Genomic DNA, 57,671 nt, shown 5'->3' on the forward strand with positions numbered 1-57,671 from the left:
CACCTGGTCCGGTTCGACCTGGAGACGCTGGAGACCGCGAACCACGCCTTCGTGCCGCACCCGCTCGCGCTGCCCGCCGTCCCCGACGACCCGGCCCGGCTGTCCGCGCTGGCGGGCGCGGCACCCGTCGACGACGAGGAACTGGCCCGGCGCGCGGTGGACTGCGTCGACCCGCGGACCGGCCTGTTCGCCGAGATCACCGAGCGCGACTACGAGCAGCTGCCGCTGTTCGTCAGCGAGGTCGTGGTCTCCGACCCGGTCGGCCTGGCCGGCGGTCCGTTCCCGGTGCACGGCTACGGCGAGAGCGTGGTCGAGTCACGCCAGCGGGCGGTCCGGCGCGCCGTCGAGCGCTACGCGGCGGTCATGGCCGACCCCCGCCGGGGCGACCGGCTGCACGGCCTGGACGTGCTCACCGGGGAGCCGGTCGCGGTCGACGCCGCGGCGGTCCTCCCCGCGCCGACCGCCGCTTCCGGACGCGACTGGTCGCAGGCCGTGCGGGCCGCCGTGGTCGCGCTCGCCGACGACAGCGTCGTCGCGGCACTGCCGACCGCGACCGGACCGCTGCCCCGGCTGGACCTGGACGGCGCCGGACTGACCCCGCGCGGTGCGCGCTGCCTGAAGCTGCTGGAGATCGTCGGGCAGTCCGTCGAGGTCCACGATCTGTCCGGCCTGCTCGGGCTGCCCGCGTTCGCGTTCACCACCCCGCAGGGCACCGTCGCCTACGCGAGCGGTCTGGAGGCCGACGCCGCGCTGGAGCGGGGTCTCGAACAGACGCTGCTCGCCTACCAGTCCCGGACCGCCGACCAGCCCGGCTACGCGCCGGCGCCGGTACCCGAGCTGCCCGCCCACCTGCGGGGAGAGACGGGATCCCGGCCGGGCACGGGATCCCGGCCGGACTCCGTGACCCTGGAGGAGGCGGTGGCGGCGCTGACGCGGGAGGGCGGCCGCGTGGTCGCCGTACCGCTCGACCACGATCCCTTCCTCGCCCGTACCTGTCCTTTCGTGGTGCGAGCCGTGGTCGTCCATGGCTGATCGGCCACAGGTGCTCCGCGAACCGCGTCAGGTGGTCGTCGGGCCGTGGCCGCCGGGCTGCCCGGAGTGCCTGCGCACGCGGCGCGCCGCGGCGGCGTCCGCCGAACGCGCCGCCGAGATGGGCGTCGAGGTGCCGGACCGGGAGCTGCCGACCTTCCTCGCGGACACCGTCGCCGGGCTGGCCGCGGCCGGTCCCGAGGCCCAGCGGTTCTGGACCGTCGACACGGCCACGCTCGCGCTGTCCCGGCACGGCTTTCTCACCGATCCGCGCTGTCCGCGGTGTTCGGCCCCGCCCGCCGACACCGAACAGGGCGCGAAGCCCGTCCGGCGGGCGCGGGCCAAGCTCTCGCCCGGGTCGAGCCGGGTCCGCGAGCTGGACCGGAACGCGCTCGCCGCGGCCTACGTCGACGGACAGAGCGGCCTGATCCCGTCCGTCACCTCCTACACGCAGCACGCGTTCCCGTTCACCGAGGCCGTCCTGGCCGTGCCCGGGGTGTCCAGGGAGGCGGCCGGCTACGGCCGTACCCGGGACTTCGACTCCGCGTGGTCCATCGCGGTGGCGGAGTCGCTGGAACGGCTCGCCGCGTACGCGCCGGCCAAGCGGACCGGCGTGACGGCCGGCTACGCCGACGTGGCCGACGACGCGATCGACCCCCGCTCCCTCGGCCTGTATCCCCCCGACCGGTTCCTGGTCCCGGGCTTCCCGTACCGGGAGTTCACCGAGGACGCGGTCACCGACTGGGTGTGGGGCTACTCGTTCGGCCGCGGCCGGCCCGTGCTCGTACCGGAGAGCTTCGTCTACTACCGGCTGCCGAAGCCGCCGGGCGGCGGCCACGGCTTCGCCTGCGAGATCTCCAGCGGCTGCGCGCTCGGGGGGTGTTACGAGGAGGCGGTGCTGCACGGCATCCTCGAAGTCGCCGAGCGCGACGCGTTCCTGCTGGCCTGGTACGGGCGGACACCGCTGCCCGAGATCGACCTGGCCACGGTGCCCGACCGCCGGATCCCGCTGGTCGCCGAGCGCGTCGAACGGCAGGGCTACCGCGTGCACGTCTTCGACACCACGCGGGAGCACGGGATCCCGTCGTTCTGGACGCTCGCCGAGGACGTCACCGGAACCGGACGGCCCAGGGCCGTCTCGACCGGCGGCAGCGGACTGGACCCGGCCGCGGCGATCCTCGCCGCGCTGCACGAACTGAGCCAGACCGTCGAGTACGTCACCGTCCTCGCGTTCGACCCGGGCTGGCGCGACCGGGCCCGGCACCTGGCCGGCCATCCGGACGACGTGGTCTCGATGGCCGACCACCTGCTCTGCGCGGCCGACCCGGACAGCTTCGACCGGTACTCCTTCCTGCTCGACGCCCCGCAGCCGCTGGCCTGGGACCGGGGACTCGCCCGCTGGCACTGGCCGCGCCACCCCGACATCGGCGCGGATCTCGACGAGGCCGTACGGCGGTTCGCCGCGGCCGGCATGGACGTCGTCGCCGTCGACACCACCTCCACGGAACAGACATCGGGAGGCTTCAGATGCGTCAAGGTGATGGCACCGGGCTCGGTGCCGATGACCTTCGGACACGCGGCCCGGCGGGTGACCGGCCTGCCCCGGCTCCCCGAGGTGCGCAACCCGCACCCGCATCCGTTTCCGTGACCGCGCGCGAGGACGGCGCCGGCCGGGAGTTCTGGCGGGTCAGCCTGGAGGACCTCGCCGTCGCGATGGAGACCCGGCAGTCGGAGTACGGCAACCCGGACGAGCCGCTGAAGTTCAAGATCTACCGGGGCCGGCCCCGCCGCCCGCTGACCACCAGGGTCCCCAGGGAGCTGACGAGGGTCACGGCGCTGGACGAGCCCGCGCTGTCGACGCTGCTGCGCTACGGCTACGGCATCTCCCGGCAGGAGTTCGACACCGACGGGACCTGGCCCTACCACCGGATGGTCGCCTCCGCGCGCTGCCTGTTCGGCGTCCAGCTGTACGTGTGCCTGGCCGACGGCGTCCACCACTACGACGCCCCGCACCACGCGCTGGTGCGGCTGCGCGAGGGGGACCACCGGCGCCTGCTGGCCGACGCGGCCGGAGCGGCCGGCGACCTGCCGGAGGCCGTGTTCGTGCTCGCCGGGCTGTTCTCCAAGACCGCGTACATCTACCGCGACTACGCCTACCGGCTGTGCACGCAGGAGGCCGGTCTGCTCGCCGGGAACATCGACCTGGTGGCGCGGGCCATGGGGCTGCGCGCCCATGTGCACCACCAGTTCGTCGACGAGCCGGTCAACCGGCTGCTCGGACTCGACCAGGACGAGGAACCGGCCCTCGTGGTCCTGCCGCTGCACTTCTCCGCCGCCGGGATCCGGCGCGCCACGGCCGTCCGGACCGCCGAGGCGCTGGCCGCGGCCCTCGACCCGATCGAGCCCGCCGTCGTCCCCGGCGGGCTGAGGGTCGCGCAGGCCTGCCCGACCCTGACGAAGGTCAACCGCGCGTCCCTGCGCACGGACACCGCGGGCTTCGCGACGGCCGGACCGGACGCCCTGCCGGAGTCCGACGCGTCCGGTGGCGTACCGCTGCCCCTGCCCGCCGCCGACGTCCCGGAGGCCGGCCTCGCCGGCGTGCTGCGGGCGCGCGACTCCGGGCCCGGGGTCTTCCGGCCGGTCGCCTCGCGGGTCGACGGCGTCGAACTCTGGACACGGCTGGCCCGCGCCCGCACCGGGGTGACCAGCGACGCGGTTCCGGCCGGCGGACCCGCGCCGCTGGAGGTCTACCTGACCGTCGGCGACCTCACCGGGATACCGGCGGGCTGCTACCGGCTCGACCGGGACACCGGCGCACTGCATCCGGCCGGTCCGGCGGGCGGCGGCAGCGACGCCCTCACGGCGATCGAGCGCGTCACCATCCCGGGGCCGGTCTTCCGGCACATGAACGCCGTCGTGCATCTCGTCGGCGACCGCGACTGGGCCTTCGACACCTTCGGCGACCGCGGCTACCGCGTGCTCAGCCAGGAGGCCGGGTTGCTCGCGCACCGGGTGTGCGTCGCCGCCGCGGCCCAGGGCCTGTCCGGCCGGATCGTCAACGCCTACCACGCCGAGGGGGTGCGCGCGGCCCTCGGTCTGACCCAGCGGCGCCACACCCCGGTCTTCCAGATCCTGCTGGCCAGGACGGGGCCGGGCGGACGCGTGATCGTACCCGTCGAGCCCGAGGCGGTGGAGTGATGGACACGCTCAGGGAAGCCTCTGCCGACAGGGAAGCCCCTGCCGACGCGGCCCGCTATGTGCTCGGCCCGGCCGCCGTGGTCCGCCTCGCGGGCAGCCCGGTCGCCGCGCTGGACGGGCTGCGGTGCGCGCGGAGCTGGCGTACCGCCCAGGACCTGGTGCGGCTGCGCGCCGGGATCGCCGAGACGACCGGCGGCCTGTCCGACCTGCTGCACACGGCGATCGGCGCCGCGGGCGACGGGGAGCTCAAGGCCAGGCTCGTCGCGGTGCGCAGGGCCGTGCACCGCGGTCGCCGCGTCGATCCCGCCCGGCTGGCCGGCATACCCGCCGAACTGCTCGCCCCGGTGCGGGACTGGACGGCGCGGGTCGCCGAACGCGACCGCCTGCTGGCGCTGCTGCCGGTCCAGGTCGAGGAGGACCGGGCCGCGAGCTACGAGGCGCTGCGCGACGCGGCCCGGGTGCCGGCGTTCCAGCTGGGCCTCGTGCACGCCAACCCGGACCTGTTCCTGGCCCTGCACAAGTGGTTCGGCACCGGACGCGCACCGCAGCGCCAGACCGTGCTGCGCCTCGCGCAGTACCTCGCCCGGTCCGCCGCGAAGACCAGCCCGTACTCCACGTTCACCACCAGCGGCCTGGCCGCGTGGGGCGAGGCGGACGGGATCGTCGAACTGTCCGGCCCGCCCGCCCCGGGGCGGCTCGTCGCGACGACCGCGACCGAGATCAGCGTCGGGTCGCTGCACCGGATCGCGCGCGCCCTCTGCGAACGCCCCGAGTTCGTCGGCGGCTGCCGGGTCCGGATCAACCCCAGCGCCACGGACGTCGACGGCGCGCTGGTGTTCCTGGGGCGTCGCCCCGTCGAGTACGTGCACACCCTCGCCCTCACCCCGACCCTGCGCCGGGTGATGGAACTGACCACGCACGACAGCACGCTGGACGAGCTGCGGGGCAGGCTCCGGGCCCTGGCGGGCGACGGGCACCAGGTCGACGTGTTCCTGCGCCGGCTGGTGGCGCTGGGCCTGCTGGAGCTGGTCCCGCCGCTCGCCGACCAGACCCCGGACCCGGTCGCCGACCTGCGCGGCTGGCTGCACCGGCACCGGCAGCCCGGTCTGGAACGGCTGGACCGGACCCTGCACGGGGTGCAGGAGGCGCTGTCGACGTACCCGACGATCACCGCACCCGCCGACCGGGTCGCCGTCCGCGACGCCGTGATCCGCGGTCTGGACACGGCACTGCGCGAGGTGGGCGACCACGCCCACACGAACAGCCCGAAACTGGCCCAGGAGTTCGCCCGGTACAGCTTCTACGAGAACGCGGTGTACCCCGGTACGGCGGCCGTGCTGGACCGGCGCGCCTGGCGGCCGCTGCTGGACGACCTGGACGCGGTGCGCACGCTGCTCGGTCTGATCGGCCCCGATCTGCCGTTCAAGCTGACGCTCGGCTCGCTGTTCCAGAGCCGGTATCCGGCCGGTGCGGAGGTTCCGCTGCTGGTGTTCTACCGGGACGTGCTGGCCGAGCAGTCCGCCGGGGCCGGGCCGTCCGCGCTCGTGCACAGCCGGTTCGCCGGCCCGGACAGCCCGGTCGGGGCGGTGCGCGAGCTGTACCGGCTGCGCACCGCCGTCAAAGGGTTGCTGGGTGAGCGGACGCCCGACCCGGACGGGGTGGTCCGGGTGCGTCCCGAGGAGGTGCGCGCGTTGGCCGAGGACTGGCCGGACTGGGTGCGCACACCGACGTCCGTCGCGGTCTACTGCCAGCTGGCCGACGCCCCGCACGGCCCGGAACTGGTGGTCAACAACATCGGCTGCGGCTTCGGCCGGGGCCGCAACCGGGTACGGCAGATCCTGGACGTGCTCGACCTGCGGGCCGGCCTGCCGGCCGAACCGGGGCCGGCCGCCGGCCACGGCGACGTGCTCTTCGCCGAGTTCGAGGCCGTGGCCCGGTCCGCCGTCAACGTCAGGAAGCCGGGCGTCCGGCTGGTCGTCGACTATCCCGGGGTGCGCAGCGTGCGCGAGGCCGCCGACCTGCTGCCGGTCAACGACCTGTACGTGCGGCGCGGCGACGACGGTCTGCTCGCGCTGGAGTCGCGGCGGCTCGGCCGGCGGATCTGCCCGGTCCACCCGGGCCTGGGCGCCGACCGGCTGCTGCCGCCCGCCGCCCGCTTCATGCTGGAGGCGTTCGGCGAGGCCAACACCTGGTTCGGCGCGCACACCGAGTTGCGGATGACGTCGGACCCGCGGGCGGACGACGGCGTCCGCCACCTGCCCCGGCTGATGGTCGGCGACGTGGTGCTGCGCCGCGCCATGTGGATGACCCGCGCGGACCGGCTGCCCCGGCGGGCCGACGCGACGACCGACGCGGCCTGGATGCTGAGGACGGCCGACTGGCTGGCCGAACACGGCATCCCCGAGCGCTGCTTCGTCACCGTTCTCGACCCGGCCGTCCTGGCCCCGGGCGGGAGCGGCCAGGGGCCGAGCAACGACACCAAGCCGAACTACGTGGATTTCGCGAGCACGCTGCTGCTGCTCGGGTTGGAACGCAGGCTCGCCGAGCCGAACTCGATCGTGCAGATCAGCGAGATGGTGCCGGACCCCGGCCACGTCCGCGGCGAGCACGTCGCCGAGTACATCGTGGAACTGAACGAGCCCGGAGTGACCTATGTCTGAGCGCAGTTGGGTCAGCGCCCACCTCTTCTACCACGGCGATCAGGACGCCGCGATCGTCGGCGTCGTCAGGCCCGCGGCCGAGCGGCTGCGCCGGGCCGGACTCGCCGACGGCTTCTTCTTCCTCCGCTACTGGGAGGGCGGTCCGCATCTGCGGCTGCGGGTGCTCACCTCCCCGGAGCACGTCCAGGAGGTCCGTTCGGTCATCGAGGAGACGGCCGCGGAGTTCTACCGGACCTCGCCGTCGCACTCCTCGATGACCGCGCAGGAGTACGCCGAGTCCGCGCCCGGCCTCGCCGGGCTGGAGCGGATGACCGACTACGACACGGAGTTGCACCCCGACAACTCGGTGGCGTTCATCGACTACGTCCCGGAGACCGAGGTGTTCGGCACCGGCCGCTCGCTGGCGGCGGTCGAGAGGCAGCTCATGGCGGCCAGCGCGCTGGCGGTCGAACTGGTCGCGCGCGGGCGCACGCCGGGACAGCGGGCCATGGACGCCTTCGCCATGCTGGCCGCCAACCGCACCCTGTTCACCGGCATCCTGCCCGAACTCGCCTACCAGGCACGGTTCCTGGTGGAGAGCGGCGGCGGGGCGGCGCGGCTGCTGGAATCGGCGGAGTTCGAGAAGCACTTCGACGCGAACAAGGCCGCGCTGCGGGCCGGCCTGGAGGCGGTGTGGGCGTCGACGCGTGGTGTGGCGCTGCCGGACGCGTCCGTGGCGAACAGGTGGCTGACGACCATGCGGGACCTCAACGACACCCTGGTGGAACTGGAGTTGCTGGGCGAGCTGGACGCCTATCCCAGCTTCGAGGCCCCGGCCGACGTGCTGGAGCACATCAACCACCTGGTGCCCCAGCTGATCGTGGAACGCTGCGCGCATCTGATGTGCAACCGGCTGGGCATCAGTCTGGCCCAGGAGTCCCATCTGCGGCTGCTGCTGACCAGGACCGCGTTCGACCTGTGTGCGGTGTGACGCCATGACCAAGGGGACCACGCGCTATCACGAGGACGTCCACACCCCGACCGAGGTCGCGAACCCGGGGTCGTACCCGCCCCGGGTGGTCAAGACCTACCCGGGCGCGCCGCGGCACCCGCTGCCCTGGCCGCCGGAGCGGTCCGCGCACCGGCTGGGCAGGCTGCTCGCCGATCTCGGCGGCATCACCCGGTCGCAGTGGCTGACCCCGCTGGACATGCTGCCCTTCACCGACAGCTTCGAGGCCATCCCGGACGCCGATCCGCTGCAGTGGCTGGTGACCCGCCGCCCGACGCCGTCGGGCGGCGCCCGCTACAGCGCGGAGTGGTACGTGCTCGCCGGCCCCGACTCCGAGGTGCCCACCGGCGTCTACTACTACGACCCGGCCCGGCACGACCTGGTGCGGCTGCGCGCGGGCGACTACCGGAGCTGGGCGGCGTCCCGGCCGGCCGGGACGGTCCTCGTGCAGACCAACGTGTTCTGGCGGCTGGCCGCCAAGTACGGCGAGATGTACTACCGCCTCGCCTGCCTGGAGGCCGGCATCCAGGTGGCGCAGGCCCTCGTGGTCGCGGAGGGCCAGAACGCCACGGCCCGGCTGTGCTTTCCCGACGCCGATGTCGCCGAGGTGCTGGGGCTCGACCCCGGGGAGGAGGGGGCGCACGCGGTCGTCGAGCTGCTCCCGCCGGTGCCCGCCGGGTACGGCGGGCCCTCGCTGGCCGCGTTCCCGCGCGCCCACGGTGCCCACACGGCCGTGCTCGCGCAGAGCCGCCCCGGCCCGGAACCGCTGCCGGCCGCGCCTTCGGGAGAGGGCAAGCGGGTCGGCCTGCCGCACGCGGCACCGGATCTGGCGGCCGGCACCCGGACCCGGCACGCGGCCATGCGGGGCTTCAGCGGCGCGACCATGTCGGCCGGCGCGCTGGCCACGATTCTCACCGCCTACGCGCAGGACGCCCGCTGGGACCTGCCGGCCAACCTGGTCGAGTTCTACTGCGTCGTCGCCGACGTGACCGGCGTCCCGGCCGGTGCCTACCGCTACCACCCGGGCGAACACGAGCTGGAGCTGGTGGGCGAGGGCGACCCCCGGCAGCGGCTGCGCGAGGCGGCGCTGGCCGCGCTGACCCAGCAGGGCGCCCGCACGGCGAACGTGTGGCTGCTGCCGGTGGGAGACGCCGAAGCGGCCGAGGAGCGGTTCGGCGCCCGCTGGTACCGGGTGCAGCAGGCCGCCGCCGGTGCCGCGCTGCACCGGGCCTGCCTGGCCGCCGCGACCGTCGACGTGGCGAGCCGGATCCAGAACGACGTGCTCACCCACCTGCTGGACACCTGGTTCGGCCTGTCCGGGCGCCGCCGGAGCCTCCTGGTGGCCCAGTTCGGCACCGAACACCCCGGCGGACTACGCCCCGAGTTCCGGCTGACGTGGTGAGGGCGGGCGTGGTGCGGGCCGACGGGGTGCGGACCGGTGTGGTGCGGACCGATGTGGTGCCTGATGTGGCGCGGGCCGGTGTGGGGAGGGAGGGGCGAAGGTGAGTGAGACGGTGCTCGGTGGTGGTCGGCTGGCCGCTGCCATCGCGCGGCGGCCACCGTCGGTGCTGGTGGTGGCACGCGACGGCTGGGACGACGGCGACTGGGCCGCGGCGCACGACCGGGGCGAACCCTGGCTGCCGGTGTGGACCGAGCTCGACCGGGTCGTGATCGGTCCGCTGGTACGGCCCGGTGCGCGCGGCTGCGTCTGGTGCGTGCAGAAATGGCGGGCCGGCGCGCCCGAACGCGACCAGTGGACGGAGCAGTTGCGCACGGACGACCGGATCGCGGCGCGGCCGTCGGACTGGCTGTCCGACGTCGCCGCCGAGAGCGTGCGCGAGCTGCTGCACTCCGGCGTCGCCGAGAACCGCTGCTGGTACCTCGGCCTGCGCGATCTGTCCCTGACCCGGCACACCTTCCTCCCGGACCCGCTGTGCCCGGTCTGCGGGGCGCTGCCCGAGGACACGGCCGCCCGAGCGGAGATCGTCCCCCGGTCCCGGCCCAAGCCCTCGGTGCGCGCCGCCCGGATCGGCGAGCTCTCCGAACCCCGGCTGACCGAGCTGTACGTCGATGCCGAGACCGGTGTGGTCGCCCCGCCCCGCGGCCTGCGGGACTCGCTGTTCCCGCTGGCCGAGGCGGTCCTGACCGAGTACGGCTACCGCGGCGAGGCCGGCTTCGGACGCACCCGAGACTTCGCCTCCTGCCGGGCCACCGCGGTGGCCGAGGCCCTGGAGCGGCTCGGCGGCCAGTGGCCCTGGGGCAAGCGGACCACGGTGCGCGGCAGCTACGCCGAACTCGCCGCCGACGCCCTCGACCCCCGTTCGCTCGGCCTGTTCCCCGCGGCGCGCTACCTGGAGCCGGACTGCCCCTACCAGCCGTTCACCGAGGACGCCGTGGTGTCCTGGGTGTGGGCGTACTCGTTCCGCGAGGCCCGGCCGGTGCTCGTCCCGGAGACGTACGCGTACTACCGGACCACCTGGCAGCCGGGGGCAGCCGCACCGGACAAGCCCTTCACCTTCGAGATCTCCAACGGCTGCGCGCTCGGCGGCTGCGTGGAGGAGGCGATCCTGCACGGGATCCTGGAGGTCGTCGAGCGCGACGCGTTCCTGATGACCTGGTACGCCCGGATGCCCGTCCCGGAGGTGGACCTCGCGCGGGCGCCCGACCCGCGCATCGGGCTCGTCGTCGAACGCATCGAGCGCACCGGATACCGGCTCCGCGTCTTCGACATGACCCTGGCCGAGGCGATTCCCGCGTTCTGGGTGCTGGCGCAGGACACCACCGGCGCCGCCACCCGGCCCCGGGTCGTCTGCACCAGCGGATCGGCGCTGGACCCGGCCGCCGCCGTGCTCACCGCGCTCGGCGAGCTGGCGCCCATCATCGAACAGGAGGCACGCAGATACCCCGCCGAGGCCGAACGGGCCCGGCGGATGGCCGCCGATCCCGAGCTGGTGCGCGTCATGACCGACCACGCGCTGTGCAACGCGACCCCGGAGGCGTACGACCGCTTCGGCTTCCTGCTCTCCGGCGACCGCCGGACCGGCTGGGACCGGCTCGGCCGCACACCCTGGCCGGGCCATGCCGACCTGCGGGACGACCTGACCGAGGCCGTCGCCCGGATGCTGGCCGGCGGCATGGACGTGGTGGTCGTGGACCAGACCTCGCCGCTGCACGAGGCCGCCGGCCTGACTTGCGTGAAGGTGATCGCGCCCGGTGCCCTGTCCATGACCTTCGGCCACCGCAACCGGCGGACCACCGGGCTGCCCCGGCTGCACGAGGTCCCCTACCGGCTCGGCCACGCGCCCCGCCCCCTGACCGACGCCGACCTCAACCCGCACCCCCACCCGTTCCCATGAGCGGCCACGCCACCACCTTCGCGGTCCGCGTCGCGGCCCTCCCGGCGACCGTGCCCGGCCGGCTCGTCGACCACCGGCTGCGGCAGGCGCTGCTCACGACGTCCCGTACGGCGGCCGAGCTGACGGCCGAGGCCGCCGTACTGTCCGACCGCTGCCACGCCGTGATCGGAGCCCTGCGCGACCCCGCGGCGAAACCGAAGCTGGTCGCGCTGCGGCGTACCGTGCACCAGTTGCGCGACCCGGCGCGACTGCTCGCCGACCCCCTGGTCACCGCCGCCCTCGACGCCGCACCCGACACCGAACTCGCCGCGGACATAACCGAGTTCGGCCGCAAGCTGGGCGATCACCGCGCCGCGCGCGCGGAGTTGCCGGCCGTGCTGGCCGAAGCGGACCGGTCCGTGGACGCCAGGCTGCGCGCGATCGCCGCCGACCCCCGCTTCGACCAGGGCCTCGCGCACGCCAGCCCGACCCTGCGCGAGGTGCTGCGGCGCAAGCCCGGCAGACAGGAGCTGATCCGGCTGGCCGGCTACGTCGTCCGCGCCGCGGTCAAGACCAGCCCGTTCAGCACCTTCACCGCGAGCGGCCTGGGCCGGTTCGTCCCGGACGGGCCGGCCCTGCGCTGGACCGCGACCGAGCCGCCGCGCTCGGTCGTCGAACTCGACCTGTCGGTCCTCGCTCCGCTGACCGCCGGGCTGGCCGCCGGGCTGACCGGGCCGACGGTCCGGATCAACCCGAGCGCGCGCCTGGTTGCCGACAGCGTCCGGTTCCTCGGACCGGCACCGGCCGAGGAGCTCCTCACCCTGCCGCTGACCCCGCCGCTGCGGCACTGCCTGCGGGCCGCCGCCGCCCGGCCGACGCTCGCCGAGCTGACCGCCGGCTTTCCCGCGCCGCCGGAGCGGGCGGCCGGATACCTGAGCTCGCTGCTGGCGAGCGGCCTGCTGATGCTCCGGCCGGACCCGGACTTCGACGAGCACGGGGTCGATCCGCTGGGCCGGCTGGCGGACCGGGTGCCCGGACTGGACGAGGTCCGGGAGGCGCTGCGCGGCTACGCGGACGCGAACGGGACCGACCGGACCGCGCTCGGATCGGCGCTGGCCGAGCGGCTGCCGGCCCTCGGCATCACGGGCAGGCTGCGGGACGTCGTCACCGAACAGTCGGTCATCCCCGGAGTCGTGGTCGAGGCGGGCCTGCCCGCCTGGCGGGACATCCTCGGCGATCTCGCCGTCGCCGGCCGGCTGCTCGCGGTCTTCGACGGCGCGCTGCCGTTCAGGCTGGCCGTCGCCGCGTTCGTCCGGGAGCGCTTCGGCACCGGAGCACCGGTGCCGTTCGACCGGTTCTACGCCGAACTCGTGCGGGACGGCCACGAGGCCATGCGGCTGCACCCCGCCGCGGTCGCCTTCGACATGACCGGGTCCACCGGGACCCTGGCCGCGAGCCCGGTCGCGGAGGTACGCGAACTGGCAGGCCTGATCGCCGACGTCCGGCGCGCGCTGCCCGACCGGCGGCGGGTCGAGCGGGTGCTCGACGCGTCGCCCGCCTGGGTGCGTCCGCCCGGCTCGGTCGCCGTGTACGCCCAGTACGACGGCGCCCGGCTGATCGTGAACGCGGTGAACTCCGGATTCGGCCGGGGCCGGGCCCAGGTGCGCCGGCTCCTGCGCCATGTCGCGGACGATCCGCTCCCGGTCGACGCGGTGTACCCGGGCGCGCCGGTGTACGCGGAGTTCGCGCAGACCCTCGCCACCTCGCTCAACCAGCGCGAGCTGACCCTGCCGGACCGGCTCGACTACCCGCCGCCCGCCCGTCTGACGGTCGGCGTGGACGACGACGGGCTGCCGGCCCTCTTCGACGACGGGACGGTCGTCCGGCCCGTGCACGGCGGACTCTCCTACGAGCGGCAGCTCCCGCCCGTCATGGCGTTGCTGATCGAGGCCTTCGGCGAGACCCCCGTCCTGCTGCGGCCCGACCAGCCGCTGGAGCACGACGTGAGCGCCGGCGGCGGGGCGGGCCGGGTGCTGCACGCGCCCCGGCTGACCCTCGGGCGGGTGGTGCTCCGCCGGGCCGCCTGGGTGGCCCAGGCCGGAACCCTGCCGTGCCGCCCGCCCGGTCGGTCCGACGCGGACTTCCTGCTCACGATGGCGGCCTGGCTGGCCGAACACGGCATCCCGCCGCGGTTCTTCGTGTCCGTGCTGCGGCCGCCCGCCATCGCGGCCGGCGCGCTCGCGGGGGATCGCAGCCGCAAGCCGGTGTACGTCGACATCGGCTCGCCGCCTCTCGTACGGGCCTTCGAGCGAATGGCCGGGGACCCGGCCGGTGTGGCCGTGTTCCACGAGGTCGCTCCGGAGCCGGAGACGGCGGTCGTCGACCACCAGGGGGTACCGCGGGTGACCGAGTACGTGATCGAGCTCAACTGCCTTGAACACCGGCGGGATTACCGGCGGGAATGCCGGCAGGAATGCCAGGGAGAAGAGAGATGACCGAGTCCTCGTGGCGCAGCGTGAACGTCTTCCATCACGACGGCGACCGCACCGGTCTGCTGCTCGACGCCGTCCGCCCGTTCATCGCGAGGGTGGCCCCCGCGGTGTCCGGGGTGTACTTCCAGCCGCACTGGCGGCGCGGCCCGCACGTCCGCATCCCGGTCCGGGCGAGCGAGGAGGCCTTCGAGGACGCCGTCCGGCCGGCCGTCGCCGACGTGCTGGAGGAGTACCTGCGGGCGTGTCCGTCCACCGTCGTCCTGGACGAGCGGGAGGCATACGCGGAGCACCTCCGGCTCGCCGAGCAGGAACGCGAACGCGGACCGCTGACCCCCTGGGCGCCCGACAACACCGTCGAGATCGCGCCCCACGACCAGCGGCTGCACGTGCTCGGCGGGACGGCCGCGGCGGACCTGCTCGCCGGCTACTACGCCGACACCAACGACGTCGTGTTCGACATCCTCGACTGGGCCCGGGGCGGCGGCTCCAGGATGGCGCTCGCGGTCGACCTGTTCATCGCGGCGGCGAACCGGTTCCTGCCGCCGGTCACCTACGGCTACCTCTCCTTCCGCGGTCACGCCGACGCGTTCCTGGCGAAGTCGCCGGACGGCCTGCGCGCCCGGTTCGACCGGGTCTACGAGGCCAACGCCGAGCTCTTCCGGCGCCGGGTCGCCGAGATCACCGCGGCCGACGACCACCACGACGTGATCCGGTTCGGCGGCCTTCTGGACAGCCTGCTCCGTTACCGGAACCAGGCCAACGAGCTGATCGTCTCCGGTGAGCTGGTGCTCGACACCGACGAGAACGGCGGCCCGCAGGAGTGGGGGTCGACCTGGAGCGCCTGGTCGGACCGCAGCCCGTTCCACCGGGTGCTCGGCGGCCACCGGGCGGCGGCCGACCAACTCGGTGACTGGAACGCCTTCCAGCAGTACCGGATCGTCCTCAACTGGCTGTACCTCAACATGTACCGGCTCGGCATCGGCGAGCTGGAACGCAACCTCGTCTGCCATGTGGTCTCCCGCGCCGTCGAGGACGTGCACGGAGTGACCGCCATGGACCGCATCCAGGACCTGATCGGCTTCGTCGACAACGGCGGCCGCCTGGAGAGGGGAGAGCGCGCATGAGCCACGCCGTCACCGTCAGCGAACTCGTCAAGCGCTACCACCCGCACGCGCCGGCCGCCGTGGACGGTCTGAGCTTCACGGTCGAGCGGGGCGAGGTCTTCGGCCTGCTCGGCCCGAACGGGGCCGGCAAGTCCACCACCGTCGGTGTGCTGACCACCCGGATGCTGCCGACCTCGGGCCGCTGCCTCCTCTTCGGCACGGACGTGGTGGCCCGGCCCGCCAGGGCGAAGCGCCTGCTCGCGGTCGTGCCGCAACGCCAGAACCTGGACCGCTCCCTCGACGTACGGCAGAACCTGCTCTTCCACGCCCGCTACCACGGCGTCGGCCGCGACGAACGGGTGCGCCGGGCCGCCGAGTTGCTCGACCTGATGGGGCTCACCGACCAGGCCGGCCAACGGGTCGAACGGCTCTCCGGCGGCCAGGCGCAGCGGGTCGTCATCGCGCGGGCGCTGATGCACGCGCCCCGGGTGCTGTTCCTGGACGAGCCCTCGACCGGTCTGGATCCCCAGTCCCGCCTGTTCCTGCACCACCGCATCCGCGAACTGCGCGAGCGCGGTGTCACCGTGGTGCTCACCACGCACGACATGGAGGAGGCCGAGGACCTCTGCGACCGCGTCGGCATCGTGGACCACGGCAGGCTGCTCGCGCTGGACACACCGCGCGCCCTGACCGAGGCGCTGCCCGGCGGCACCACGATCACCGCGCAGGTCCGCGGCACGGACCCGCCGACCGAGAAGGCCGAGGAGGCCGCGGAGGCCGCGGAGATCGTCGCGGCGCTGGCGGAGCTGCCCGGCGCCGACTCCGCCGAGCAGGGTCCGCCGGCCCGCGGAACCGGCGCCGCGGCGGCCGCCGAACGGTGTTTCCGGCTACGCACCCACAAGGATCCGTCGGTCCTGCTGCCGGACGTACTGCGCGTCCTGGCGGACCACGGGGCCGAGCCGGTCGGGCTGTCGACGGCCCGGCCCAGCCTCCAGGACGTCTTCATCAGCCTGACCGGAAGGGAGCTGCGGTGACCACCCGCACCGAAACCGCCGACCTGGACGTGCCGGACCCGGACCCGGACACCGGAGACGCCGATCCGGGACCGTCGCGGCACGCGGGTCCCGTGACGCGGACCTTCCTCGCGGTCCTGTGGCGCGACCTGTTCACCACGGCCCGGCGGCCGGCCCCGTTCCTCGTACAGGTGATCGTCCAGCCGCTGCTGCTGTTCTTCGTCTTCGGCAAGGTGCTCGGGGTGGCCGGTTACACCCACGGTGACTTCGGCGAGGCACTGCTGCCCGGCGTCATGGCGCTCAACGCGTTCCTCGTCTCCCTGCAGAACACCGCGATGCCGCTGATCATGGACTTCTCGTGGTCCGGCGAGATCGAGGACCGGTTGCTCGCCCCTCTGCCGGGGTCCCTGGTCGCCGTGGCCAAGCTGGTGTTCGGCACGCTGTGCGGCCTGTTCGCCGGTCTCGTCATGGCACCGATCGGGTTCCTCGTGCTCGGCACCGCGGCCTGGCCGGCCACGGCCTGGCCGGGCGTGCTGCTCGTCCTCCTGCTCGGCTCGGCGACCGGCGCCGGTGTCGGACTGGCACTCGGCACGATCGTCTCGCCGGAACGCATCAGCGTCACCTTCTCCCTGGTCCTGGCCCCGCTGACGTTCACCGGATCCGTCCAGTACCCGTGGTCGTCCCTCGGCCACCTGAGGTGGTTCCAGGTGGTGTCCGCGGCCAACCCGCTGACCTACGTCAGCGAGGGCCTGCGCGCCGCGACCCTGCCCGGCCTGCGGGTGATCCCGCTGGGGACGGACATCCTGGTGCTGGTGTTCGCCCTGCTGGCCGCCGCGGCGATCGGCATCAGGGGATTCATGTCCCGCGCGCTCGGCTAGCGCCGGTCGCCGACAGCGGCAGCAGGTCAGGTGCGGGCCAGCATCCCCCGTTCGTACGCGGCGACGAGGTCCAGTCTGGAACGACAGCCCGTCTTCGCGAACAGCCTGGTGAGATGGCGCTCCACACTCTTCTCGCTGAACCGGATGGCGGCGGCGATCTGTCTGTTGGTCATGCCCTGGAGGATCAGCTCGATGATGCGCACCTCGACCTCCGTGCTGGAACGTGAGCTCGTCGTGCGCCGTGGCAGGGTCACGCCGCGCGTGCGGGCGAGCGACCTGACGTAGGTACGCAGCCCGGTGTCGCCCAGCTGCCCGGCGATCTCGTCGGCGGTGCCGAGCCACGGCCGGGTGTCGTCCGCGGTGCGCGCGGCGACCAGGCACGCGGTCGCGAGTTCGGTCAGGTGGCCCCGTGCCCGCAGCGCGGCGGCCGCCGCCTGGGCGGCGGGAAACGAGTTCTGCGCCATCGCGGTCACCAGGAGTTCGGTGACGCAGGGTTCGGGCCGGTCGGAGTGACCGCGCCAGGCCCTGGCCGCCCCCTGGATCTCCGCCAGGCCCGCGCGGTCGCCGAGGGTTGTGGCCAGGAACGCGTGCCGGATGATCAGCAGGTGCAGTCCCGTGGTGTCACCGGCCGCGGCGGCTCGTACGGCGGTCCGGCAGGCGCGTCGGCCGAACGCGAGCGCCGCGTCGGGCCGGCCCCGGCGTTGCAGCAGGCCCATCTCGACCCAGCCGCGGACGGCGGGAAACGCACCGCGCCGGTCCGGGTCGCCCAACCAGCTCTCGGCGAGGCCGGGATCGTCCCTGCGTTCGCACATCTCCGCGGCGAGCAGCCGCGCCAGCTCATGGACGGGTGTGGCCGCCGGGCAGGTCGCCACCAGCGTCCGCGCGGCGGACAGGGCGTCGTCCCACCGTCCGCGTCGGTAGCCGTCGACGATCCGCCGGTACAGCACGAGCGGACCGCGCTCGGGTGTGCCGTACGCCGGTCCGAGCACCGCCCTGAACACACCGATCGGGTCGAACCAGCCGTCCGGCTGCGGAGCCGCCAGCGGATGGTGCGTCCCGCCCAGGGGCGCCAGCGCGTACGCCAGCTCCGCGACCCCGAAGGGCTCGTTCGCCCCGAACCACCGACCGACGATTGACCCGGCCGACGTACGACCGAAGGCCGACACGACGGGCGTATCACCGGCGCCTGTGGGCGAGGCGGCGTCTGTGGGCGAGGCGGCGTCTGTGGGTAAGGCGGCGTCTGTGGGCGAGGCGGCGCCTGTGGGTAAGGCGGCGCCCGTGGGCAAGGCCGCACCCGCGGGCGACGTGGCGTCTGTGGGCGAGGCGGCGCCCGCGGGCGAGGTGGCGCCCGCGGGCGAGGTGGCGCCCGCGGGCGAGGTGGCGCCCGCGGGCAAGGTGGCACCTGTGGGTAAGGCGGCGCCTGCGGGTAAGGCGGCGCCTATGGGCGAGGCGGCGCCCGCGGGCGAGGCGGCGCCTGTGGGTAAGGCGGCGCCCGTGGGCGAGGCCGCGCCCGTGGGCGAGGTGGTGCCTGCGGCCAAGGCCGTCCCCCTCGGCAAGGGGGCGCCCGTGTGCAGCGCCGCCAGGCAGGTCGCGGCGCTCAGCACGCCGGGGGTGGCGGTGCTGGCCGGCTCGCCGCCGGTGCGCGCCGCCTCGGTGAGTACCTTGCCCAGCCAGTCGTACCGGCCGATCCGTACCAGCTCGCGCAGCAGGTCGTCGAGCAGGCGCGGGTGGTCGGCGGCCGCGCAGTGGGCGAGTGCCGCTCGGTGCCACCGCGCGGCCAGCGGCGGGTTCACCGGGCGTATCCGGTGGGCCGCGCGTTCCAGCAGCGCGGCCGCGTCGATGTCGCCGACGTCCACGGCGCCCGCCGCGGCCAGGTGGTCGGCGAGCGGGAGCAGGACGTGGCCGAGGCTCGGGCCACGGGCGGCGAGATGCCGTGCGAAGGCCAGGTGCAGCGCGCGCAGCCGGTCCCCGCCGACCGCGTCGATCGCGGCCGCGCCGAGTGCCGGACAGGCGAGGGTGAGGATCCCGTCCGGGGTGCACAGCAGGGCGCCGACGGCGGTGAACTCGTCGACCGCGCGGCCGCACGCGGCCAGCTCACCGTCGACGGCGGAGGCGAAGACGGCGAGGTCGTCCATGCCGAACCACTCCGAGTCCGCGATCAGCGCGAGCAGCCGTAGGCCGAAGGCGTGGGTCCGCTCGACGAGCCCGACGAGCCAGTGGCCGGCCGGGAGCGCGATCGGCGCGTCCGGATCGGCCAGACACAGGGCGCCGCCGACGTCGGTGAGCCGGCCCTGGCTCCTGAGCAGGTCGCACAGGGCCAGCACCGCGCCCGGGTTCCCGGCCAGTGAGCCGAGCGCCGCCTGGATCGCCGGCACCACCGCCGGGTCGGGCCGGTGCCGGGTCGCGGCGGCGACCAGTTCACCGATGTGCCGATCGCCCAGTGGCCCGAGTTCGACGATCTGACCGGCCGCTTCGCCGAAGGCGGTCAGTTCGAGCGCGACGCCCTCGTCGTCGCAGGCGACGACCACGGTGCACCCGGCCCGCAGCGCCGCGGACGCCGTGGCGACGACCGTGGCCGGAGCCGCGTCGACGTCGTCGAACAGCACGACCGCCGCGGCCCCGCCGCGGAAGCTCTCGAACAGCCGCTGGAGCTGGTGGAAAAGCCTGCCGCGCGCGGCGGGCGCATCGTAGTTCGCGGGTGTGCACAGCTGGTTGACGGTGGCCAGCGCGGTCGCCAGCCGGGACCCGCCGATGTCGGCGAACCGCACGCGGAGCGCTCTCAGCACGGCCTGCGCCCCGAACAGGTCCCAGCTCTCCCCCGCGGCCGAGGACAGTTCGACGGTGATGGTCCTGACGTCGCGGTCCCGGCACCCGGACGCCACCTCGTCGAGCAGCGCGGACTTGCCCGCCCCGCGTGGTCCGCGCACCACGATCGGTACCGGCCTGCCCACCTGGCCGCCGATCGCCTCCAGTTCCTTCTGTCTGCCGATCAACTCGTGTCGGCTGGTCAAGCCGCTCTCCCGAGCCAACGCTCCTCCTCGTCACGTGAACAATCCGGCGGAAACCCCGCGGTTTCCGCTCCCCCTTCACCTGAGCGCGCGACCGGTCGACCCGTTCGGTCGGACGTGTGGTCGCTCGGCAAAAATCTGTCAATGACCTGTGCGCATGCCTAGGGGGTGGCTGCGTGTCGGCGAAGGAGTTGACATTTGTCATCTCGGGTCGATGACGGCGCATCACTAACGTTCAACCGCCCCCGGACGGGAGTCTGGTGAGCATGGCAACGACACAGGCGGTGCTGGCGGCCGAAGGCCTGCGGTACCGGTACGGGGAGACGGTCGCACTGGACGGGGTGGACCTGCGGGTCGACCCGGGGGAGTGCGTCGCGCTGCTCGGGCCGAACGGGGCCGGGAAGTCGACGCTGGTGGCGATCGCGGTCGGGCTGCTCACGCCGCAGCACGGCACCGTGCGGATCCTCGGCGGCGATCCGCGCCGCGCCGCGACCCGCCGGCAACTCGGCGTGGCGCAGCAGACGCTCGGCTTCCCGAACACCCTGACCGTGCGGGAGCTGGTGACCGGGGCCGCGGTGCGGGGCGGACTGCGGGCGGCGGCGGCCGGTCCGATCCTGGCCGAGCTCGGGCTGACCGAGCTGGCGCCCCGGCGCGTGTCGAAGCTCTCCGGCGGCCAGAAGCAGCGTGTGCAGCTCGCGATGGCGCTGGTCACCGAGCCGACCCTGCTGGTGCTCGACGAGCCGACGGTCGGTCTCGACACGGCGGCCCGGCGGCACTTCTGGCAGATCCTGGCGCGCCGTCGCGCCCAGGGCGCCGCCGTGCTGGTGACCACGCACCTGATCGAGGAGTCGGCCGCCGTCGCCGACCGCGTGGTGGTGCTGGACCGCGGCCGGATCCTGGCGGACGCGCCGCCGCAGGAGCTGGTGGACCGGCTGCCGGACCGCACCGTGACCGCCAGGACCGGCATCGCGTCGGCCGAACTGGAGCGGCTGCCGGGCGTGTTGTCCGTCCGGCGGGAGCACGACCTGACGCGGATCCAGACGCGCTCGCCCGAGGACCTGCTGCGCGTGCTGCTCGCCCGGGATCCGGGACTGTCCGAGCTGCGGGTGCAGGACGCGGGACTGGAGGAAGCCGTGGTCGCGCTGACCGGCGACGAGGAGATGGTGGCGTGAACGGGTTGCTGGGACGCGTCTTCGGGGTCGAACTGCGCGACGAACTCAGGGCGATCGTGCGGGAGCCGACCTCGCTGTTCTTCGGCATCCTCATGCCGGTCGGCCTCTTCGTGCTGTTCAACCTGCTGTACGGGCACGACATCACCCAGGGCCTGTCGGCCGGCACGGCGATGGTGGCCACGTTCGGCACCTACGGGGTGATCACGGTGGCCGCCCTGCAGCCGGGCATCGGGGTGGCGCAGGACCGGGACCTGGGCTGGCTGCGCATGAAGCGGGTGTCCGCGGTGCCGATCGGTGTCAGCCTCGCCGCGAAGGCCACCGCCGCCCTTCTCTACGGGGTGGGCGTGCTGGTGCTCATGGGGGTGGCGGCCGCCGCGTTCGGCACCCTGCACGCCTCGCCCTGGGCGCTGCTGCGGGTGGCGCTGGTGCTGTTGCTGGGCAGCGTCCCGTTCACCCTGCTCAGTGTGGCGGTCGGGTTCCGGTTCCGCACGGGTGCGGCGACCGCGCTCCTGAACGCGGTGCTGTTCCCGCTGGCGATGCTGTCCGGGCTCTGGATCCCGATCCAGTTCCTGCCCTCGGTGGTACGGGAGATCGCGAAGTTCCTGCCCACCTACCACCTCGCCCAGCTCGGACTCGCCCAACTGGGCCACGGCACCAGCATGATCCATGTGCTCGCCCTGCTGGTCACCACGGTGGCGGCGAGCGGTGTCGCCGCGATGTCCTATCGTCATGCGCGGATATGAGTACCGTCGACGCTTCTGCTCCCGGGTCCGTGGCCGAGCGGCTGCGGACCTGGGAGTGGGTCTATCTCGGCTATCTGCTCTTCGTGCTGGCGCAGCCGTACTTCACCCCGGACCGGGCGTGGTGGGAGTGGCCGCTGGCGTTCTCGGTGTGCGCGATCACGGTCGTGCTGTACGCGCTGGCGCTGCTGCGGGGCCGGTCCTCGCGGCAGATCTGGATCTCGATCGTGCCGATGGCCGTGGTCGGCGCGCTGGCGACGCCGTTCAACACCAACGCGAGCGTGCTGTTCATCTACGCGGCCGCCGCCGCGGGCAACACCCTGACGCGGGATGCCGCGCGGCTGTGGTTCGTCGGCCTGACCGCGCTGGACGGCGTCACCGTCCTGGTGTCGCGGGTACCGATGCCCTACCGGCTGTGGGGATTCGTGCCGCCGCTCGTGCTGATCTGGGTGATCGGGCTGCTGGAGATCAGGCAGCGCGACCGGCGGCAGGAACAGGAGAACGAGCGGCTGCGCAGCTCGCAGGTCGAGCTGCTCGCGACCATCACGGAACGCGAACGGATCGCGCGTGACCTGCACGACCTGCTCGGGCATTCGCTGACCGCGGTCGTGATGCGCGCGCAGCTGACCAGGGAGCTGGTGCTGGCCGACCCGGAGCGGGCGCGCGCCGAGGCCGAGGAGATCGAACGCAACGCGCGGGAGGCGCTGTCCGCGGTGCGCAGCACGGTCACCGGCTGGCGGCGGACCAGCATCCGCGCCGAGCTGGAGGCGGCGCGGCGGGCGCTGGCCGGGGCCGGGGTGCGGTTGCGGGTGGACTACGACGACCATCTGATCCTGGTCGCGACGACGGAGCACGAACTGGGGCTGGCGTTGCGGGAGGCGGTGACGAACGTGGCCCGGCACGCACGGGCGTCGGCCTGTCACATCGGAGTGGACGCGGACGGTGAACGGGTGCGGTTGGTGATCGCGGACGACGGGATCGGCGGCGACGCCCCGGAGGGCACCGGGCTGACCGGGCTGCGCGAGCGGGTCGCGAAACTCGGCGGCGCGGTGCGGCGCACCGGGTCGGCCGGTACGACCCTGACCATCACGGTGCCGGTCGAGGTGGCCGGATGATCAGGGTGGTGCTGGCCGAGGACCAGGGCATGGTGCTGGGCGCGTTCGCGTCGCTGCTGGACCTGCAGCCGGACATCACGGTGGTGGCGACCGCGACCAACGGCGACGACGCGCTGGCCGCGGTCCGGGAGCACCGGCCGGACGTGCTGGTGACCGACATCGAGATGCCCGGCCGCACCGGCCTCGACCTGGCCGCGGAGCTGAACAGCCTGGGCGACCCCACGCGGGTGCTGATCGTGACCACGTTCGCGCGCGGCGGCTACCTGCGGCGCGCGGTCGACGCGGGGGTGGCCGGCTACGTCCTCAAGGACGCGCCGATCGGCGAACTGGCCGCGGCCCTGCGCCGGGTGTACGACGGTGAGCGGGTGGTCGCGCCGGAACTGGCGATGGCCGCGTGGGACGCCGCCGATCCGCTGACCGAACGGGAACGCGAACTGCTGCGCGCGGTCGTGGACGGGGCGAGCAACGCCGAGATCGCCCGCCGGCTCTTCCTGGCCGAGGGCACCGTACGCAACTACCTGTCCACCGCGATGGCCAAGCTCGGCGCCCGAAACCGCACCGAAGCGGCCAGAACCGCCCAGACCCGCGGCTGGCTCTAGGCGGCTTCGGGGCCGTGTCGCATATGCGGCTGCCGCCGCGCGGGCGTGACCAGGCACGACGGCGCCGCGCACGAGCGGACGGCGCGGCACGGCACATCCCGCGGAGCGCTTGGCGGGTGTCCCTCCTGGGTGCTGCCCGGTCGCCGGGCAGCACCCAGGTGCGGTGACGTCGTCAGCCGGTCAGGGCCGGGAGCCGGTCGGGCAGGGCGAACTCCAGGTCGTGCAGGGGGCGGCCGGTGCCGTGCCAGATCGACAGCGCGTACACGCTGATCGGGTAGTGCACCCAGCGCGGTGGCGCCCACACCGTGCCGCGCACGGTGTTCCCCTGGCCGCTCGCGTCGAGACTCGACGGTACGTCGCCGGATGCGACGAGCAGGTTCCAGCCCTGCTTCGGTACCGCGAACTCCGCTTCCACGAGTTCACCGCGCAGACTCGCCCGCAGGATGGTCGTCGCCGCGATGTCGAGCGACAGCGCACCGTCGACCAGTACCCGGTCGACCTCGAATCCGGCGTCGGCCAGCTCCGCGCACAGGTGGTCGACCGCGGCGGTGAGCAGGTCGGCCGTGCCGCGCTCGGTGGCGACGGCCCGGCACAGCAGTGCCTGGAAGTGCACTTCCTCGGGCACGATGATCTGGTCGCCGATCACCGTCTTCAGCAGCGCCATGTCCAGTTCGGCCGGTTCCTGGTAGGCGACGGCGACGTTGCGGGCGACGGCCCGCAGGAACGGGTCGGAGCAGTCGTCGAGCAGGAACCGCTGAAGGCGCGCGCACAGTTCGACCATCCGGACGCCCGTCGTGGCGTGGATGACGCGCAGTGCGCAGCGGAGCAGGATCTTCTGGAAGAGCGTCATGGCCACCCGGAACTCCATGCCGTTCACCCAGTCCTCGGGGGTCATGGCCTCGTGCGCGACGACGACGTCGGCGACGAGTTCGGGATTGGTGACGTCGCCGGGCATCCAGCGGGTCCTGAGCGCGTGCTCGTCCTTGAAGGACTCCCGGGAGTACTCGGTGTTGTTGAGCAGCAGCAACGGGTAGATCACCGGCGAACCGCCCGCGCTCAGCACCTCTTCGACACCGTTGAGGTACGAGTCGTACGTCTCGCCGGGCAGGCCCCAGATCAGGTCGGTGTAGGTGGGCACGTCGAGTTCGCGGAACCGGGTGAGCAGCCGGCGGTAGTGGTCGGTGCGGATGTTGGAGCGGTTGGCGATCTTCAGCACGTCCGCGTCGAAGGACTGCGCGGACAGCGTGATCGCGCCGGTCAGGTCGGCGGCGTGCAGCATGCTCGCGATTTCCACGATGCGTTCGTTGCTGTTCTTCGCCCAGTTGGTGCTGACGATCAGCCGCTTGTCGTGGCGCTTGCTGAGTTCCACGATGTGCTCGGCGATCTGGCGGTCACGCGCGAGGATGCCGAAATTGGCGTCCGCGATGAAAAGCGTGGCGTCCGTGGGCATCAGCCGGATCAGCCGGTCCAGCTCGGCGTGGATCCGGTCGAGCTCGAACTGGCGCACCTTCGAGTTGGTCGCGCCGCCCCAATAGCAGAACGCGCACCGGTACGGACAGCCCCGGTTGGTCTCGTAGACGATCATGGAGGATCCGGTGATTTCCTCGTCGGAATACACCGGGGTGAGGATCGGTGACGCGATCTGTTCGAGATCGGTAATGCGATCCGCGTCCGGATTGGTGACGACGGCGCCGTCGGACCAATAGCTGATTCCGGGAATTGTGGCAAGGTCCCCTTCGGACAGGAAACACTGCACCAGGTCGCGGAACCGCAGTTCGCCCTCCCCGTGCACCAGCACGTCCACCCAGGGGGCCTCGGCGAACAGCGGGTCCTGCTGATGGCTGACGTCGTTGCCGCCGACCACGACACGACAGGCCGGCCAGCGCTCCTTCACCTGGCGCGCCAGCTCCAGTGACTGGGCGCGGTTCCAGAAGAACACGGTCAGCGCGACGACGAAGGGCTCGTCCCAGGAGTCGAGTAATGCCGTCGTCGCCCGCTCGCCCCCGCTCTGTTCCCGCACACTGATCCGGAAATCACAGGCCGCGTCGAGGACGGGGTCGGCGACCGAGGTCGCCTTGAGGTATCCGAGGGTGACGCTGTACCGGACACCGTGCATCGCGGTGAACTCGACGAGCTGCACCGGTCTCTTATTGCTGGAGGTCATGGCTACACATCCGTACGAAGTCGGGTGCGGTCGATTTTCCGTACACGAAAATGACTCTTCCGGTAGGGCCTGGTGCCCACTCCGAGCGTAAGAATATCTTGCCCCTGATTGCATGCCCGGAGGAGTCCTGGAATGAAATTTGAGAAAAAGGAAAGACACGGTTCCGATTTGTTCGACTCGCCGGATCGGTACCGGCACAGAACGGTGCAATCAGCTCCCGGCCATGGCCAGGTGGTGCGCGGCATCGTCGACGCCGTCGCGGATCCCACCGGGCCACGGGCCGTACTGGTCCTCGGCACGGGCGGCTCCGGTCTGAGCACCGTGCTCAGACAGGTCTGCCACGAGTTCGACGACGATCGCACCTGGTTCACCGCCGCGCGCCCGAGGCACCCGCACTCCGCGCTCGGCAACATGCTCAACAACCTGCGCGCGCCGCGTCCGGGCGAACGGTCCGACCGCCCGAGCACGGTGCTCGCGATCGACGACGCGCAATGGCTCGACACCGGCACCATCGAGCGGCTGACCTCGCTGGTCCGCGCCTCGGCCGACACCGGTCTGCGGTGCGTGTGCACGGTACGGGTCGACGTCCCGGCCGCCGCCCAGCGCTGCCTGGTGTCCGAACTGGTCGACGAGCGGCTCGTCGACCTCGTCTGGTTACGACCGCTCGACGAAACCGGACTCGCCGCGCTGATCGGGGAACGTTCGGGCGCCGAACCCACCGCCGAACTCGTGCGCCACGTCGGCAGGCTCACCCGGAACAGACCGAAGGCGGTCGGCATAGCCATCGACGCGCTGGCCGCCGCCGACGGCATCCGCGTCGTCGACCTGCGCACCCATCTCGTACGCCCGGACGCGGTACTGACGCTGCGCCCCCAGCACCGGCTGCTTCAGGAACTGCGTGGCCTCGGCACGTCCGCGTGGTCGGTCGCAAAGGCCGCGGCGGTGCTCGGACCGCTCGGCGACGCCATGCCGGAACTGGTCGCGGAGGCAACGGGCCTGCCGGGCGCCGAGGTCGCGGAGGCCCTGCACGCACTGTCCGTGGGCGGCGTCGTGCGGCAGATGCGGAACGGAGGACGCTGGGTCTTCCGGCTCCCGCTGATGCAGCGCATCCTGATCGGCCAGACCGGCCCCTACGAACGCCGCCGCCTCGCCCAGGTCGCGGTCATGGCGGTCTGGGCGGGCCGGGCCCGATGTCCCGATCCCGACTACCTCGCCGATCAGCAGGCCTGCGCCGGCCGCATGCTCGACGAGCGCCGGGCCAAGGCGGAACTGCTCGCACACGCCCGCGCGTCGGCCCGGCCCGGCGGCAGCGCCAATGCCGGCGGCTGGTTGCGCAGCGCGGCCCAGCTCTCCTCGGACGAGACCGAACGCGTCCGCATCCTCTGGGAGTCCGCGCAGCTCGCCGCCGCCCGGGGCAGCACGGACGAGGGCCTGGCGACCGTCGAGTCGCTGCTCAACGACCTCTCCGCACAGCCCGGCTGCACCTCGCTCCTCATCGACATCCACCTGACGCACATCGCGATGCTGCGCGCCACCGGAAACCAGGCCGCGCTCGACTGGCTGGCGCGGGGCGAGCCGTGGCCGTGGGCGCCCGATCCGGTGGTGCAGGCCATGACCAGGGCGGGCGCGTCCTACGCACTGGGCGGCTGGCGGCAGGTCCGTGAACTGCTCGACGGCCTGCCGTGCCACGAGGACCCGGCCCACCGTGCCGAGGTCTTCGCCTCCCTCGCCGCGCTGTGGCAGGGCGAGCCCGGCCGCTTCACCGGGCACCTGTCCGACCGGGACCGGCAGGGCTTCCCGTACACCGGGGCCCTCCTCGTCCTCGGGGAGCTGACCGCGGCCGAACGGATGCTGGCCCGCGGCGGCCATCACCCCGAGCAGCTGGCACTCGCCGACCAGGCCGTACTGGCCGCGCGCCGCGGCGAGTCCACCCGCGCGCTGACGCTCACCCGGCGCGGCCTCGCACCCGGTGTGACGCCCGGTCCGGACCCGAGCCGGGTCGCCATGATCCAGACCGCGGCGCTCGTCCTGCTGGCCGGCGGCCAGCTGAGAAAGGCCGGCGAACTCGTCGACCGCGGTCATGCCGGCGGCCGCACCGCGCTGCTGCACCTGCTCGCCGTCCCGCAGGCACGGGCCGCGATGATGCTCGGCGAGTGGCAGCAAGCGGAATACATCCTGGACCAGGCCGTCGCGGACGCGTCGCGCGGTGAGACGGTGGCCGGCACCGACGAACTGTGGTTCGCGTCCGCACAGGTCGCTCTGGCCACCGGGAACCGGGACCGGCTCGGCGTGTGCCCTCGTGAAGCGGACAAGGTCGCCGGCGCACTGGGCACGGACCGCGCGATCGCGCACAGCCTGCTCGTCCGGGCCACCGTCGAACCGCGGTCCGCCGCGGCCGCCCTGCGCGCCGTCCGCGCACTGGGCCAGCCGTTCGAGCTGGCCATGGCCATCGGCCACCTGGTACGTGCCGGCGCGGCGGACCCGCGGCTGTTGCACGAGGCCTACGACTCGCTCGGCCGGGCCGGCGCGCTGCTCGTGCGCGCCCGGATGCGCACGCTCATGCGGGAGAACGATCTCGCCGTGCCCGACCGCCAGGCCGTCGTCGAGGAGAACGAGCGGCTGCTCGCCGTACTGGTCGCCCAGGGCTTCGGCAACCCGCAGATCTCGGCACTGCTCGGCGTCAGCAGAAGAAGCGTCGAATCCCGGCTGACCAGGCTGTTCTCCCGATCCGGGTACCGGTCACGACTCGAACTGGCCATGGCCATGCTCAGGGACCGGCCCGAGCCGTCCGTCGCGGTCAACGCGAGCTGAGGACCGTGCGGACGTCAGTGGCGCCCCGCCACCCGGTCCGCGACCCGGGCCAGCCGGGACGAGGCACTGCTCGGGTTGCGGCGCTCGCGCTGGTCGGCGGCGCGGTAGGTGGCGTACATGCCCTGGACGCCGAGCCAACGGAACGGCTCCGGCTCCCACTTGCGGACCTTGTGGTCCACCCACGGCAGCGCGGTCAGCTCGGTGCCGCCGGCCTCCCCGGAGTCGAGCCGCACGAGGTCCCGGAGCGTGCGGCCCGCGAGGTTGGTGGTGGCGACCCCGGAGCCGACGTAGCCGCCCGCCCAGCCGAGCCCCGTCGCCCGGTCCAGGGTGACGGTCGCGCACCAGTCCCGCGGCACCCCGAGCACCCCGGACCAGGCGTGCTCGACCGCGACACCGGCCAGCGACGGGAAGAACCGCACGAGGATCTCCCGCAGCGCCTCGACGGTCGCCTCCTGTGTGCGGCCGTCGTTGTCCGTCCGCGACCCGAACCGGTACGGCACCCCGCGCCCGCCGAGCGCGATCCGCCCGTCGGCCGTGCGCTGCGCGTACATGTACGCGTGCGCCATGTCCCCGAGGGTCTCCCGGCCCTCCCAGCCCACCGACGCCCACTGCTCCGCCGTCAGCGGCTCGGTGGCGATCATCGAGGAGTTCATCGGCAGCCAGGTGCGCCGCTGGCCCTTGAGGTTCGCGGTGAAGCCCTCGGTGCAGCGCAGGATGTAGGGGGCGCGGACCGTGCCGTAGGGCGTGACGGCGCACCGGGGCCGGATCTCGGTCACGGGCGTGGACTCGTGGATCTCCACCCCGAGCGACTCCACGGCCGCGACCAGGCCCTTCACCAGCTTCACCGGGTGCAGCCGGGCGCCGTGCGGGGTCCAGGTGGAGCCGACCGCGTCGGCGACCCGGATCCGCTCCCGGGTCTCCCCGGCGCCGTACAGCTCGCGGTCCTTCTCGCCGTACGACAGCTCGTGCTCGTGGAAGGACTTCAGACGGGCCAGCTGGGCCGGGGTGGTGGCGACCTCCAGCACCCCGCCCTTGTGCAGGTCGGCGTCGATCCCCTCGGCCGCGGCGACCGCCACGACCTCGTCGACGGTCTGGTTCATGGCCTTCTGCAGGCGTACGGCGGCCTCGTGGCCGTGCAGCGCGGCGTACCGGTCGCGGCCGGCGATGCCGTTGTAGAGCCAGCCGCCGTTGCGGCCGGAGGCGCCGTAGCCGCAGAACTTCTGCTCCAGGACGGTGACCCGGAGGGAGGGGGCGGCCTTCTTCAGGTAGTACGCGGTCCACAGGCCCGTGTAGCCGCCGCCGACGATCACCACGTCCGCCGACGCGTCACCGGCGAGCGGTTCCCGCACGGCCGGGAGGCCGTCGTCCGCGTACCAGAAGGAGACACCGCCGTTGACGACATTGCTTGCGGAGCTGCTCATGTCCGGACGTTAACCCTTGAGGGCGGCCAGTGTCTCCTTCGGATTCCATGCTTTTCCGCGCCCTCTGACCAGCGGATAGCAGCCGAGACCGATCAGCGCGGCGACGAAATGTCCCAGGTCGGTGAAGGTGGGCGACTCGGTCAGCGGCAGCCCGTAGACCAGCAGGACGGCCGCGAGGTACGGATACCGCCAGGGCGTCGCGATCCGGTACGAGAGCACCCCGATCACCCCGGCCAGCGCGTAACTCACCCCGATGTCCAGGGTGTTGACCGCGGAGTGCGGGGCGATGCCGTCATGGATCCCCTTCAGCAGCGCGCCCTCGCTGATCAGGGTGGCCAGCGCGTGCGCGACCACGCACACCGCGAGCCAGCGGACGGTGCCCAGCCAGCGCTCCGCCGGCGCGTGGAAGACGGTGTAGAGGAAGGCGTACGGCACCCAGTGCCCGCCGTCGATCCACATCGCGCTGGCGACCAGCACCCGCACCGGGTTGTCCGACAGCTCGCGGATGTTGGTGGACCGCTGCCGCAGGAACTGCTGCTCGAACTCGGGTGACATGTAGTGCAGCGCGACGGTGGTCATGAAGAGGATCGCCAGCCAGAGGTACGTACCGGGGGCACTGCGGACGTACGCCCACACCTTGCCGTCGAATCCCCGGAAAATTCGCATGAGGCGATTCACGCACGATCGTAGCGCCGTGCGGGTGATTGACATTCCGGATGAACCGATCCTCGCGGGCCGAGGAGCCCGAGGGGCCCGAGGGGATTGTCAGTGGCGGCCTGCACTATGGGGGCATGGCGAGGACAGCGGCCGGCGGGACCGGCGGAGGCAGGGTGAAGGGCGCGCGGCGGCCGGAGGTACGGCTGCCCGCGCTGGAGCCCTGGAGCGGCGGCGAGCTGGAGCCGGACGGGGACTACGACGGGCAGGAGTTCCGGGAGGCGGACTTCGTCGGCCAGGACGGAGCGGGCGCCCGCTTCATGGACTGCGCGCTGACGGACTGCGCCTTCGACGAGACCGGGCTTCGGCACGCGCGCCTGCTGGACTCGGTCCTCACCGGGGCCAGAGGCGTCGGCACCGACCTGGCCGACGCGACCCTGCGCGATGTCGAGCTGGTCGACGCCCGGCTGGGCGGCACCCAGCTGCACGGCGCCGTCCTGGAGCGCGTGGTGATCCGCGGCGGCAAGATCGACTATCTCAACCTGCGCACGGCGAAGCTCAGGGACGTGGTCTTCGAGAGCTGCGTCCTGGTCGAACCGGACTTCGGGAACGCCTCCCTGGAGCGCGTCGAGTTCACCGGCTGCACCCTGAAGGCGGCGGACTTCAGAGGGGTGACGATGAAGGACGTCGACCTGCGGGGCGCCGCGTCCCTGGAGATCGCGAGCGGCGTGGAGCGACTGGCGGGGGCGGTGATCAGCACCTCCCAGCTCCTGGACCTGGCCCCGGTACTGGCAGCACAGCTGGGCATCCGCGTGGAGGGCTGAGAGCGCCCCTTCAGGGGCGCGGGGAACTGCGCGACCAGCCCCCACCGACCGTCAGCCGAGCACCGGCCGAATCACTCAGGGCGTGGGCGCCGCCTTCTTCCGCAGGCCCAGATGGTCGTCCGGGTCCTGGAGCCGGTCCGGCTGCGCAGCAAGCGCGCGGCGGACCACCGGCTCCGGCATCCGGATCACCACCGGCCGGGGCAGGGTCAGCTCCCGTACGGCGGTGCCGGTACGGCCGGACCGCACGCGGTTGGTCACCCGCGCCACCACCCGTACGTCCAGCGTGAACTGCACCAGGACCGACGCGGACTTGGGCTTGTGCAGCGGCATCGACCCCGACGCGTTGACCGCCCCGTCGGCCGCGCCGCCCGCCCCGCCGGCGTTGCCCATCAGCTGGTTGAGGCGGAACTCGTCGGCGTTGAGCAGCCCGGCGCCCGCCAGGCCGCGGGCCGACCTGCCGTGGTCGGCGGAGCTCAGGCCGTCCGTCTGGGTGGGCCGGGGCGCGTCCAGGTGGCTCTGCCCGACCGTCTCGAAGGTCATCTTGTCGCCGACGCCCAGCACCCGCCCGTCCCGCAGCCGCGCGTGCATCGACGCCCGCAGGTCCTGGCCCTCCACCCCGGTGACGTGCACCGGGGGCAGCTCCGCCCCGGCGGAGGTCAGCAGCGGCAGCGCCGCGATCAGCCACTCGGTGGAGACGGCCTCGTTCAGGGTGTACGCGGCGGCCTGGCCCTTGTTCCGGAAGCGGTCGCCGCCGCCCGCCGCCCGGACCGCGGAGCTGACCAGTTCCCGTACCTGCGGGGCCCCTTGGAAGCCGTTCACCTGCGCCTCCATCGGCAGCCGCACACCCGCGGAGCGCCAGCCGCCGAGCGCCGCCGGCCGGTCGTCCCCCGGGCCCGGAGCCGGGGGGACCGGCTGGTGGCGGGGCGCGGTCAGCCGGGCGAGCGCGGCCAGGTCCTGGTCCAGGACGCGGTGGGTCAGCGCCTGGCGGCCCAGTGAGACCAGGGCGAGCCGGCGGTCGCCGCGGTGCAGTTCGAGGGTCGCCTCGATCGGCACCCGCATCTTCGACGACTTCGCGGTCTTCGCCTCCGCGACCGTCTTCATGCCGAGCTGGCCGCGGCCGGCCGTGCCGGAGCGCTGGGAGCCGCCCGAGCCGACGCCGAGGCCCGCCGCACCGCCGGTGCTCTTCAGCTGCCCGACCCCGCCCTCCGGTTTGCCGGAGCCGCCGAGGATCCCCTCCACGCCGGTCGTCACGGCCTGGTCGTGCGCGGCGGCCTGCTGGGTGACGGCCGCGGTGATGTACTCCATGTCCCGGCCGTCGTCCGCCGCGCCGTCGTGGGCGCCGTCGCCCAGGCGGCCGACCTTGAACACCGCCCAGTAGGGGGTCCTGCGGCCGTCGAACAGTTCGACGGTGACCCCGCCGTCCATCGCGCTCGACAGCAGTCCCGCGCTGCCGTCGCGGTCCAGGACGCGCAGCAGCCGCTGCACGTTGTCGTTGCGGTCCGCCAGCTGCTGCCGGGGCAGCAGGTCGTCGGCCAGGCTCTGCTGCCCGTTCTCCGCGAGGCGGGAGCGCAGCCGGGCCAGCAGCGGCACGAAGTTCGGCAGGTTCTCGACCATGCCGAAACCGAGCGGCAGGCCACGCGCGAAGGACGGGCCGGTGCGGGGAGGCGCGGTGCGCGGTGCCGCGGAGGACGAGGACCGGCCCGTGTCGGCGGTGCGCGTCCCTTCCCGCGCCTCGCGTTCGGCACCCGCCCGGGAGCTCTCCGCCGTCGTCTGTCGTGTCCCGGCCGGTGACATGAGGGTCGGTTCCGGGTCGAGTCTGAGTTGTCTGCGGATCTGTGCCGGGAGCTGGGCCTCCGTCAGCCACACCGCCGCCTCGGCCGGCAGGGTGCGGGCGCCCGTCGCCACGTAGGGGCCGCCGCCGGTGACCTTGACCTCGGCGACCATGGTGACCAGCAGGTCGCACTGGACCAGGTACAGGGGCGCCTTCTTCGGGGTGTGGGCGTTGCGCTCGACCGTGCCGGACAGGGCCGCGGACCGGGTGTCGCCCGTGCTGGTGGTGCGGTTCCCGGACAGGCCCTGGCCCAGGCGCCACTCGGCGCCGTTCTCCGAGCCGGTCGCGCCGAACTGCCAGGTGCTGGTGGTGCCCTGCCCCTCCTGACCGGCCGCCTGGTGGCCGCCGAGCACGAAGGTCTCCGTGCCGGGACCCGCGCCCCGGTGCAGGAACTTCGGGTTGCCGAGCGTGAGCCGGGTACCCACCGCCCCGTTCAGCGCGGCGAGCCGGCGCGGATGGCGCAGGTTCTTCACCACCCACCCGGAGGACGCGGCCTGCCGCAGCGAGGCCGTGATGGCCTGCGGCCCGAACCGTTCCTCGATGGCCAGCCGCGGCGCGAGCCCCTCCGTCGCCAGCGCCGGATCCTCGCGGGCGTCCTTGTTGCGGGCGGCGGCCCGGGACAGCAGCTGGAAGGCGAGGTCCCGGACGGCCTGTCCGTCGCCGACCGTCTCCACCAGCTGCCAGTCCCGCAGCGGCTGCCCGACCGACGGCCGGGGCACGAGCGTGGCCAGGTCGCCGATGCCCTCGGCGGTGACGGCGTGCTCGGGCCGTGCGGCCTGCGCCCGCCGCCGGTCGCGGACCGCGTCCTGGCGCTGTCTGCCCTCCTCGTCGAGGGTGAACTCGGTCGGCGTGACCAGACGTACGTCCTGCTCGTCCAGGTGCAGTCCGGCCATCGGGCGCGGCTCGGGCGCGTCCTGGCCGGGGGAGCCGGGGGTGAGGGCGCGGCCGAGCTTGCGCTGCCGGGAGGTCATGGTGACGTTGACGTCGAGGCGCAGGGCGGCCCCGAAGGTGGCGGCCTTCTCCGAGCCGTTGGTGAGGACGTCGGTGCGGGTGGTGGGGCCGGCCTGGTTGCGGCGGGTGCCGGAGCGGTGCCTCTCGTAGCGGGCCGAGCCGGTCAGGGCGCCGGGCACGAGGCGGGCCTGGCCGAGCACCAGTCCGCCGATCGAGCGCGAACTGCCCCGCCCGCTCTGCGCGTTGCCGGTGACACCGGAGTGGCTGCGGACCAGCCAGTCGTCGGTGTCGCCGAGGTAGCCGGTCTCGCGGAGCTGCCCTCGGACGCGGAGCTGTACGTCGTGGGAGTGCAGGGTGGTCTTGCGGCGCAGCCGCACCCGGATGCCGGTCGTGGTCAGCTGGTCCTTGTTGACCCGCAGGTTGGTCTCGGACAGGGCGGCCATCAGCTCACGGTGGTTGCGCCGCTGGAGAGCGGCCTCCTCCTTGCTCGGCGCGGAAGCCAGCCGGTCCGTACCGAAGGCGGGCAGATAGCCGGCCAGCCGGGGATCGGTCGCGAACAGCTCCTGTACGGCCTTGACCATGGGCCCGGTGTCCAGCTGGCTGAGGGTGACGCTGGAGCCCATGGCGCCGAAGGGGAGGTGCCGTTCGACGTCGACCTCGTTGCCGTCCTCGTCGGTGCGCTTCGGCTTCTCGATGAACTCCTTGGTCTTGGTGCCGGGCGGCAGCGGCAGCCCGAGCGCATGCGCCTCGTCGGTGCGCAGGCTCATCCACACCCGCATCGAGTGGTGGGCGACCCGGGTCCCGGGGCGCAGGATCATCTCGGCCGACCGCGGCCCGGTGCCCGCCGCGGTGAACCGCACGTCCGCGAGATAGAGCGTCTTGTCGCCGCGCACCTCCGCGCCCTGGCGGCTGGAGACGGTCTGCTCGGCCACCGTGAACCGCGCCTTGCGGGCCGCCGCGACCGGCATGGCCGTGCCCCGCACGATGGCTGCGTTGCCGACCGCGCCGACGCCGATGGCCGGCCCCAGGCCGCCCATGCCTGCGCGTCCCTTGCCCGCGCTCTCGGTGATGGTGTGCTGGGTCTGCTGGTGGGTGCGCAGCTGGGTCCCGCCGGTGCCCCAGGCGGGCGACATGCCGGTGATCTCGGCGTGCATGCGGTAGCTGCCGACGCTGCTGCCGTCCTTGGACGCCAGGTCCTCGCCGGTGACGCCGTCGCGCAGCAGCCGGGGCAGGTCCTCCAGGACGGTCGCCGTGGCGGTCGCCTCGTGGAGCCGGGCGCGGCCGGGCGCCCCGGCGGCGGTCAGCGAGGGGTGCAGGACGGAGGCGACCGCGTCGAAGAGCCCGCCGCCGCCCTGGTGCGGGGCCGCGGTGTCGGTGACGGCGACCGGGGCCATGGAGTCGGCGAGCGAGACCCGCCGGGCGGTGTCGGCCTGGACGGGCTGCGGGGCGGCGGGCGCCGCGGTCCCGGCCGGGACGAGGTGTTCGGTGGGCACGCGCTGGGTGAGGGTGCCCGAGCCGTGGAAGGTCTGCGCGGCCGCGGCGCCGTGCTTCTTGACCCGTACCCCGTACCGCACCTTGCGGGGCGCCTCGACCGAGCCCTTCTCGCTGCGCAGCACCCGCGGTTCGGCCACGTTGCGCTGGCTGCGGGACTCCCGCGAGGACTGCCAGGGCTGCGCGCTCGCCAGAGCGGCGCCGCCCAGCCACAGCCCCGGCACGACCGGCGCGAGCCCGAAGGCCATGCCGCCCACGCCGGTGCTCGAACCGCCGCTCGCGGTGGTCGCGACGGTGGTGGCGGTGTTGTGCTGGACGTCGACCTTGGTGTCCTTGCCCTCGGCCTCGTCCACCGGGGCGAGCGGCGCCCCGTCCGGGTCCGGCACGGTGTTGGCGAGCAGGTCCTTGGGATGGAAGACCGGCGGCCGGTCGTCGGGGGCGCGGGAGACGGTGACCGTGACGTCGTACGACTCCTTGCCGCTTCTGCCCTGGACCGTGAAGGCGCGGCCCTGCCCGTAGAACGACTCGGGGCGTCCGGCGAGTTCGGTGCCGATGTCGGCGACCGTGCCGTCGCCGTGTCCGACGACCGCGGCCACCGCGTTCCGGACGAACTCCTGCCCGGTCAGCCCGTACGCGGTGGAGAGCCCGGCGGCCTGGAGGTCCATGAGGTAGGGCGGCAGGACGAGGCCGGGGGCGGTGTGCTCCTCGGCGATGGGGGCCACGGGCGCCACGGGCCGGGAGACGGCCGTCCGCTTCCCCGCGCGACCCGTACGGTCCTCGCGCAGGGCACGCGTGGTGGCCGTGTTCCCCGCGGCCCGCTGGAGGGCGAGCAGCCCCCGCGCCGTGGTGCCGACGGGACCCACCGAACCGTCGGGCCGGGCGGGAGCCGTTCTCGGGGAGGCCTCCGGGGAAGCGTCCTTCGTGTTGTCGCCCGACTGTCGCTGCGTCCTCACGCAGCCAACGTACGGACGGCCGGGGCGCCCACGACGCCTGGCGCCGACTCCCGCCTCAATTGTCACTCGCGGCCCAACAAGAGGCCAACTCCCGTACACCCGAAGGTCGTTTAGCCCTCCGAAGAGGTCACGAAACCCTCGGGAAGCGGGCCTGGAGCGTCCAGATCGCCGGGTTGTCGGCCAGCTCCTCGTGCATGTCGGTGAGGTCGGCGATCAGGTCGTGCAGGAAGTCCCGGGCCTCCCGGCGCAGTTCGGTGTGGGAGAAGGTGAGGGGCGGCTCCTCGGCCGGCATCCAGTCCGCCTCGATGTCCACCCAGCCGAAGCGGCGCTCGAAGAGCATGCGGTCGGTGGACTCGGTGAAGTCGAGTTCCGCGCGCTGGGGCCGGGCGGCCCGGGACCCCGCCGGGTCGCGGTCGATCCGCTCCGCGATGTCGCACAGCGCCCACGCGAAGTCGAGCACCGGTACCCATCCCCAGGCTGTGGACAGTTCCCGGTCCGCCTTGGTGTCGGCGAGGTAGACGTCCCCGCAGAACAGGTCGTGACGCAGGGTGTGGACGTCCACCCGCCGGTAGTCCGTCTGGGGCGGGTCCGGGAAGCGGTTGGAGAGGGCGTAGCCGATGTCGAGCACGTGCCGATGGTGTCACGGCCCGGCCCTCCGGGGTTTCTGACGGGCACCGGCCTCGTGGTCGCCGCCTCCTGGAAGCCCCGGAAGGCCGAGGTGCGGCCGTCACGTCCCGGTGAAGCGGATCCGGCGGAGCCTGCGCCGGCCGTCCTTGTCGTGCTCGACGACGTGGGTGGCGTCGGGGGGTACCTCCTGTCCCTCCGGGACCGCCTGGCCGCGGGCGAGGAGGTCGTCGATGAACCGTTCCTCCGCCTGGCGCCGGGCTGCCTGCGCCGGGTCCTCCCCGCTCTCCCCGCTCTCCTCGCGCGGGGTGGTCACCGTGGTGGCGTTCCGTCGCAGGGCGCGGCGAACAGGACCCGGTCGAGTATGAGTCCACCCGATTCCGTACGGGTGACGGCGTGCGTATGGGTCCTGGTGCCGTCGGCGACGGGTGCCGCCGGGGTCAGGACCTCGTCGGGCACCTTGACCCGGCCTTGCCGGAAGAGGTCCTCGACGAAGGACAGGGCGGCCCGTTCCGGGGTCGCGACCTGTCGGAGTTCGCCGGCCTCGGGCGCCGCCCCCGCCACCCGGAATCGTGGCTCCTGCCCGGGAACGCGTACGGAGAACGCACCGGTCAGACCGAACCGTTCGCCCGGGACGGTGGTCTCGGCCAGCGACGGGAGGGGCCCTGGTTCCGGTTCGGTGACAGCCGCGAGGTGCTCGTCCGCGAGGGTGGCCAGCGAGATCGTCTCGCCCGGCGAGAGGATGCCGTGGCGGATGAACGCGGCGCTGAGGGCCGGTGCGTGCGCCCCGCCGTACAGCGCCTGGTCCGCGGCGAGCATGTGGGCGGCCGTCTGCGCGAAGAAGCCGGGCACCACCGGGGCGGTGCGCAGCGCGGTCACCAGCAGGCGGCCCATGATGTCGCCGGCCGCCACGAGTCCCGCGCCGTCGCGGTTCTGCTGCTGCCGGAAGATGCCGGCCAGACCCTCGAAGAACGCTCCGGTGAAGACCCTTGAGAAGTAGTGCGGTTCGCTGGAGAGCTGGCTGGCCGGGGCGAGCGGCGGGAGCGCGACCGGGTCCTGGTAGAACCAGCTGTTCGCCGCGTTGCGCAGACAGTCGGATTCGACCTTCGCCGGGTCGGTCTGACGGATGGCCCAGCCGAGCTGCTCCGCCAGCCGGGACAGCCGGGACGACTGTGCCGGGTTCCCGTGGGTCTCGGCGAGGACGTCGTCCGCCAGCGATCCGACGTCCAGGGACGACAGGATCGCGCTCATGTCCCCGAACGACTCGTGGAAGGCGGCGATCTCGGCGCTGAAAGCCCCCCAGAGCTCGGGGCGCAGGGCGTCCAGGACCGCGTGGCCGGTCTCGTGGCAGACGACGTCCGGGCTCTCCCCGGAGTGCACCGTCACGCCGGAGACGGAGTGCCGGAAGAACTTCAGTCCCTCCCGGTCGTAGAAGGCGTTGAGGAGGTCACCGGAGTCGAGGACGGCCTCCAGTACGGGACCGACATCCGGGTTCCACACGGTTCCCGTGGGGAGATGCTTGTCCCAGAACGTCGCGGCCCGGCTGAGGGCGTCGGCCGCGGCCCAGTACCGGAACTCCTCGCTGCCGGCGAAGTCGCCGCTCTGCGCGGGTCGCACCCCGGCGACTCCGACCGCCAGGGCTGCGCTGCTGCCGTCCGGCACCGGCCGCTGGATCGGCTGCCGCGTCGCCGGTGGCTGGCCGGGATCGTCCTCCCAGGCCCGGATGGTCTGCGTCTTGGTGTCAGGCTGTGTCATCGCCGCCTCCTTCGGCCGAGGCCGAGGCGCGCGAGCCGAATCGGCTGCGCCGCGCTGCCCTGCGGCAGGCGCCACACGAGAGGGGGGAAGCGGATACCGACCTGCCGGGTGAGAGGCACCGGCGGTCTCGGTAGGCACAACTGCCCAGCAGGGCTTGGCCGTTTTCTGCTTCCATCGTGCGCCTGAACCGGTTGGTCCGCATCCCGGTCAGGGGCCGCACCCGCTCAGTGCCGCGCGCCGTTCCCGTCGCCGTAGCGCGGCAGACCGTCGGTCGAGATGGTCCAGTCGCCGATGGTGACGTCCTCGCCGTAGACGAAGTCCTTGCGGGTCGCGTAGCGCGGGCCGTCGGGGGTGGGGTGGATGTCGGTGAGGACGGCGCCGGTGCCGGTGCGGGGGTCGAAGATCGCGTAGACGGGGATGCCCATCAGGGGGTAGTCGCGCACCTTGCTGACCCAGTCGTTGTCCGGGTTGGAACAGGAGACGATTTCGACAGCGGCGATCAGCGTACGCGGGTCGAAGGACCCGTCCCCCTCCATGTCGACCTCTGCGATCACCATGATGTCGGGGCGGCGCAGGATGCCCTGACCCACGTCCTCGACGTCCGGCCTGCCTGAGTGGGCCAGGACGTCCTGCGGCATGACCTTCTCCAGCCGTTTCCGGAGACGAGCCCTCGTCAGCTCGTGAGGGCCGTTGGGCGAGAGCAGGTCCTGAACGATCCCTTCCCAGGTGATCTCGAATTTGCCGGGGAGAGTGTCCTCTGAGGCTTCGACGACATCTCGCATGGCACGGTAGACGTGGATCGCGACGTTCATGGTCAGAAACCGAGACAGGTGATGTGCATCGGGCTTCAGGGGGAGGGCTCAAGCGGAAGCGGGGGTTGTTCCGCGGCTGGTCCCACATAGGTGTACTCGGTGGACCGCGCGATGCCCATGGAGTCCAGTTGCTGCCGGAACCGGACCCGGAAGTGGACGTTGTCACCGAGACCGGGGCGCATGCGCAGCAGTTCGTCAGGTTCCTCGAAGCGGACGTCGTATGCGGGTGCGTTCTTGGCGGTACCCGTCTTGACCTTCACCATGCCGCTTTCCCGTAGTTCGGTGATGCGACCGGAGATGGTGATCTCCTGGTCGCGATCCCTGGTCTCCCGCAACCGTTTCACGTAGCTCCTGCCCTGCTCGGTCAGGCGGGCACGGCGCAGGCTGCCGTCGGCCCCGTACCAGGTCACGCCCAGATCCAGCGCGTACCTGCTCAGAGCTCGGGATACCGTTTCGACCGCGTCGAAGAGCTTCGCCCACTCGCGGATATCGCGTTCCGACTCAAGAGCGTCGAGCAGCATGGTGAGGGTGCCGATACCGGTGGCGGCAGCGGACGTGGGGGGCGCGTCGAGGGCGTCGGTTCGGGCGGACTCGACGGGTGTGGTGACGGGCCGGGCGTGTACGACGGTGCTGCCTGCCGAGATGCCCGTGAGTTCCAGCTGTACCGGCGTACCTGCGGCAACGGAGACCAGGTGCTCCACGGGTTCGAGCAGTGCATCGCCCCACTGGAAGCGGAGAGCACCGCCGTCTGCGTCCGGCCCGGTCAGCCGCAGCTGGAGCTCCTCTTCGAGCAGAGCGTCCGGTGCGTACTCACGTGCTGCTGCCAGCCGGCTCGCCCGGTGTTCCGCCTCGATCTCCTCGTCGTGCCGCTCCTCGGTTCCCCATGCGTCCAGGAGGCGGGCAGCGCGTTGGGATTCGGCCTGGTCGCCTCCAAGGAGCGCGCGTCTGCGCTCGCGCCAGCTGTCGCCGGTCACAGTCGCACCTCCAGATAGCCGCGTGCCGGGGTGGCACTTTGCTCGGATGGCGAGCGGTCGTTCGTGCCCGGCAGCCTGCAGCGCTGCCACCAGTCGTCCCACACACCTCGCGAGACGCCGAACTTCTCCCGCATCCTGGTCCTGCTCTGGAAAGCCGTGGTCAGCCACTTGGAGCCCGGCTTCCCACGTACGGCGCGTTCAGCACGTGTGTCGACCAGGACGGTCACATCAACGTTCGCGGGATCGACTTTGGTACTGACGTAGCTGCCGCCCTACCACAGGCTGTGGATAAGAGTGGTGCCGCCGAGGACATCGGTGTAGGTGTCCTCCAGCGTGAGGAACACGTCGAGGTAGTCGTGTAGACCGTCCCACAGTTCTGCGCGTGTCGCGGAGCTGTCGAACTCGGCCGCGTTGACCAGCATGGACTCCGCCTCGGCGAAGGAGACGGAGTACCGGCCCAGAGGGAGAAAACCGTTCTCGGTGAATGAGGGGAGCACGAGAAGTCCTGTCTGCCGAAAGGGTGATTCATCCTGCTAGGCAGCCGCCGGGAGATCCGATCGGCAGTCGCGGCAGCGGCCGGGTGTGGCGGCCCGGAAGGGGCGGTCGCAGCCGTCGCAGTTCTGGAAGGGGTGTCTGGGCTGCGGGGCCGGTGCGGCCGGCGGCCGGAACGGGGGCGGCGGTGGAAGCTGTGCGGCCAGCCGGTGGGCCAGGAAGGCGGCCGGGCGGATCAGGGGTTCCGCCGGCAGGTTCGCGGCGAGGGCGTCGCGTACGACGGTGGGGGCGACGTCGCGCTCCAGCCAGGCGGCGACGCCCGGGGCGAGGTGCTCGGCGTCGGCGGCGGAGAGGAGGAGGCGGGGGTCGCGGCGGTGGAGGCCGGCGAGGATGTCGAGGGCTGTGCGGAGGAGAGCGGGGGAGGTGTTCGAGGGCCGCGGTACGGCCGGGAGGCGCTTGAGGCGAGGTGGCTTGTCCGTGGCGGCCGTGGCGGCCGTGGCGGCCGTGGTGCGTCGGCCGGGTCTGTCGGGGGTCTCGGTCGGGGCGGTCCGGTGGCCGGGCCGGTTGCAGGAGACCGTGCGGGTGATGATCCGGCCGTCGGACACACGCTCGCGTTCGCGGCGCAGGTAGCCGTGGGCCTCCAGCTCCCGCAGTGCGGCGCCGATACGGTCCCGGCCCTCCGGGAAGCGGGCCGTCAGGCTCTTGATGTCGACCTGGGCGCCCTTCGGCAGCGACTGGATGTGCACGCCGAGGCCGATCGCGAGCGCCGAGAGGGTGGGGTGCTGGGCGAGGTGGTTGCCGATCACCACGAAGTGCGAGGTGTGGCGGGCGTTGTCGTGCAGGAGACCGCCGGACCCCCGGTTCGGGTGCTTCCTGGCGGCAACAGGGGGCTTGGCGCACAAGGGCGCGCTAGGGTTTTCGGTATCCATCGGGAAGCTGTTCTCTTCCTGGGTGGTCAGGCCCTCGCACTGGGATTGCCGTCCCGGCGGGGGCCGAAGTTTTTCTGCGGTTGTCGCGCTGAGCGTAGGGCACGCAACCCACCTCAAATCCAGTCCAGTTGGGCATATTCACTCGCGGGAGTGACGCTGCGCGACGGGCGGGAGGGGTGGGGTTTGGTGTGGTTCTTTCTCCCCGCTTCATCCCTTGGGTTTTGACGTCCCTCGCGGCCGAAGCCCGGATTCCCGGTCTACGGTGACACCCCGATCTCGGCCCACACCGTCTTGCGCGGCGGGAGTCCCGGGGCCACGCCCCACTTGTCGGCGAGCGCCTCCACGAGGACCAGGCCCCGGCCCGCCCCGGCGTCCGGTGCGAGCGGCCGCGCGTGCGGCAGGCGGTCACCGCGGGTGTCCGTGACCTCGATCCGCAGCGTGTCCCCGACGACGTAGAGGAGCAGGCCGAAGTCGCGCCCCGACACCCGCCCGTGCGTCGCCGCGTTCGCCGCCAGCTCGGCCACGATCTGCCGCGCCGGGTCCAACGGCAGCCCCCAGGTGCGCAGTTGTTCGACAGCCAGCAGACGGGCCAGGCGGGCGCCACGCGGCGTGGGCGAGAACCGCAGGCTCATGTTGCGGACGGGGGTGGAGATTTCATCGTTCACGTCACTCAGCGTGGCCGGGCATGCATACCGTGCACAGTGACGAAGCCCTTGCGTACGGTGACTGTCCGGCGCTTGTCCGGTGCTGTCGTGGCTGTCGGGAGCGTTCGTACGGGTAGGGCGGTCGCGGGTACGGGCATACGGCACGAAGGGGCGTGGGATGAGCTTGACATCCTCCCCCTCTTAAATGAGGGGGATTCCAACCCTGGTGGGTTGAGGTTCACGGGCGCTCGAACGGCTGGTGGCCGCTGTCACCCCTCCGGCACCGGCGTCTTGCCGGGGGCGGGGGATCCCGCCCTGTCCTGCCGCGACGTTGATGCTCGCGTTCTCGTCCGCGTTGCAGGTGAACCCGCAGGACACGCAGACGAAGTCGGCTTGGCTCTTGCGCGACCTCTTCTCGATCCACCCACAGGCACTGCACCGCAGACTCGTGTAAGGCGCGGGAACATCCTCGACCCGGCCCGGGGCCTTGTGCCCGGTGCGCTGCCGCAGCAGGCCCCAGCCCTGGGCGAGGATGCCCCGGTTCAGCCCAGCCTTCTGCCGGACCTTCGTGCCGGGCCGCTCCGCGGTTCCCTTCGCGGAGCGGGTCATGTTCTTGATGTTCAGCTTCTCGAACCGGATCACGTCATAGCCGCGGGCGAGCATGGTGCTGGTCTTCTCACACCAGTCCTTACGCCGGTTCACCTCACGCGCCTTGAGCCCGGCGGCCCTCGCGTACGCGGCCGCCTTGCCGGCACTGCCCTTCGGGGCCCGAGCCGCGCGGCGCTCGTGCTTGCGGATCTGCGCGCGCTCCCTGACCGTGAGCTGCGGGCAGTTCAGCTTCCGGCCGTCCGACAGGGCCGCCGTGATCCTCACGCCCCGGTCGACACCGACGACCTCGCCCCTGCCGGGCGCGGGAACCGGCTCGGGGACGACAGCGAACGCGATGTGCCACTGACCGTTACGGCAGGTGACCCGGAACGTCTTCGCCACGGGAAGCCGGGCGCCCTCGCCCCGGGCGCTGAGGCGGAAACGGACCCAACCGCAGCCGGGCACCCTGACCTGCGCCCACCGCCGGTTCAGCCTCTGCACCACGACCGAGCGGCCCATCACCTGCTTCCCGGTCTTCCGGTTCAGCTTCGCGCTGCCGTCCGGCTCGAACTCCGGTACACGGTCCGTGCCGATGACACGGAAGCCCTCGTGCACATGCTTCCTGCGCCAGGTCGGCTCACCGAAGCCCGAGGTGAAACGTGCGCTCTTGGCCTGAGCGAAGTCCTTCAGGGCCTGCTGCTGCACGTCCGCGTTCCCGGCCGCCAGCCACTCACTCTCCCGCCGGGCCCCGGTGAGCTGACGGCACTGCTCCGCAAAACCGGGCGCGGACCTGCGGCCCGGCCTCCAGTGCCCGTGCTGCTCGACCGCCAGATTCCACACGTACCGGGCGTGCGCGCAGTGCAACAGCATCTGCTCCGCCTGCGCGGGCGTCGGGTACATCCGGAAACGTGACATGCCGCGAACTTAGCCACCGCGTTCCCCACCCGCGCACACCATCGACCGACATCACCCGAGGGAGTGAACACTCCCGCCTGCCGACCCGGCCCCCTATCGCCCTGACAGCGATTCGGCTTCCTCTGTCCCGCTCCGCGGGAGCGGGCATTCACCCCGCCCCGGCCCTGAAGGACCGGGCACCCTGCCCGAGAACAAGGTGGAGATCGGGGTGTACGAGTGCAACAGCGTCAACGGGCTGTTGCAGACGCCGGAGCACGCGCGAGCCGTCATCTCGGCGGCCCAGCCGCCCTACTCTCCGGACGACGTGGAGCGCATGGTGACGGCCCGTCTGGCCCGGCAGTCGGTCTTCGAACGCGACCCGGCTCCATCTATCCACTTCGTGCTGGAAGAGGCGCCGCTACGCCGCCCCATCGGAGGCACAATGGCTTGGCGGCGGCAGCTTGAACGTCTGCTGGAGGTGGGGCGGTTGCACAACGTCACGCTTCAGGTGATGCCGTTGAACTCCGAGGTCCACTCCGGTCTGGACGGACGGATCGAGGTGCTGAAGTTCCCGGACGGTACGGCGGTGGGGCGCTCCGACGGCGCGTTCAACGGCCGAGCGACATCCGATCCGAAACAGCTCCGCGTCCTTGAACTGCGGTATGGCACCATCCGGGCGCAGGCTCTCTCACCAGGGGAGTCGCTGGCCCTGATCAAGCAACTGCTGGGAGAAACATGACTCGCAAGGCCCCCTCCGGGGACGCCTCCGAACTGGCGTGGTTCAAGAGCAGCTACAGCGACGGCAATAACGGTGAGTCCTGCGTCGAAGTCGCCCTGGCCTGGTTCAAGAGCAGCTACAGCAGCGGCAACAACGGCGATAGTCGCCCTGGCCTGGTTCAAGAGCAGCTACAGCAGCGGCAACAACGGCGAATCCTGCCTGGAAATAGCCCCCACCCCCACCGCCATCCACATCCGCGACTCCAAGCACACGCACACCCCCGCCACCCCCGGCGGCCCTCAACTCGCCCTCACCCCCTCCGCCTGGGCGGCCTTCCTGCCCTACGCGTCGGCGGCGCACTGATCCCGCGCCGGACCCCCCGGCCGCATCCACGCGGCCGGGGGTCGACGTCCGTCCGTCAGACGTTGACGCCGAAGTCCTGGGCGATGCCGACCAGGCCCGAGGCGTAACCCTGGCCGACCGCGCGGAACTTCCACTCCGCGCCGTTGCGGTAGAGCTCGCCGAAGACCATCGCCGTCTCCGTCGCCGCGTCCTCGGAGAGGTCGTAGCGGGCGATCTCGGCGCCGCCGGCCTGGTTGACGATGCGGATGTAGGCGTTGCGGACCTGGCCGAAGTTCTGGTTCCGGTTCTCCGCGTCGTAGATCGAGACCGGGAAGACGATCTTGTCGATGTCGGCGGGCAGGCCGGCCAGGTTGACGTTGATCGCCTCGTCGTCGCCCTCGCCCTGGCCGGTGCGGTTGTCGCCGGTGTGGACGATCGTGTTGTCCGGGGTCTGCTTGTTGTTGAAGAAGACGAAGTGGGCGTCCGAGTAGACCTTGCCCTGCGTGTTGACCGCGATGGCCGAGGCGTCCAGGTCGAAGTCCGTGCCGGTGGTGGTGCGGACGTCCCAGCCGAGGCCCACGGTGACGGCGGTCAGGCCCGGAGCCTCCTTGGAGAGCGAGACGTTGCCACCCTTGGACAGGCTTACAGCCATGGTCGGGAGTCCTTTCCCTTGTCTGCGTACGGCCGTGCGGCGTACGGGGTTGAAGCTACAGCTACCCGTATGAACGCCACGAGGGGTACCGAAGGTTCCATCTCGCTTTACCTTCTTTGCCAAATTGTTGGTGAACATAATCGCGTGACGTGCGCCGGTCAGCCGCGCGACCATGGGGGGCATGTCCGGTCCTTACGTCATCCGCGGCTCCGTCTCGCTCCCCGAGGCCGAGCTCCTCTGGCGTTTCTCCCGCTCGTCCGGGCCCGGCGGCCAGCACGTCAACACCAGTGACTCGCAGGTGGAGCTCCGCTTCGACCTCGCCAACACCGGGGCGCTGCCGCCGGTCTGGAAGGAGCGCGCGCTGGAGCGGCTGGCGGGGCGGCTCGTCGACGGGGTCGTGGTCGTGCGTGCCTCCGAGCACCGGTCCCAGTGGCGCAACCGTGAGACCGCCGCCGTACGCCTCGCCGCCCTGCTCGCGGAGGCCACCGCACCCCCGCCCAAGCCGCGTCGGCCGACCCGCATCCCGCGCGGGATCAACGAGCGCCGACTGCGGGAGAAGAAGCAGCGGTCGGACACCAAGCGCGGGCGCACCGGCCGCGACTGGTCGTAACGCCGCCCCCTCCCGCGGCGGCGGTGCGGCGGCGGTCCGGCCGATCGATGAGGCGAAACGCTTACGCGCCGCGTTCGATGTGGCTACCATCTGCCACCAGTCGCCGGAATTTGGCGATTATTTCCTCATGGATGCGCCGAATGGTGGGGGGAGTGTCCCTAAGGTGACCGAATTTGGCAGGTTCGTGCGCAGACGAACCGGGAGTCCAGCCGTCGAGAACCAGCCATCGGATGGTGCGCCGACGTCAGCTGCCTCTCCCGGTCGACTGCCCCTGCGCACCGTTCTGATCATCCTCGTGGTCGTACCGAGCCTCGCGCTCGCGCCCCTGTGGGGCCTGAGCACGTACCAGCTGGCCACCCGCTGGCAGTCGGAGAAGGCCCAGAGCGACCTGGGCTCCTCGTTGGGCCTGCAGTCGTCCGCGCTCTTCCAGTCCCTCGACGAGGAGCGGCGGCTCACCGCGGAGGCGCAGGCCGACCCCGGTACCAGCACCCGCGGCAGGCTGGCCACCGCGCGCGCGGCGACCGACAAGGCGGTGGCCGGCTTCCTCCCGGTGGCGGACCGGAGCACCGCGCACGGGCAGCAGGGACTCGACACGGCGCTGTCCGGCACCGTGCGCGGCCTCGACCGGCTCGCCGCGCAGCGCAAGGCGGTGGACAGCGGGTCGGCCGGCCCGAAGGCGGCGTTCGACTACTACAGCGGCACCATCGACTCGCTGATGGACGTCTTCACCGCGCTCGGCCGCCGCAGCAACGCCGAAGCGGCCCTGCTGGCGAGCACCCTGGTCGACCTCTACGGCGCCATCGACAGGATCGGGCGCGAGGACGCCCTGCTCGGCCGTGACTGGCAGACCGGGCATCTGAAGGTCGACGAGTACGACGTGTTCGTCGATGCCGTCGGTGCTCAGGAGTACCTGCTCCAGCGGGTCGCCCTCGGCCTCACCGGTGCCGAACTCGACACCTACAGGAAGATGACGGCCGCCGCGTCGTGGAAGACCCAGCACGGCCTGGAGGAGCAGGTCATCGTCGCCGGCCCGCACCACTCGCCGGGCGAACTGGTGCTCGGCCAGATCCACACCCGGTGGCGCGCCTCGCTGGACGCCAACCGCCCCCTGCTGCTGAACCTGGTCCAGGTCCGGGCCGCGCACCTGGACAAGGTCTCCGCCGACAGCGTCAGCCGGCTCCGGTGGACCCTGATCACCGTCAGCGCCGTCGGCCTGCTCGCCGTGATCCTGGTCATCCTCACCAGCTGGCGTCTCACCGTCCTCCTGCGCCGGCGCATCCACGCCCTGCGCGACGAAGCCGTGGAACTCCAGCAGCGGCTGCCCGACGTGGTGTCCCGGCTGGAGCGCGGCGAGGACGTCGACGTGGACCGCGAGGTCCGGCTGGTCGAGCCCACCCCCGACGAGCTCGGCGAGCTCGGGCGCGCCCTGAACGCGGCCAGCCGCAGCGCCGTGGCCACCGCGGTGCGGCAGGCCGAACAGCACCGCGGCTTCGAGCGGCTGCTCCAGCGGATCGCCCGGCGCACCCAGATCCTCATCGGCCTCCAGCTGCGCAAACTGAACGAGCTGGAACGCAAGCACGAGGACCCCGAGGTGCTGGAGGGCCTGTTCGACCTGGACCACCTCACCGCCCGGCTGCGCCGCTACGAGGAGAACCTGGTCATCCTCGGCGGCGGCCAGCCGCAGCGCCGCTGGCGCAAGCCGGTCCGGCTGCTCGACGTGCTGCGCGCCGCGCAGAGCGAGGTGCAGGACTACCGCCGGATCTCGATCGACGTCGAGGACGAGCCCTGGGTGTCCGAGCGGGCGGTGGGAACGCTGGTGCACATCCTGGCGGAGCTGATGGAGAACGCCGCCGCCTTCTCCAAGCCGCCGACGCCGGTCGAGGTACGGGCCGCGCGGGTCGGCCGGGGCGTCGCGGTCGAGATCGAGGACCGCGGCCTGGGCATGGAGCCCGAGCACTACGCCGAGGCCAACGCCCTGATGGCGGCGCCGCCACAGCTCGACGTGATGACCCGGGCCGACGACGTACGGCTCGGCCTGTACGTGGTCGCCCGGCTGTCGGCGGGGCTGGGCCTGCGGGTGGAGCTGCGGCCGTCCGCCTTCGGCGGCACCCGGGTGGTGGTGCTGCTGCCGGAGCAGGTGGTGGTGGAGGCGCCCGCCGTGGCGCCCGAGCCGGTCGTGCTCCCTTCGGAGGTCCTGCCGCACCTGCCCGGTCCGCGGCGGCACCCGCACGACGCCGGTGCCGGGCCGCGGGCGCCGTACGAGGGCGGGCGGTTGCCCACCCGCGCCAAGGGACACGCGATGGCGAACGTCACCGCCTCTAGTCCCCGGCCGGCGGACGAGAACGCGGCGTCCCCGGCCGCGGCGCGGCCGCTGCCCCAGCGGGTCCGCCAGGCCAGCCTGGCGCCCGAACTCCAGAACGCGGAGGAACCGGTGGAGCCGGGTGAGCCGGATCTCTGGACGTTCCCGGACCGGCCCGGCCGGTCCGGGGCCACGATCGGCGCGTTCCAGCGGCAGTCCCGGCGGGCCCGCGGCGGGAACGACACGGACGACGACACCGCCGGCGGTGCCAACGGCACCGTCCTCAACGGCACCGGTGACAGGGGCGGCAGCGCCGACGGCGGCGGCAGCGGCCACGGCAGCGACGACAACGACGGCCGCCGTGACAACGACGGCAACGGTGACGGCACGGACGTCGGTGGCGGCACGGACTTCGGTGACGGCGACGGTGAAGGGCCCGCCTCGTCCGGCCGGCCCGGCTCTTCTAGGACGGATGATCGAGGATGACGCAGCGTACGACGGCCACCGACGTGGATCTGGACTGGCTTCTCGACGGCCTGGTCGACCAGGTCACGGGCACCCGGCACGCCATCGTGCTGTCGGACGACGGCCTGGTGATGAGCCGTTCGCGGACCATCGAGCGCTCGGACGCCGAACGGCTCGCCGCGATCGCCACCGGCCAGCAGAGCCTGGCCCGCGGCGCCGGGCAGCTCTTCGGCGGCGGCCCGGTGCACCAGGTCATCGTCGAGATGGCCGACCTGTGGCTGTTCGTGATCTCCGCCGGCCGCGGCACCCACCTGGCGGTGACCGCCTCCCAGGAGGTCGACGCCGAGCTGATGAGCGTCGCGATGCACACCCTGGTCCAGCAGGTGGGCCAGCGGCTGGGCACCGACGCCCGCGCGCCGCTGTCCGATGACGCGGGGAGAGCCGGATGAGGCACTGGACTGAGGGGTTCGACGACGGTGACGCCGACGAGCAACTGGTCCGTCCGTACACGATCACCAGCGGGCGCACCGCTCCTGAGCGGGCGGATCTGACGCTGATCACCCTGGTGACGACGCTGCCCGAGGTCAGCACGCAGGCGGCGCTCGCGGTGCGCAGGATGCAGCCGGAGCACCGGACGATCCTCGGGCTCTGCCGGGAGTCCAAGGCGGTGGTGGAGGTCGCCGCCAAGCTGGGCCTCCCGGTGTCGCTGACCAAGATCCTCATCGGCGATCTGGTCGACTCCGGTTACCTGTGGGCCCGTTCACCGCAGCCGCTCACCCGGGCCACCGGCCCTTCCGACATGACGATTCTCCAGGCGGTGAGAGATGGACTTCGCAAGCTCTGAGCACGCGGACCGGACGGCGGGCCTCGCGCACACCGCTCCCCTGGCGGTGAAGATCCTGATCGCCGGCGGGTTCGGTGTCGGGAAGACGACCCTGGTCGGCGCGGTGAGCGAGGTCGCCCCGCTGCACACCGAGGAGTACCTGACCCGGGCCAGCATCGGCGTGGACGACCTGGACGGGGTGAACGGCAAGTTCACCACCACCGTCGCGCTGGACTTCGGGCGGATCACCATCAGCGGCGACCTCGTGGTCTACCTGTTCGGCACCCCCGGCCAGGAGCGCTTCTGGTTCATGTGGAACGACCTGGTCAACGGGGCGATGGGCGCGGTGGTCCTGGTCGACACCCGGCGACTGGAGGTGAGCTTCGCCTCGATCGACTTCTTCGAGAGCCGCGGCATCCCCTTCGTGGTGGGCGTCAACTGCTTCCACGGGGTCCGTGACCGGACGGCGGAGGAGATCCGCGCGGCACTCGCCCTCGACCCCCAGGTGCCGCTGGTGCTCTGCGACGCCCGCGACCGGGGGGACGGCCGCGATGTGCTGCTGGCGCTCGTCGACCACTTGATGGCCGGTCGGTCCGCCACGTCCGTGTAGGCGCGTCCCGGGCCGGGGCGGGGGCCGAGCCCACCGCCCCGGCCGGACGTGAATGCGGAGTGCCGTTCTCGAATGTGCGGTGGTGACTTATTCAGGGCTGAGCGGAGAAGGTGTCCGCGTACTCCGGAAAGGCCGCTCGGCAACTGTTCACGGAATGACGAAACGGACCGCGCGGTTTCATCCCAGCTGCCGGTAACGGCCCCGGAAATACATCAGCGGGCCGCCTTCCGCGCTCGGCAGTTCGGCGGTCAGGACGCGGCCGATGACGAGGGTGTGGTCACCGGCCGCCACCCGCTGTTCGGTACGGCACTCCAGGGTCGCGAGGGCGCCGCCGACCAGCGGGGCGCCGCTGGCCTCGCCGCGGACGTACGGGATGTCCTCGAAGAGCAGGCGGTCGCTGATGCGGCCCTTCATCGCGAAGCGGCCGGCGATGTGCCGCTGGCTCTCGGTGAGCACGGAGACCGCCCACCGCGGCTGTTCGTCCAGCAGGTCGTCCATCCGGGAGCCCTCACGCAGGCTGACCAGCACCAACGGCGGGTCGAGGGAGACCGACAGGAATGCGGTGGCGGTCATGCCGACGTCCTCGCCGGCCGGTGCCAGCGGGTCGTCCGGGTCCAGCGGCGGCTCCTGCGCGGTCACCAGGACCACACCGGCGGCCAGCCGGGACATGGCGGCCTTGAACGCGTCGTTGCTCACCCCCACAGCATGCCCGGTGGCTTCTGCGGCGGAGGCGGAGGGAGTCTTCAGCACGCCGGAAACGCTAGTGTCGGACCCGGCGCGGCCACATCGGCCATCGGCCCGAGCCGGGTCCTAGGACCAAGGGCGGGCAAGTGCGGGACAAGGGCGCGTCGAAGGGCCGTAACGTGCATCATGTGCACACGCCCGCAAAGGCTGTGTTCAGTAAACACACAGGGAAAACGCAGAAACTCCACTCAATTGTTCACGTTCTCCTGTGACTTGAGTCACAAGAGGTGCGAATTGTTGACCCTGTGTACCGAGTGGGCAGCGCGCTGTGATTCAGTGGCTGGGAAAAGTAGCGCCGAAGCAGACCCTTGATTCGCTGCGAGGTCTCGGGGGGAGGGCGAGCATGGAGACCGAGTCGGAGCCCTACGTCCGTCTTGCGTCCCTGCGACAGCTGCACCAGGTCATGGCCGACATGAACACGGCCCGCAGCCTGGCGGACACATTGCAGACCGTCGCCGACGGCGTGATCACCGCTCTCGGTTACGAGATGGCGTGCGTCAACCTCGTACGCCCCTCCGAGGGCGACCTGGTCGTCGCCGCCTTCTCCGGCAACTCCGCCGCCGAGGCCCTGATCACCGGCCGCGTCGGCTCCCGGGAGTCCTGGGACCGGCGGCTGAACATGGGCGAGAAGTGGGGCGACCTCGTCTTCATACCGCACACCGAGGGCTGGGTCCTCGACGACGACGACGTCCCGCAGTGGTACACCGACGGCCCCGCGCCCCGCTTCGAGGACGAGTGGCACCCCTCCGACCGGCTCTTCGCCCCGATGTACACGCCCGGCATATCGGGCAGCTCCTGCGGCGAACTGCTCGGCGTGATCTCCGTCGACCGCCCGCGCAACGGCCGGCACCCCGGCGCCTGGGGCCGTGAGGCCCTCCAGATGTACGCCTTCCAGGCCGCGATCGCGATCAGCAACGCCCGGCTGCGCGCCAACATGCAGCGCGCCCTGGTCCGCCTGGAGCGCGAGCAGCAGGCCCTGCGCGCCAGCGAGGAGAGCTTCCGGCAGGCCTTCGAGTACGCCCCGTCCGGCATGGCGATAGCCGAGATGGGCGGCGACCAGCACGGCCGAATACTGCGCAGCAACGACGCGCTCTGCCGGCTCCTGGGCCGCCCCGCCTCCGCGATGCGCCGCTACGCCTTCTCCGACCTGGTCCACCCCGAGGACATCGGCACCCTGCTCCGCACCTCCGCGGAGGGCGGCCGCGCCGAGCTCCGCCTGGGCCGCCGCGACGGCACCTACGTCTGGGTCTCCCTGCGCAACTCCGTCGTCGCCGACGCGGCCGACGGCCCCCGCTTCCTCCTCACCCACGTCGAGGACATAGAGGAACGCAAGCGCCGCGAGCTCCAGCTCGCCCACCGCGCCTCCCACGACTCCCTCACCGGCCTTCCGAACTCCGCCGAGCTGCGCTCCCGGCTCTCCTCCCGGCTCTGCCGGCGCGCCGAGGCCGACGGCGCCCTGGAGTCCCTGGACGCGGCCTACGGCCACCCCGCCTACGACGCCAACGGCCACGGCTTCGACTTCGCGGGCGTCACGCCGTCCTACGAGGGCTACGACCACCACGTGCACACCATCGCCCCCGAGCACGGCCGTGACGACGGCGCCAAGGGGCTCGCGGTGCTCTTCTGCGACCTCGACGGCTTCAAGTCCATCAACGACCGGTTCGGGCACAACGCGGGCGACGCGGTCCTCATCGAGGTCGCCCGGCGGCTGACCCGGGGTGTCCGGGACGGCGACACGGTGGCCCGGCTCGGCGGCGACGAGTTCGTGATCCTCGCCGACGGCCTCGGCAACGCCGACGCCCAGGACCTCGCGGTACGCCTGCGCAACGAGATCATCCAGCCGATCCGCGCCGAGGGCCGGGCCGTCCGGGTGGGCGCCAGCTTCGGCATCGGCTGGGCGCACTGCGGCATGACGGCGGACGAAGTCCTGAAATCCGCCGACGAGCGGATGTACGTAGAGAAACGATCTCGTCCCAAAGCACATCGACGTGCCGGATGATGCGCAGGTCAGTGTGCTGATGCGGTCTGAGTCACCTGTTTGGCTCAGCCAGACCGGGTAGGCTCGACCTTCACTACCTGTACCGCATCCGCCCGCACCTGTTGAGGAGTACCAAGGGATGACGCCCGGCGACAACGGCGCGAGCACGCCCGAGGACGACGACCCGTTCGGCTACCTGTACGCCGATGGTCAGGCCAGAGGCGCCCAGCCGCCGTCCGGCTCCGGTGGTTACGGCTACCCGAACGCCGTCAGCAGAGTGCGCCCGGTCGGCGAGCGTACGTACGGCGGCCCCCAGCAGGCACCGCAGGCGCAGCAGTACGGCGGCCAGACCATTCCGCAGCAGCAGCCGAACGCGGCCTACCAGGCCCCGGAGACCTTCCCGGGCGGCGCCCCGACCGGCCACCAGGCCCCGCAGAACCCCGGCCGCGGCCGGGGCCCGAACACCAAGGGCCTCCTCATCGGCGCCGTCGCGGTCGTCGCCGCCGTCGTCATCGGCATCAGCGTCGCGATGCTGAACGGCAACGGCGACGACAACAAGGCCAGCGGCGGCTCCTCCCCGTCCACGTCCGCGTCCCAGAGCGCCTCTCCGTCCCCGTCGAGCACCAGCTCGGTGTCGGCGTCCGGCGATATCGCGCCGGTCGACGCGAAGACCTTCCGTCTGGACGGCGGCGCGAGCACGGCCTCGGACGTCAAGGGCGCGAAGGCCGAGGGCGGCATCTACGTCACCAACTTCAGCCAGACCGGCGCCGGCGTCACCTGGACGGTCAACGGCATCCCGGCGGACGGTCTCTACACCGTCTTCGCGCACTACAGCGCCGTGCAGGACCAGGCCATGACGCTGTCCATCAACGGCAAGACGTTCGGCAGCAAGTTCCCCCTGAAGAACTACACGGGCCAGAGCGACCCGACCAAGGCCTGGACGACGAGCTACACGTACCCCACCCTCACCAAGGGCACCAACGTCATCTCCCTGTCCTGCCAGAGCGGCGACAGCTGCGACGTCCTGCTGGACCAGATGTGGCTGAGGCAGGGCAAGCACACCAACAAGGACTAGGCGGGTCCGGCAGCGCCCCCGAGGACCGCTCGACCAGCCACGACGGTGCCGCAGCCGCCGGACGGCACAGCGCGGCACGTCCGGCGCAGCGCTCAGGCGGCCGTCGTCCCGCCGGTCACCGTGACCTGGCCGAGCAGCTTCTCGTAGGCCGCCCGGTCGAACTCGCCCGCCGCCGGGGCCCGTACCGTCGCCGCGGACAGGGCCACCGCGCGGGTCAGGCGGTCCGGCCACGGGAGTTGTTCGACCAGGCCGGAGAGCAGGCCGGCCACCGCCGAGTCGCCCGCGCCGGTCGGGTTGCCGTGTTCCCGGGCGGGCGGGGTGGCCCGCCAGCGGCCCTCCGGGGTGAGCGCCAGCAGGCCCTGCGGGCCCAGCGAGGCGATGACCGTGCGGGCGCCGCGTCCGCGGGCGTCCTGGGTGGCGCGTATCGGGTCGTGGGAGCCGGTCAGTTCGGCCAGTTCGGCGGCGTTCGGCTTGACCAGGTCCGGGCGGGCCGCCACCCCGCGGCGCAGCGGCTCCCCGCCGGTGTCGAGGAGGACGGGCACGGCGGCGGCCCGCGCGGTCTTCACCAGCCCCGCGTACGCCCCCACCGGCACCCCCGGCGGCAGGCTGCCGCACAGTGCCACCGCCGAGGCTCCGGCGAGCAGTTCCTCGTAGTGGTCCAGGAAGGCGCCCCACTCGGCGGGCGCTATCTGCGGGCCAGGCTCGTTCAACTGGGTGGTGTCACCCGTCAGTTCGTCCACGACGGCGATGGTGCGCCGGGTCGCCCCGGCGACCGGCAGCAGCGCGTCCACCACCCCTGACGTCTCCGCCAGCCGCTCCCGTACCGCCCGCCCGGTGGCCCCGCCCGCGAAGCCGGTCACCGTCGCCCCGTGCCCCAGCGCGGCCAGCACCCGGGCCACGTTCACCCCTTTGCCGCCCGGCCGTTCGGCCACGGCCGAGACCCGGTGCGAGGCGTGCGGACGCAGTGCGCCGACCCGGTACGTGATGTCCAGGGCGGTGTTGAGCGTGACGGTGAGGATCACCGGGCGACCTCCCTCGCATGTGCCCGTGCCGTCCGATGGGGGACCACGATCATGCCAAAGAGACGGCGACCGGCCTAGGTCGCCGTCTCCCAAGAGGTGGCTTTCGTCAGGACAGTTCGGGTGCGACCACCCAAGTGCCCTTCCGCATCACGCCCTTCAGCGTGAAGTCCGCGTCCAGGACGAGCAGGTCCGCGTCCTTGCCGGGTTCCAGGGAGCCGACCCGGTCGTAGAGGCCCAGCAGGCGGGCCGGGTTGGCGGACAGTGCGGCGACGGCGTGCTCGACGGGGAGCCGGTCCACCGTCACCGCCCGCCGCAGCGCGCGGTCCAGCGTCAGCGTGGACCCGGCGATGGCACCGCTGTCCGCGAGCCGGGCCACCCCGTCGGAGACCTCCACCTCCAGCGGGCCCAGCAGATAGCGGCCGTCGCCGAAGCCGGCCGCGTCCATCGCGTCCGTGATGAACGCGACCCGGTCCGGGCCCGCGTGGCGGAAGGCCAACTGGAGCGCGGCGGGGTGCAGATGGGTGCCGTCGTTGATGAGCTCGACCGTGACCCGCTCGTCCTCCAGGAGGGCGGTGATCGGGCCGGGCGCGCGGTGGCCGATCTGCGGCATCGCGTTGAAGAGGTGGGTGGCGACCGTGGCGCCCGCGTCGATCGCCTCGACCGTCTGCTCGTAGGTCGCGTCCGTGTGGCCGACGGCGGCGATCACGCCGTGCTCCGCGAGGAGCCGTACCGAGTCGATGCCGCCGGGGAGTTCGGTGGCGAGGGTGACCATCTTGGCGTGCCCGCGCGCCGCGTCGACCAGCTTGCGGACCTCCGCCGGGTCCGGGTCCCGCAGCAGCGCCTCGGAGTGGGCGCCCTTGCGGCACGGGGAGATGAAGGGGCCCTCGAAGTGGATGCCGGCGATCTCGCCCTGCTCGGCGAGTTCGGAGAGCAGGCCGGCCTGGCGGGCCAGGGTGTCCATCTCGTCGGTGACGGTGGAGACGACGAGCGTGGTGGTGCCGTGCAGGCGGTGCGTGTGGACGCCGGTGAGGACCTGGTCCGCGGTGCCGGAGCTGAAGGAGGCTCCGCCGCCGCCGTGGTTGTGCAGGTCGACGAAGCCGGGCAGGAGCCAGTGGCCGGTGAGGTCGATGAGCTGCGCGTTCTCGGGGGCGTCGGCGGTGATTTTCGTGCCGTCGACGACCATGCGTCCCCTGTCGACCACTCCGGTCGGGAGGACTGTTCGGGCACCGTCGAGGATCAGACCGTTCGACCCCGGCTGCGAGTGCGTGGTGGCTGGTCGCGCAGTTCCCCGCGCCCCTGAGGGGGCGCTGTAGTCACGCTCGTTTGCAGCCATCAGGGGGTTACCTCCGGTGTGGTCGTCGTCGTCTTCAACAGGTCCTGGGCGAGCAGGCCCGCCCCCAGGCAGCCGGCCGTGTCTCCCAGCGCGGCCGGGACGATGGCCGGCAGCTTCTGGAACGTCACCCGGTCCTCCACCGCCTCCCGCAGCGGCTCGAACAGCACGCTCCCCGCCTCCGCCAGGCCGCCGCCGACGATGAGGACCCGCGGGTCCAGCAGGGTGAGGGCCGTCACCAGGCCGTCGGCGAGCGCGGCCAGCGCCTCCTCCCACACCCGGACGGCGTTCGGGTCGCCGGACGTGACCGCCTTGGCGCAGTCCGCCGCGTCCGCGTCCGGGCCGCCGCCGGCCCTCGCCCAGGCCTCGCTCACCGCGGCCGCCGACGCGTACCGCTCCAGACAGCCGCGCTGCCCGCACGGACAGGGGGCGCCCTGCGGTCGTACGACGACATGGCCGATCTCGCCCGCGAAGCCGTGCGCACCCGGCTCCACCCGGCCGTCCAGGCCGAAGCCGCCCGCGATGCCGGTGCCGAGGGCCACGAAGAAGAAGCGGTCCGCGCCCCGGCCCGCACCCAGCCGGCCCTCCGCCAGGGCGCCGGTGCGCACGTCGTGGCCGAGGGCGACCGGGATGCCCAGGCGGTCGGCGAGCAGGGCGCGCAGCGGGACGTCGCGCCAGCCGAGGTTGGCCGCGTAGACCGCGACGCCGGCGTCCTCGTCCACGATTCCCGGGACGGCGAGACCGGCCGCCGACGCCGGCTCGCCGAGCTGCTGCTCGCCGTACGCCCGCAGTTCGGCGGCGAAGTCGAGGATGGCGGCGACGACGGCGTCGGGTCCGCGGTCCCGGCCGGTCGCGCGGCGG

The 57,671-nt window shown here is 72.6% G+C and carries 44 protein-coding genes and 2 pseudogenes (2 of these 46 cut by a window edge); 27 read left to right on the top strand and 19 right to left on the bottom strand.

Going from position 1 to position 57,671, the window contains the following annotated elements; genetic code table 11:
• The 11 genes from IEZ11_RS30000 to IEZ11_RS30050 form a co-directional block, all read left to right on the top strand.
• Positions 1–1,032, top strand: the 3' portion of a protein-coding gene (locus tag IEZ11_RS30000; protein WP_189266043.1) for a hypothetical protein. It extends 954 nt beyond the left edge of the window; 1,032 of the gene's 1,986 nt are visible here — the last part of the coding sequence; its start codon lies off the left edge, out of view; it ends in the stop codon at positions 1,030–1,032.
• Positions 1,025–2,677: a TOMM precursor leader peptide-binding protein gene (locus tag IEZ11_RS30005; RefSeq protein WP_189266044.1), complete on the top strand. Its 1,653-nt coding sequence runs from the start codon at positions 1,025–1,027 to the stop codon at positions 2,675–2,677. Before IEZ11_RS30000 ends, IEZ11_RS30005 begins: the two co-directional genes overlap by 8 nt.
• Positions 2,674–4,227: a SagB family peptide dehydrogenase gene (locus IEZ11_RS30010; RefSeq protein WP_189266045.1), complete on the top strand. Its 1,554-nt coding sequence runs from the start codon at positions 2,674–2,676 to the stop codon at positions 4,225–4,227. Before IEZ11_RS30005 ends, IEZ11_RS30010 begins: the two co-directional genes overlap by 4 nt.
• Positions 4,227–6,887 carry a lantibiotic dehydratase gene (locus tag IEZ11_RS30015; RefSeq protein WP_189266046.1) on the top strand — a complete coding sequence of 887 codons (2,661 nt, stop codon included), beginning with the start codon at positions 4,227–4,229 and terminating at the stop codon, positions 6,885–6,887. The genes IEZ11_RS30010 and IEZ11_RS30015 overlap by 1 nt, the downstream gene beginning before the upstream one ends.
• On the top strand, positions 6,880–7,857 hold the full coding sequence (locus IEZ11_RS30020) for a lantibiotic dehydratase C-terminal domain-containing protein (protein ID WP_189266047.1): 978 nt from the start codon (positions 6,880–6,882) through the stop codon (positions 7,855–7,857). Before IEZ11_RS30015 ends, IEZ11_RS30020 begins: the two co-directional genes overlap by 8 nt.
• 4 nt (positions 7,858–7,861) lie before the next feature.
• On the top strand, positions 7,862–9,277 hold the full coding sequence (locus tag IEZ11_RS30025) for a nitroreductase family protein (protein WP_189266048.1): 1,416 nt from the start codon (positions 7,862–7,864) through the stop codon (positions 9,275–9,277).
• 100 nt (positions 9,278–9,377) lie between these two features.
• Positions 9,378–11,231 carry a TOMM precursor leader peptide-binding protein gene (locus IEZ11_RS30030; RefSeq protein ID WP_189266049.1) on the top strand — a complete coding sequence of 618 codons (1,854 nt, stop codon included), beginning with the start codon at positions 9,378–9,380 and terminating at the stop codon, positions 11,229–11,231.
• Positions 11,228–13,705, top strand: a complete 2,478-nt coding sequence (locus tag IEZ11_RS30035) for a lantibiotic dehydratase (protein ID WP_189266050.1) — start codon at positions 11,228–11,230, stop codon at positions 13,703–13,705. Before IEZ11_RS30030 ends, IEZ11_RS30035 begins: the two co-directional genes overlap by 4 nt.
• Entirely contained in the window at positions 13,702–14,826 is a 1,125-nt protein-coding gene (locus tag IEZ11_RS30040; RefSeq protein ID WP_189266051.1) for a thiopeptide maturation pyridine synthase, read from the top strand. The genes IEZ11_RS30035 and IEZ11_RS30040 overlap by 4 nt, the downstream gene beginning before the upstream one ends.
• Positions 14,823–15,839 (top strand): ABC transporter ATP-binding protein, encoded by a 1,017-nt coding sequence (locus tag IEZ11_RS30045; RefSeq protein ID WP_189266052.1) that lies wholly within the window; start codon positions 14,823–14,825, stop codon positions 15,837–15,839. The genes IEZ11_RS30040 and IEZ11_RS30045 overlap by 4 nt, the downstream gene beginning before the upstream one ends.
• Positions 15,836–16,696 carry an ABC transporter permease gene (locus tag IEZ11_RS30050; protein WP_229713435.1) on the top strand — a complete coding sequence of 287 codons (861 nt, stop codon included), beginning with the start codon at positions 15,836–15,838 and terminating at the stop codon, positions 16,694–16,696. Before IEZ11_RS30045 ends, IEZ11_RS30050 begins: the two co-directional genes overlap by 4 nt.
• A 26-nt stretch (positions 16,697–16,722) precedes the next feature.
• Here IEZ11_RS30050 and IEZ11_RS30055 read toward each other — a convergent pair whose 3' ends face one another.
• Entirely contained in the window at positions 16,723–19,707 is a 2,985-nt protein-coding gene (locus IEZ11_RS30055; protein WP_189266053.1) for a helix-turn-helix transcriptional regulator, read from the bottom strand.
• Positions 19,708–19,970: 263 nt separating this feature from the next.
• On the opposite strand from IEZ11_RS30055, the gene IEZ11_RS30060 reads away from it, so the two are divergent.
• From IEZ11_RS30060 to IEZ11_RS30075, 4 genes are read left to right on the top strand one after another with little or no spacing between them, the layout of a single operon-like run.
• Positions 19,971–20,876 (top strand): ABC transporter ATP-binding protein, encoded by a 906-nt coding sequence (locus IEZ11_RS30060; RefSeq protein ID WP_189266054.1) that lies wholly within the window; start codon positions 19,971–19,973, stop codon positions 20,874–20,876.
• Complete coding sequence (locus tag IEZ11_RS30065) at positions 20,873–21,619, top strand: ABC transporter permease (protein ID WP_229713436.1); 747 nt, start codon at positions 20,873–20,875, stop codon at positions 21,617–21,619. Before IEZ11_RS30060 ends, IEZ11_RS30065 begins: the two co-directional genes overlap by 4 nt.
• Entirely contained in the window at positions 21,616–22,731 is a 1,116-nt protein-coding gene (locus IEZ11_RS30070; RefSeq protein WP_189266055.1) for a sensor histidine kinase, read from the top strand. The genes IEZ11_RS30065 and IEZ11_RS30070 overlap by 4 nt, the downstream gene beginning before the upstream one ends.
• The gene (locus IEZ11_RS30075; protein ID WP_189266056.1) at positions 22,728–23,330 is read left to right on the top strand and encodes a response regulator transcription factor; all 603 of its coding nucleotides are present in this window, start codon (positions 22,728–22,730) and stop codon (positions 23,328–23,330) included. Before IEZ11_RS30070 ends, IEZ11_RS30075 begins: the two co-directional genes overlap by 4 nt.
• A gap of 172 nt (positions 23,331–23,502) precedes the next feature.
• Here IEZ11_RS30075 and IEZ11_RS30080 read toward each other — a convergent pair whose 3' ends face one another.
• Positions 23,503–25,494 carry a radical SAM protein gene (locus IEZ11_RS30080; RefSeq protein WP_189266057.1) on the bottom strand — a complete coding sequence of 664 codons (1,992 nt, stop codon included), beginning with the start codon at positions 25,492–25,494 and terminating at the stop codon, positions 23,503–23,505.
• 204 nt (positions 25,495–25,698) lie between these two features.
• Here IEZ11_RS30080 and IEZ11_RS30085 point away from each other — a divergent pair, with 204 nt between their 5' ends.
• Positions 25,699–28,305, top strand: a complete 2,607-nt coding sequence (locus IEZ11_RS30085; protein WP_189266058.1) for an ATP-binding protein — start codon at positions 25,699–25,701, stop codon at positions 28,303–28,305.
• A gap of 14 nt (positions 28,306–28,319) precedes the next feature.
• Here the strand turns inward: IEZ11_RS30085 and IEZ11_RS30090 are convergent, their stop codons facing one another.
• Positions 28,320–29,726 (bottom strand): NAD(P)/FAD-dependent oxidoreductase, encoded by a 1,407-nt coding sequence (locus IEZ11_RS30090; protein ID WP_189266059.1) that lies wholly within the window; start codon positions 29,724–29,726, stop codon positions 28,320–28,322.
• A gap of 9 nt (positions 29,727–29,735) precedes the next feature.
• Positions 29,736–30,392 carry a rhomboid-like protein gene (locus tag IEZ11_RS30095; protein ID WP_189266060.1) on the bottom strand — a complete coding sequence of 219 codons (657 nt, stop codon included), beginning with the start codon at positions 30,390–30,392 and terminating at the stop codon, positions 29,736–29,738.
• 125 nt (positions 30,393–30,517) lie between these two features.
• Between IEZ11_RS30095 and IEZ11_RS30100 the strand changes: the two genes are divergently transcribed.
• Positions 30,518–31,204, top strand: a complete 687-nt coding sequence (locus tag IEZ11_RS30100) for a pentapeptide repeat-containing protein (RefSeq protein WP_189266061.1) — start codon at positions 30,518–30,520, stop codon at positions 31,202–31,204.
• 75 nt (positions 31,205–31,279) lie between these two features.
• Here IEZ11_RS30100 and IEZ11_RS30105 read toward each other — a convergent pair whose 3' ends face one another.
• The 10 genes from IEZ11_RS30105 to IEZ11_RS30150 form a co-directional block, all read right to left on the bottom strand.
• The gene (locus tag IEZ11_RS30105) at positions 31,280–36,430 is read right to left on the bottom strand and encodes a hypothetical protein (protein WP_229713437.1); all 5,151 of its coding nucleotides are present in this window, start codon (positions 36,428–36,430) and stop codon (positions 31,280–31,282) included.
• A gap of 127 nt (positions 36,431–36,557) precedes the next feature.
• On the bottom strand, positions 36,558–37,058 hold the full coding sequence (locus IEZ11_RS30110; protein WP_189266062.1) for a hypothetical protein: 501 nt from the start codon (positions 37,056–37,058) through the stop codon (positions 36,558–36,560).
• A 99-nt stretch (positions 37,059–37,157) separates the two neighbouring features.
• On the bottom strand, positions 37,158–37,370 hold the full coding sequence (locus tag IEZ11_RS30115) for a hypothetical protein (protein ID WP_189266063.1): 213 nt from the start codon (positions 37,368–37,370) through the stop codon (positions 37,158–37,160).
• Complete coding sequence (locus IEZ11_RS30120; protein ID WP_189266064.1) at positions 37,367–38,809, bottom strand: gluzincin family metallopeptidase; 1,443 nt, start codon at positions 38,807–38,809, stop codon at positions 37,367–37,369. The genes IEZ11_RS30115 and IEZ11_RS30120 overlap by 4 nt, the downstream gene beginning before the upstream one ends.
• Before the next feature lie 224 nt (positions 38,810–39,033).
• Positions 39,034–39,621: a Uma2 family endonuclease gene (locus tag IEZ11_RS30125; RefSeq protein ID WP_189266065.1), complete on the bottom strand. Its 588-nt coding sequence runs from the start codon at positions 39,619–39,621 to the stop codon at positions 39,034–39,036.
• A gap of 35 nt (positions 39,622–39,656) precedes the next feature.
• Positions 39,657–40,595 carry a hypothetical protein gene (locus IEZ11_RS30130; protein ID WP_189266066.1) on the bottom strand — a complete coding sequence of 313 codons (939 nt, stop codon included), beginning with the start codon at positions 40,593–40,595 and terminating at the stop codon, positions 39,657–39,659.
• 272 nt (positions 40,596–40,867) lie between these two features.
• Complete coding sequence (locus tag IEZ11_RS51175) at positions 40,868–41,092, bottom strand: DUF6932 family protein (RefSeq protein ID WP_229713438.1); 225 nt, start codon at positions 41,090–41,092, stop codon at positions 40,868–40,870.
• 36 nt (positions 41,093–41,128) lie between these two features.
• Positions 41,129–42,016 (bottom strand): helix-turn-helix domain-containing protein, encoded by an 888-nt coding sequence (locus IEZ11_RS30140; protein ID WP_189266067.1) that lies wholly within the window; start codon positions 42,014–42,016, stop codon positions 41,129–41,131.
• A 257-nt stretch (positions 42,017–42,273) separates the two neighbouring features.
• Positions 42,274–42,648, bottom strand: a complete 375-nt coding sequence (locus tag IEZ11_RS30145) for an ATP-binding protein (protein ID WP_189266127.1) — start codon at positions 42,646–42,648, stop codon at positions 42,274–42,276.
• Between the two features lie 213 nt (positions 42,649–42,861).
• Positions 42,862–44,163, bottom strand: a complete 1,302-nt coding sequence (locus IEZ11_RS30150) for an RNA-guided endonuclease InsQ/TnpB family protein (protein WP_189266068.1) — start codon at positions 44,161–44,163, stop codon at positions 42,862–42,864.
• 190 nt (positions 44,164–44,353) lie between these two features.
• Here IEZ11_RS30150 and IEZ11_RS30155 point away from each other — a divergent pair.
• The 3 genes and pseudogenes from IEZ11_RS30155 to IEZ11_RS51185 form a co-directional block, all read left to right on the top strand.
• A pseudogene (locus IEZ11_RS30155) lies at positions 44,354–44,881 on the top strand (DUF5753 domain-containing protein); the annotation flags it as partial.
• Positions 44,878–44,949: pseudogene (locus tag IEZ11_RS51180) on the top strand (DUF397 domain-containing protein); the annotation flags it as partial. The pseudogenes IEZ11_RS30155 and IEZ11_RS51180, both read left to right, overlap by 4 nt.
• Before the next feature lie 70 nt (positions 44,950–45,019).
• Positions 45,020–45,223: a DUF397 domain-containing protein gene (locus IEZ11_RS51185; RefSeq protein WP_229713446.1), complete on the top strand. Its 204-nt coding sequence runs from the start codon at positions 45,020–45,022 to the stop codon at positions 45,221–45,223.
• Between the two features lie 55 nt (positions 45,224–45,278).
• Here the strand turns inward: IEZ11_RS51185 and IEZ11_RS30165 are convergent, their stop codons facing one another.
• Positions 45,279–45,854, bottom strand: coding sequence for a TerD family protein (locus tag IEZ11_RS30165; RefSeq protein WP_189266070.1), 576 nt, complete (start codon positions 45,852–45,854; stop codon positions 45,279–45,281).
• Positions 45,855–46,026: 172 nt separating this feature from the next.
• Between IEZ11_RS30165 and arfB the strand changes: the two genes are divergently transcribed.
• The 5 genes from arfB (at position 46,027) to IEZ11_RS30190 (ending at position 50,661) form a co-directional block, all read left to right on the top strand.
• Positions 46,027–46,464, top strand: coding sequence for an alternative ribosome rescue aminoacyl-tRNA hydrolase ArfB (gene arfB, locus IEZ11_RS30170; protein WP_189266071.1), 438 nt, complete (start codon positions 46,027–46,029; stop codon positions 46,462–46,464).
• A 295-nt stretch (positions 46,465–46,759) separates the two neighbouring features.
• The gene (locus tag IEZ11_RS30175; RefSeq protein ID WP_229713439.1) at positions 46,760–49,249 is read left to right on the top strand and encodes a sensor histidine kinase; all 2,490 of its coding nucleotides are present in this window, start codon (positions 46,760–46,762) and stop codon (positions 49,247–49,249) included.
• Positions 49,246–49,677 carry a roadblock/LC7 domain-containing protein gene (locus tag IEZ11_RS30180; RefSeq protein WP_189266073.1) on the top strand — a complete coding sequence of 144 codons (432 nt, stop codon included), beginning with the start codon at positions 49,246–49,248 and terminating at the stop codon, positions 49,675–49,677. The genes IEZ11_RS30175 and IEZ11_RS30180 overlap by 4 nt, the downstream gene beginning before the upstream one ends.
• Positions 49,674–50,072, top strand: a complete 399-nt coding sequence (locus tag IEZ11_RS30185; protein WP_189266074.1) for a DUF742 domain-containing protein — start codon at positions 49,674–49,676, stop codon at positions 50,070–50,072. Before IEZ11_RS30180 ends, IEZ11_RS30185 begins: the two co-directional genes overlap by 4 nt.
• Positions 50,053–50,661 (top strand): GTP-binding protein, encoded by a 609-nt coding sequence (locus IEZ11_RS30190; RefSeq protein WP_189266075.1) that lies wholly within the window; start codon positions 50,053–50,055, stop codon positions 50,659–50,661. The genes IEZ11_RS30185 and IEZ11_RS30190 overlap by 20 nt, the downstream gene beginning before the upstream one ends.
• 177 nt (positions 50,662–50,838) lie before the next feature.
• On the opposite strand, the gene IEZ11_RS30195 is transcribed toward IEZ11_RS30190, so the two are convergent.
• Positions 50,839–51,330 carry a flavin reductase family protein gene (locus IEZ11_RS30195; RefSeq protein ID WP_373294995.1) on the bottom strand — a complete coding sequence of 164 codons (492 nt, stop codon included), beginning with the start codon at positions 51,328–51,330 and terminating at the stop codon, positions 50,839–50,841.
• Between the two features lie 418 nt (positions 51,331–51,748).
• Here IEZ11_RS30195 and cdgB point away from each other — a divergent pair, with 418 nt between their 5' ends.
• Positions 51,749–53,404 (top strand): diguanylate cyclase CdgB, encoded by a 1,656-nt coding sequence (cdgB, locus tag IEZ11_RS30200; protein WP_189266076.1) that lies wholly within the window; start codon positions 51,749–51,751, stop codon positions 53,402–53,404.
• Between the two features lie 118 nt (positions 53,405–53,522).
• Positions 53,523–54,458 (top strand): carbohydrate-binding protein, encoded by a 936-nt coding sequence (locus IEZ11_RS30205; RefSeq protein WP_189266077.1) that lies wholly within the window; start codon positions 53,523–53,525, stop codon positions 54,456–54,458.
• A 92-nt stretch (positions 54,459–54,550) separates the two neighbouring features.
• Here the strand turns inward: IEZ11_RS30205 and IEZ11_RS30210 are convergent, their stop codons facing one another.
• The 3 genes from IEZ11_RS30210 to IEZ11_RS30220 form a co-directional block, all read right to left on the bottom strand.
• Positions 54,551–55,480: a 1-phosphofructokinase family hexose kinase gene (locus IEZ11_RS30210; protein WP_189266078.1), complete on the bottom strand. Its 930-nt coding sequence runs from the start codon at positions 55,478–55,480 to the stop codon at positions 54,551–54,553.
• 106 nt (positions 55,481–55,586) lie between these two features.
• Positions 55,587–56,717: an N-acetylglucosamine-6-phosphate deacetylase gene (gene nagA, locus IEZ11_RS30215; protein ID WP_229713447.1), complete on the bottom strand. Its 1,131-nt coding sequence runs from the start codon at positions 56,715–56,717 to the stop codon at positions 55,587–55,589.
• Between the two features lie 95 nt (positions 56,718–56,812).
• On the bottom strand, positions 56,813–57,671 hold the 3' portion of the coding sequence (locus tag IEZ11_RS30220; RefSeq protein ID WP_189266080.1) for an ROK family protein. The gene runs 86 nt beyond the window's last position; only the last 859 of its 945 coding nucleotides appear in the window; its start codon lies beyond the right edge, outside the window — the gene reads right to left on this strand; the stop codon is at positions 56,813–56,815.

It is taken from the genome of Streptomyces fuscichromogenes (genome assembly GCF_014645815.1).
Taxonomy (GTDB): domain Bacteria; phylum Actinomycetota; class Actinomycetes; order Streptomycetales; family Streptomycetaceae; genus Streptomyces; species Streptomyces fuscichromogenes.

Coding starts and splice junctions, on each gene's coding strand:
- IEZ11_RS30150 (WP_189266068.1), bottom strand. CDS start 44,163: ATGTCACGTTTCCGGATGTACCCGACGCCCGCGCAGGCGGAGCAGATG.
- IEZ11_RS30070 (WP_189266055.1), top strand. CDS start 21,616: ATGAGTACCGTCGACGCTTCTGCTCCCGGGTCCGTGGCCGAGCGGCTG.
- cdgB (WP_189266076.1), top strand. CDS start 51,749: ATGGAGACCGAGTCGGAGCCCTACGTCCGTCTTGCGTCCCTGCGACAG.
- IEZ11_RS30075 (WP_189266056.1), top strand. CDS start 22,728: ATGATCAGGGTGGTGCTGGCCGAGGACCAGGGCATGGTGCTGGGCGCG.
- IEZ11_RS30205 (WP_189266077.1), top strand. CDS start 53,523: ATGACGCCCGGCGACAACGGCGCGAGCACGCCCGAGGACGACGACCCG.
- IEZ11_RS30195 (WP_373294995.1), bottom strand. CDS start 51,330: ATGTCCCGGCTGGCCGCCGGTGTGGTCCTGGTGACCGCGCAGGAGCCG.
- IEZ11_RS30005 (WP_189266044.1), top strand. CDS start 1,025: ATGGCTGATCGGCCACAGGTGCTCCGCGAACCGCGTCAGGTGGTCGTC.
- IEZ11_RS30045 (WP_189266052.1), top strand. CDS start 14,823: ATGAGCCACGCCGTCACCGTCAGCGAACTCGTCAAGCGCTACCACCCG.
- IEZ11_RS30100 (WP_189266061.1), top strand. CDS start 30,518: ATGGCGAGGACAGCGGCCGGCGGGACCGGCGGAGGCAGGGTGAAGGGC.
- IEZ11_RS30125 (WP_189266065.1), bottom strand. CDS start 39,621: ATGAACGTCGCGATCCACGTCTACCGTGCCATGCGAGATGTCGTCGAA.
- IEZ11_RS30120 (WP_189266064.1), bottom strand. CDS start 38,809: ATGACACAGCCTGACACCAAGACGCAGACCATCCGGGCCTGGGAGGAC.
- IEZ11_RS30080 (WP_189266057.1), bottom strand. CDS start 25,494: ATGACCTCCAGCAATAAGAGACCGGTGCAGCTCGTCGAGTTCACCGCG.
- arfB (WP_189266071.1), top strand. CDS start 46,027: ATGGGGGGCATGTCCGGTCCTTACGTCATCCGCGGCTCCGTCTCGCTC.
- IEZ11_RS30060 (WP_189266054.1), top strand. CDS start 19,971: ATGGCAACGACACAGGCGGTGCTGGCGGCCGAAGGCCTGCGGTACCGG.
- IEZ11_RS30020 (WP_189266047.1), top strand. CDS start 6,880: ATGTCTGAGCGCAGTTGGGTCAGCGCCCACCTCTTCTACCACGGCGAT.
- IEZ11_RS30145 (WP_189266127.1), bottom strand. CDS start 42,648: ATGAGCCTGCGGTTCTCGCCCACGCCGCGTGGCGCCCGCCTGGCCCGT.
- IEZ11_RS30180 (WP_189266073.1), top strand. CDS start 49,246: ATGACGCAGCGTACGACGGCCACCGACGTGGATCTGGACTGGCTTCTC.
- IEZ11_RS30095 (WP_189266060.1), bottom strand. CDS start 30,392: ATGCGAATTTTCCGGGGATTCGACGGCAAGGTGTGGGCGTACGTCCGC.
- IEZ11_RS30140 (WP_189266067.1), bottom strand. CDS start 42,016: ATGGATACCGAAAACCCTAGCGCGCCCTTGTGCGCCAAGCCCCCTGTT.
- IEZ11_RS30035 (WP_189266050.1), top strand. CDS start 11,228: ATGAGCGGCCACGCCACCACCTTCGCGGTCCGCGTCGCGGCCCTCCCG.
- IEZ11_RS30015 (WP_189266046.1), top strand. CDS start 4,227: ATGGACACGCTCAGGGAAGCCTCTGCCGACAGGGAAGCCCCTGCCGAC.
- IEZ11_RS30090 (WP_189266059.1), bottom strand. CDS start 29,726: ATGAGCAGCTCCGCAAGCAATGTCGTCAACGGCGGTGTCTCCTTCTGG.
- IEZ11_RS30190 (WP_189266075.1), top strand. CDS start 50,053: ATGGACTTCGCAAGCTCTGAGCACGCGGACCGGACGGCGGGCCTCGCG.
- IEZ11_RS30185 (WP_189266074.1), top strand. CDS start 49,674: ATGAGGCACTGGACTGAGGGGTTCGACGACGGTGACGCCGACGAGCAA.
- IEZ11_RS30025 (WP_189266048.1), top strand. CDS start 7,862: ATGACCAAGGGGACCACGCGCTATCACGAGGACGTCCACACCCCGACC.
- IEZ11_RS30040 (WP_189266051.1), top strand. CDS start 13,702: ATGACCGAGTCCTCGTGGCGCAGCGTGAACGTCTTCCATCACGACGGC.
- IEZ11_RS30165 (WP_189266070.1), bottom strand. CDS start 45,854: ATGGCTGTAAGCCTGTCCAAGGGTGGCAACGTCTCGCTCTCCAAGGAG.